Origin of the sequence: Microbacterium sp. NPDC078428 (genome assembly GCF_044542535.1) — a bacterium.
In the GTDB taxonomy this organism is placed as follows: domain Bacteria; phylum Actinomycetota; class Actinomycetes; order Actinomycetales; family Microbacteriaceae; genus Microbacterium; species Microbacterium limosum.
The window spans coordinates 1-56376 of the sequence record NZ_JBITUP010000009.1; the positions used below are offsets into that span (position 1 = coordinate 1).

Genomic DNA, 56376 nt, shown 5'->3' on the forward strand with positions numbered 1-56376 from the left:
ACCACACCCGGCCTCGCCGGATCCACCACACTCAACACCTCACCGGTATGACGCTCCACGCCCCCGATGAACAACCCCGTCCGCACACCCGCGGAAATCTGTGTATCGGTCATCTCGACTACGCACCTCTCTGTGTCTGTCGTCGCCCGGAAGGACCGGGCGTTCACCTCCGCGCTCAGGTCGCGAGGAGGCAGCCGGATCCATCGGTGGTCGGCTCAACGAGTTTATAAGCATTCCTGTTTACTTGTAAATGAGTTCGTGCTAGCGTCACTCGCGTCGCCGCCGGAGCAGGCGGGGACGAGCAAGCGAAGTCGACGACGACGACGTGCGCACAGCGCCCGCGACGCCGTCTTCCGTGTCATCGATGAGGAGACATGATGAGCCCCGCACCCGAGCGTGCCACCACCGATCGACCCAGCGTCGAGCAGCTCGAAGAGCTCGCCTACGAGTTGCGCGCCAAGCTGCTGCACCTGTGCGGCACGTACGAGGGAGCCGTCCACATCGGCGGCGATCTTTCCTCGGCCGACATCCTGACCGCGCTCTTCCACTACGGCCTCGAGGTCGATCCCACCGACATCGCCAACCCGACGCGCGACCGCTTCGTCCTGAGCAAGGGCCACGCGGCCGTCTGCATGTACATCGCGATGGCGATGCGCGGATTCTTCTCCTACGACGGGATCGTCGAGACCTACGGTCAGCTCGACAGCGCGTACGGCATGCACCCGTGCAAGGTGCAGCTGCCGGGCGTCGAGTGCTCCACCGGCTCGCTCGGGCACGGGCTGCCGCTCGCCGTCGGCATGGCACTGAGCGCCCGCGGCCGGGGGGAGACGCATCGCGTCGTGACCCTGATGGGCGACGGCGAGACGGGCGAGGGGTCGGTCTGGGAGGCCGCCCTGGCGGGCAGCTCCAACAAGCTGGGAAACCTCGTCGCCGTCATCGACCGCAATCGCCAGCTCATGACGAGCTTCGACGAGGAGCGGGTGACGCTGGAGCCCTACGCGGACAAGTGGGCCGCCTTCGGCTGGAACGTCGTGCACATCGACGGCCACGACATGGCTGCTCTGGTCGCCGCGATCGATGACCTGCCGGCCACCGACAGCGACAAGCCGACCGTGATCGTCGCCGAGACGATCAAGGGCAAGGGCGTCGACTTCATGGAGCACAACCTCGCCTGGCATGCCGGCTCGCTCGGCGCCGCCGACCTCGAACGAGCACTCAAGGCCCTCGAGGCCACCCGTGAGAAGGAGTCCGTCTGATGCCCGTTACCTTCACCTTCGGTGACTTCCTCGGCGCGCGGTCCGTCATCGGCGCGACCTTGGCCGAGCTCGGTCAGGAACACGACAACCTGTGGGTTCTGACGCCCGACATCGGCGCCACCCTGGTCGAGTTCCGCGACACGTACCCCGAGCGCTTCCTCGACGTCGGCCTCTCCGAGCAGGCGTGCGTCGGCATCGCGGCCGGCCTCGCGTACGACGGCAACATCCCCGTCGTCTCCGGGATGCTCCCCTTCCTCTCCATGAGGGCCCTCGAGCAGGTGCGCACCGATGTCTGCTACCCGAACCTGCCCGTCAAGATCATCGGCACCCACGGGGGGCTGGTGGGCAACGGCGGCTCAACGCACTACGCGGTCGAGGATCTCGCCCTCATGTGCGCGCTCACGAACATGACGGTCACCTCGATCGGCGATCCGCTCATGGTCGGGGAGATCATCCGGCAGTCGATGGCGATGAGCGGGCCGATCTACATCCGCCTCGCCGTCGGCAAGAAGGACAAGGTGCTCTACGAGCCGGGTCAGCACGAGGTGCGGATCGGCAAGGGCATCGTCGCCCGCGAGGGCACCGACGCGACCATCTTCACGCACGGCACGGTCGTGGCGCAGGCGCTCGACGCCGCCGAGGAGCTCGCGAAGGACGGCCGGTCGATCCGCGTCGTGGACATGTTCACCCTGAAGCCCATCGACGAGGAGCTGATCGTCCGATCGGCGGCGGAGACCGGAGGACGCTTCGTCGTGCTCGAGGATCACCTGGCCTACGGAGGCCTCGCATCGCGCATCGCGGACGTGGTCGCCGACCGCGGCATCCGTCTCGAGGCGTTCGAACGGCTCGGCATCCCGCAGGTGTACGCGGGCTTCGGCGAGGATGAGCAGCTGCGCGACAAGCACGGCTACGGACTGGCCGACACCGTCGCCGCGCTGCGGCGGGTCATCGCCGCCTAAACCTGCGCATCAGCGCTCAACGGAGAGACGAATGAGAACAGTAGCCGTCACCAAGATCGGCAGTCTCCGCGACCCCGACGAGGGTGCCCGCGGACGCATCGGGGTCGTGGACTTCCCCGATCAGCCGCTCGGTCCCGAGGACGTGCGCATCCGCGTCGCCTACGCGGCGATCTGCGGATCGGACCCGCATCTGGCCGAGGGATTCTTCGGCACCGACGTGCCGATCGGGCTCGGCCATGAGCTGTCGGGCGTCGTCGAGGCGCTCGGTGAGCGCGCGGTCCGCAACGGACTGCGCGTGGGGGATCGCGTCGCGGGAAACTTCCTGCGCTTCTGCGGCACCTGCCGTCCCTGTCAGGACGGGCGCCAGCAGTTCTGCGAGAACATCCAGGAGTACAACCGTCCCGGGATGGCCGAGACGGTCACGTGGCACGAGTCGCAGGTGTATCGCCTGCCCGATGGGGTGTCGCTGCTGAAGGGCTGCCTTCTGGAGCCGACGTCGGTCGCGGTCCGCATCGCCGACAAGACCCGGATCCGGGTCGGCGACCGGGTCGCCGTGTGCGGCGGCGGCCCGATCGGACAGCTCGCCCTGCAGGTCATGCGGATGTACGGGGCGACCAGCCTGACGATGATCGAGCCGATCGCCGAGCGCCGGGAGATGGCGCTCAGGCACGGCGCGCAGCACGTGATCGACCCCGTGTCGGAGAACCAGTTCGCGCGGGCCGACGAGATCACCGACGGGCGCGGATACGACGTCGTCATCGACGCATCGGGATCCGTGCGGGCGGTCAGGGGCCTGCTCGACATCGCGGCCAAGGGCGGCACGGTCGTCTACGGCGCGATGTACCCGCACGACTTCGAGATGCCGCTGGGGCTCTCCGACTACCTCTACCTGAAGGAGCTGACGTTGACCGGGGTGTTCGTGTCGCCGTACGCCTTCCCTCGGGCGCTCCAGATCCTCCCGCACCTCGAGGTCGACGAACTGACGGCGGCGGTGTTCGACCTCGATGACGCCGTCGCGGCGTTCGAGGCGCACATGAGCGGGCGGCACCCCAAGGTGATCATCCGCTGCAACGACGTCGAGTCCGCGGCGGGGGAGGCAGCGCCGTGAGCGGCCCGGCGACGTCCGCCGCGACGGATGCCGCAGCCCTCGAGCCGACCCCGGCGCTGGAGGCGCGCGACATCGTCAAGCGCTTCGACGGCGTTCATGCCCTGAGCGGGGCGCGTCTGTCGGTGCGGGCGGGCGAGATCCACGCGCTGCTCGGGGAGAACGGTGCCGGCAAGTCCACCCTCATCAAGGTCGTCACGGGTCTGTACGACCCCGACGAGGGCGCCCTTCTCCGGGATGGCGAGCAGGTGGAGTTCGCCAACGTCCGGGAGGCCAATCGCGCCGGAATCGTCGCGCTCTACCAGGAGCTGTCGATCATCCCCTCGCTGAGCGTCGCGGAGAACATCCTCCTCGGCGACCAGACGCCCCGGAGCGGGGGCATCGTGCGGTGGCGGGCGCTGCGGCAGCGCGCGAAGGCCCAGCTCGAGCGGATCCGCCAGCGGATCCCGCTCGGCAAGCTCGCCGGGGAGCTCTCGCCCGTGCAGCAGACGATGGTGGCCTTCGCCCGGGCGCTCGCGACCGACGCGAAGGTGCTGATCCTCGATGAGCCGACCGCGTCGCTGACCGACGTCGAGATCGTCGAGCTCTTCTCCGTCCTTCGTCGCCTGCGCGACGAGGGAGTCGCGATCGTCTACGTCTCGCACCGCCTCGAGGAGGTCTTCGAGCTGTGCGATCGCCTGACGATCATGCGCAACGGCGAGACCATCGTCACCAAGCAGGTCGCGGACTCCCACATCGACGAGGTCATCTCCACGATGGTCGGCCGCGCGAGCGGCGAGCTCTACCCCGACCGCACGACGGCGACGACCGACGTCGCGCTCGTCGTCGACGGGCTGCAGGGGCGGAAGGTGACGGATGTCTCGTTCGTCGCCCATCGCGGAGAGGTGCTCGGCGTCGGAGGGCTCGCGGGGGCGGGCCGCAGCGAGCTGCTGCGCATCCTCTCGGGCGCGCAGAAGCACAAGGCCGGCACGATCGTGGTCGACGGGGTGACGCTGCCGCACTCTCCCGGCGTCGGCAGGGCGCTCCAGGCCGGCGTCGCGCTCGTGCCCGAGGAGCGGCGCACGCAGGGCGTCGTGCTCGGCATGACGATCCGGGACAACATCGCGCTCGCCAACATCCCGTCCGTCAGCGCTGCGGGCGTCGTCTCGGGCGCCAAGATCTCCGACATCGTCCGCAAGGGCATGTCCGATCTTCAGATCAAGGCGCGCAGCGCGGGACAGTACGTCGGCGAGCTCTCGGGCGGCAACCAGCAGAAGGTGGTGCTCGCCAAGATGCTCGCCCGCAGCCCGCGCGTGCTGCTGCTCGACGAGCCCACCCGCGGGATCGATGTCGGCACGAAAGCCGAGATCTACCGCCTCATCAGGCAGCTCGTGGCTCAAGGGACGACGGTGATCGCCGTCAGCTCCGAGTTGCCCGAGCTCATGGGAATGAGCGACCGGATCCTCATCATGCACGAGGGCCGGATATCCGGAGAGGTCCGCGCGGAAGACGCGGACGAAGAGCTGTTGCTGTCCTACTGCTATGGAAAGGCCGACCGATGACCACCACACGTAACCCCGGGCTGGAGGATGCCGCAGAGCTGCGGTCGGGGCCGAAGAGCTCCGTCGGGCAGCGCCTGCTCTCGGGCGGCACGGTGCTCGCGCTGGTGCTGCTCATCATCTTCTTCTTCGCCATGCGCCCGGACGTGTTCCTCACGTTCACCAACGTGCGCAACATCCTCTACCAGGTGGCGATCCTCGCCATCATCGCGGGGGCGCAGACGATCGTCATGGTGGTCGGCGACTTCGACCTGTCGGTGGCGGCGACGTCCGCGCTCGCCGGCGCGGTGGCCGCATCGCTCATGCTCGCCGGGATGCCGGTGGCCCTCGCCATCCTCATCGCCATCATCGTCGGCACCCTGATCGGGCTCGCGAACGGCCTGCTCGTGGCCTACCTCAATCTGTCCGCCTTCGTCGCCACGCTTGCGACGCTGACATCCGTCACGGGCCTGGCGTTCCTCGTCACCAACGGCACGACGCTGTTCAACCTGCCGGCGGACTTCAACGTGCTCGGCCAGGGGCGATTCCTCGAGGTCCCGCTGCCCGTGTTCATCGCCGTGGCCATCTCGGTGATCCTCTGGTTCGTGCTGCGGTACACCACGGTGGGTCGCCGCTGGTACGCCACGGGCGGCAACGCCGAGGTGTCGCGACTGTCGGGCGTCAACGTGAGGATGTCGCGGCTGACCGCCTTCACGGTGGCCGGTGCCGTCGCGGCCATCGGCGGCATCCTGCTCGCCGCGCGCCTGGGAAGCGCCAGCGCGGTCCAGGGCGAGGACAACCTGCTCTTCTCCGTCGCGGCCGTCTTCCTCGGCATGACGGTGGTCCGCTCCGGCGCGGCCAACATCGTCGGCACGATGGTGGGCGTCGCGATCATCGGGGTGATGAGCAACGGGCTCAACATCCTCGGCGTCAACGCCTACGTCCAGCAGGTGGTCACGGGCCTCATCATCATCGCGGCCGTCACCCTCTCGTCGTTCAAGAACCGGGAGAGGTAGTCACCCGATACCTCCTCCCTCCGGGCGCGGCCTGCCGGGCCCGGGCACCAGGAAAACACGCAACTGCAACAAAGGAGTAGACAAGTGCGTACATCATTCAAGGCGCTGGTGGCCGCGGCCGCCGTCGCGACGCTCGCTCTGACCGGATGCTCGACCGGCTCCGCCGATGGCGGGGGCGGAGGCGAGGACGGCGACCCGTTCAAGGTCATCGCCTTCACCTCGGGAAACCAGACCCCCGTCGGCGCATGGTGGGTCAAGGCGGTGGAGGAGCAGGCCGAGGAGCTCGGCTGGGACCTCACGATGATCCAGGGTGACTTCGACTTCCAGAAGATGAACCCCGCGGTGGAGAGCGCGATCGGACAGGGCGCGGATGCGATCTTCGACGGCTACACCGACGTCGCCTCGATCGGATCCATCGTCACGGCGGCCAAGGACGCCGGCATTCCGATCTTCGCGATCGACTCGGGCACCGAGGCCAACGATGCGTTCGCGATCAACATCACCGCCAATCAGGAGATGATCGTCGACCAGACCGTGGGTGCGCTCGACGAGGCGCTCGGCGGCCTCGATGGCAAGAACATCATGGTGATCGGGCACGACCCCCACCCCGGCATCCGCATGCGCGCGGGGCTCGCCGAGGAGGCTCTGAAGGAGGCCGGCGCGACGATCGCGGGCGGCTCGATCCAGAAGGTCGCCTCTCCGGCGACGGGTCGCACGGAGGCGCTCGCGCTCGTGCAGGACTACCTCGCGGCGAACCCCGGCGGCCTCGACGGAGTCTGGGTCGGCTGGGATGACGCCGCCCTCGGCGCCGCGCAGGCTATCACCGAGGCGGGAGCCGATGCGAAGGTCACCGGCGTCGACGCGGTGAGCGAGGCGATCGCGGGTGTGAAGGCCGGGGGCGCGATGCTCGCCACCGTCGAGCAGCCGTGGCCGATGATCCTCGACACGGTCATGGACCACATCGTGGCCTACCAGGAGAGCGGCACGCTGCCCGACACCACCTTCGAGATGGCCGACACGACGCTCGTGACGATCGACAACGCCGACGCGATCACCCCGTCCGACCAGCTGGGCTGACGCCCGCACTACCGGGGGAGGCGGTGAGCTCCGCCTCCCCCGGTCCTCACACCCGTCCCCGCGTCGCGCATCGTGACGCAGAAGGAGAATCATGCGTTTGCAGGACAAGGTCGCCCTCATCACGGGCGGTGCGAGCGGAATCGGGCTCGCAACGGTTCAGAAGTTCGTCGCGGAGGGGGCGAAGGTGGTCGTCGCCGACGTCAACGCCGAGCGCGCGGCGACCGTCGCGGATCGGCTGAACGCGGACACACCGGACAGCGCGACGTCGTTCGGAGTGGACGTGTCGGTCTTCGCCGAGGTCGAGGCCGCCGTCCAGCACGCCGTCGACGTGTTCGGCCGGCTCGACGTCATCTTCAACAACGCGGGCATCGCGGGCGGCAAGCCGCTTCTCGAGCACGACCCCGCCGTCGACTACGAGCCGATGATCCGGATCGATCAGGACGGCGTGTACTACGGCATCCTCGCCGCGGGACGGCAGTTCCGTGCACAGGGCGGCGGCGGTGTGATCATCAGCACCTCCTCCATCTACGGCGAGCAGGCCGCGGAGCTGTCGTTCACGTACAGCGCGGCGAAGGCAGCCGTCATCTCGTTCACCCGGTCGGCGGCGTACGAGCTCGCGCAGTACGGCACGCGCGCCGTGGCGATCACTCCGGGCCGCGTCGGCACCGCCATCATCAACCAGTTCTCGGACGAGCTGAAGGCCACCTTCGCGTCCGAGCAGCTGCGCGGCACGATGACCGAGCCCGAGGAGATCGCCAACGTCGTGGCCTTCCTCGCCTCGGACGAGGCGAACGTCATCAACGGCACCGTCGTGCACGTGGACGACGGCTACTCGGTCTTCAAGCAGCGGCTCGACCTGCCGACGTTCTGAGGCGGTGCAGCGATGACGACCGACCATGACGCCGGAACGCTGGATGTGGCGTGCCACCTCAACGTGCTCCTGGCCGATGCCTTCTCGGATCTCGTCCCCGCGGCGCTGAGCGCGGTGGTGGCCGAGGGCTACCGCCGCGTCGTGCTCCCTCCGCTGGATCCGGACGCGACGGACACCGCCCACCTGCGCGACGTGCTCGCGGCGCACGACGTGTCGCCGATCACGATCGCCGGGCAGGCTCCGGGGGCCGATGTGTCCTCCGCAGATCCGCAGGAGCGCGCCGCGGGGGCGGCGATGCTTCGGGCGGCCCTGGACCTGACGGTCGCCCTGCGCGGCGACCAGATGAACGGCGTCCCCTACGGGCTCTTCGGGCGCCCCGCGGGCGTGACCGACCCGGCGGCGATCGAGCGGGCTGCCGTCGAGGTGGGCCGGGTGGCCGACGAGGCAGCCGACCGGGGCGTCATGATGACGTTCGAGGTGCTCAACCGATACGAGACGTCGGTCGTCAACACGGCGGCTCAGGCGATGGAGTTCGTCGCTCTCTCGGGCTCCGAGAACCTGCGCATCCACCTCGACACCTTCCACATGGCGGTGGAGGAGGCGGACCTGGCCGGCGCGATCACGATGGCGGCGCCCAAGCTCGGCTACCTCGAACTCGGGCAGTCGGGGCGCGGCATGCTCTCGACCGGTGCCGTGGATCTCGAGGCCCTCGTCCGCCACGCGTTCGACATCGGATGGAGCGGCCGGTTCGGCGTCGAGGCGTTCTCCCGGTCGGTGCTCTCGCCGTTCGCGAGCGACATGCTCGCGATCTGGCGCTCGCCGTACCTCGACGGCGTCGGGCTGGCGCAGGACGCGATGCGCGTCATCCGCCGCGGGTTCGCCTCGAGCGTCGAGGGTCGGCGGGCCGCCCGTCTGTCCCGCGTCGGCGGGGGGTAGCGCGGGGCGCTTCGTCAGCGTCCCCCTGCTTGGGGGGAGGGGGTCGACCGGGGCGAGGATCGAATCGGCCGGCAACCTCCTCTCCTCGGCATCCGCCCTCGCCCGGGGAGAGGGGGTCTGCCGGGCAGAGGACCGAATCGGCCCGCAACCTCCTCTCCCCGGCATCCATCCTCGCCCGAGGAGAGGAAGCCCCGTCCCGCCCGGCTCCGCGGCTGGACGCGGTCACCACGAACTGCCAGATTCGTCTGCGAGCGTGAATGCTGCAGACCCACATCGACGAGAGGAACAACGATGTCGACCGTCACAGAACCGACCACCGCACTGATCGACCCGGAGGTTTTCGCGGGTCGCGTCCACATCGACGGCGAATGGGTGCCCGGCGGAGGGGGCGAGATCGCCTCCGTCGAGCCCGCCACCGGTGAGACCCTCGCCATGGTCGGCATGGCGAGCCCCGAGGACGTCGCCCGCGCCGCCGAGGGCGCGGCTCGCGCGCAACGTGAATGGGCCGCGATGCCCCACCCCGCCCGGGCGGCCGTGCTCCGCAAGGCCGCCCAGCTGTGGGAGGCGCACGCCGAGGAGATCATGGGGTGGAACGTGCGCGAGGTCGGGGCGATCCCGCCGCTGGCCGGGTTCGCCCTGCACGTCACTGCCGCAGAGTGCTACGAGGCCTCGGCATTGCCGTCTGCGCCGCTGGGGTCGATCCTCTCGAGCGAGGAGCCCCGCCTCTCGCTCGCGCAGCAGATCCCCGTCGGCGTCGTCGGGGTCATCTCCCCGTTCAACGTGCCGCTCATCCTCGGCATCCGCGCCGTCGCACCCGCCCTCGCGCTCGGCAACGCCGTGCTGCTCAAGCCCGACCCGCGCACGGTCATCACCGGCGGCGTCAGCATGGTGCGCATCTTCGAGGAGGCGGGGCTGCCGGCAGGCGTTCTGCAGCTGGTTCCCGGGGGCGCCGACGTCGGCGAGGCGATGGTCGCCGACCCCCGCGTGCGGGTGGTCGCGTTCACCGGCTCCACGCGGGCCGGACGCGCCGTGGGTGAACTCGCCGGCCGTCACCTCACCCGTGCGCACCTCGAACTCGGCGGCAACTCGGCGTTCATCGTGCGACACGATGCGGACGTCGACAAGGCGGTCAACCTCGCCACGTGGGGCGCGTTCCTCCACCAGGGTCAGATCTGCATGACCGTGGGCCGGCACATCGTCCACGAGTCGATCTTCGACCAGTACGTGGAGAAGCTCGCGGCGAAGGCCGACTCGATGCACGTCGGCGACCCCGCCGCGGGCCAGGTGCACCTCGGTCCGCTCATCGACGAGGTGCAGCGCGATCGCGTCCACACCCTCGTGCAGGACGCCGTCGCCCAGGGTGCGACGCTGGCCGCGGGTGGAACCTACGAGAACCTCTTCTACCGTCCGACGGTGCTCGCGAACCCGCCGAAGGATGCCGCGGCGTACTGCGACGAGGTGTTCGGTCCCGTGGCATCCGTCGTGTCGTTCGCGACGGACGACGAGGCCGTCGCCCTCGCCGCCGACACGGACTACGGGCTCTCGCTCGGCATCGTCACGGCGGACGCGCTGGCGGGTTACGAGCTCGCCACGCGCATCCCCTCGGGAATCGTGCATGTCAACGACCAGACCGTCAACGACGAGGCGAACGCCCCGTTCGGCGGGGTCGGCGCGTCGGGAACCGGCTCGCGTCACGGGGGCGCGCAGGCGAACATCGACGCCTTCACCGAGACCCGCTGGATCACGATGCGGCGCGAGCCCGGCCAGTACCCGCTGTAAGCGTCCTGCGGACCTCTTGCACCCGCCCCGGGGGATCTCGTCCCCCGGGGCGGGTGATCGTGCGTCACCGCAGGTCGCGCCGGCTGACCTCCGCGATCGCGCTCCAGTCCGCGTCCTTCAGCTGCGGATCGGCCAACGCCCGCTCGAACACGCTCACGAGCGCCGGCACCGGCTGGAGCCGTCCGTGACGACCGGGATCGTGCTCTTCGGGGGCCGGGCGAAGGACCTGCCGTACCCGGGGTCGACGACCGTGTCCACCATCAACGGAGGGGTGACGGGCCTGGTCAACACCCTGGCCCTCGAACTCGCGCCCATCCGCGTCAACGCGATCCATCCGGGGATCATCGGCGACAGCCCGTTCTGGGCGAGCAAGCCCGAGGGCGTGCTCAAGGCGTACGAGGATCACACCCCCGGCGGCGCCCTCGCGACGATGGCGGACGTCGTGGATGCGACCCGGTTCCTCCTGCGCAACCAGGGCGTGTCGGCGGTGAACCTCTACGTCGACCGGGGCACGGGCGTCGTCTGATCACCCCACGCGGGGCGGGCGCACGGCATCCTGGACTCGCTCAGCCGGCGAAGCGAGCACGCAGATCTGCTTTGCGGACCTTTCCGGACGCGGTGCGGGGGAGCTCGTCGACGACGACGACGTTCTTCGGCAGCTTGTAGCGGGCGAGCCGGCCGTCGAGGTGCGCGCGGACCGCGTCGGTGTCGGTGGTCGTTCCCGCCGAAAGCGTCAGGATGGCCCAGGGCACCTCGCCCCATCTGTCGTCGGGGACGCCGATGACGGCGACGCCGGTGACCCCCGGCAGGTCGCTGATCAGGTTCTCCACCTCGGCGGGATAGATGTTCTCGCCGCCGGAGATGATCATGTCCTTGAGGCGGTCGGCGATGAAGAGGTAGCCGTCCTCGTCGACGTAGCCCAGGTCTCCCGACCTGAACCACCCGTCGTCGGTGAAGGCGGCGGCGGTCGCGTCCGGCAGGTTCAGGTAGCCGGCGAAGACGTTGGGCCCGCGAAGCTGGACCTCGCCGACCTCCCCGGGCGGCAGCTCCTGCCCGGACTCGTCGGCGACCCGCACGTCGAGGAAGAACTGCGGCAGCCCCACGCTGCCCTGTTTCGCGCGTGACATCTCGGGCGGCAGGCTCGTCCCGCCGGGAGAGGTCTCCGTCATCCCGTAGCCCTGGGAGAAGGAGAGCCCGCGCTCCTCGTACGCGTTGAGGATCCGGGTCGGAACCGCGGAGCCTCCGCACGTGAGCTTCTGCAGCGAGGAGAGGTCGGTCTCCGCCCAGGCGGGGTGATCGGCCAGCATCTGATACGTCGTCGGGACGCCGCTGAGCATGGTGACCCGGTGCTTCTCGATGAGCGCGAGCGCGCGCGCCGGGTCGAAGCCCTTCTCGAGGACGATCGTGCCGCCCTTCAGCAGCACCGGCAGGGCCCCCATGCCGAGGGACGCGACATGGAACAAGGGGGAGATGAGCAGGGCGATGTCGGAGGAGACGACGTCGTAGTCGACGATGCAGTTCAGCGACACGAACGTGAGGTTCTGGTGCGTGAGCATCGCGCCCTTGGGCCGGCCCGTCGTGCCCGACGTGTAGATGATCGCCGCCGGATCCTCGGGGAGCATCCGCTCGGCGGCCGGCAGCGGGGCGGCGTCGGACACGAGCGCCGACAGCGCGGTCGGCTCCTCGCCCGTCCGGATGACCTCCGGCATGTCGTCCTCGCTCAGCACCGATGCGAGCACCCCATCGAACTCCGGGTCGTGGACGAGCAGGCGCGCCGCGCTGTCGCGGAGCACGTGGGCGATCTCGGGGGGCGCGAGCCGGGTGTTGACCGGCACGAAGACGGCACCGCGCTGCACGATCCCGAACAGCACAGCGAGGAACTCGGGGCTGTTCTCCCCGAGGTACGCGACCCGGTCGCCCCGCCCGATGCCCCGCGCGGCGAGCAGCCCCGCGACCCGGTCGACCCGGTTGGCCATCTCCCGGTAGGTCCACCGACCGCCGTCGAAGATCAGGGCGGGTTTGTCCGGCGACCTCAGCCGTCGCCGTGCGAGCCATCCGCCAACGCCGAGTTCGTTCATGTCCGCACTCCTTCGTGGGATGTCCAGGTCTGCGACGCCCTCGGGAACGGGCGCCACAGCGGGGTGGGTCAGGCGTAGAAGCGCTGCAGGCTCCGCGCCACGACGGCGGGCTTGCTCCCGCCCTCGATCTCGATCGTCGCGTCGACGACCATCTGGATGCCGCCGCCGGCCTCGGTGACCTCCACGACGGTGGCGGTCAGGCGGATGCGGGAGCCGGCGGGGACGGGGGAGACGAAGCGCACCTTGTCGAGTCCGTAGTTGACCTTGGTCGTCGCGCCCTCCACGTCGAGCAGTTCCACCCACAGCGGGATGAACAGCGACAGCGTCAGGAAGCCGTGGGCGATCGGCGCTCCGAAGGGCCCCTCCTTCGCGCGCTCGGGGTCGACGTGGATCCACTGGTGGTCGTCGGTGGCGTCGGCGAACGTGTTGATGCGGTCCTGCGTGATCTCGAACCAGTCGGTGTAGCCGAGGTCGGTTCCGACGAGGGTCTGCAGATCGGCGAAGGCGACGGTGGTGGTCATTGTGTGTCTCTCTTTCGTGGATGGATGACGCGGGTCAGACGAATGCCGACTCGCCGGTCAGGGCGCGGCCGACGATGAGGGCGGTGATCTCGTGCGTTCCCTCATAGGAGTAGACCGCCTCGGCGTCGGCGAAGAACCGGGCGACGCCGTGCTCGAGCAGCAGCCCGTTGCCGCCGCACACCTCGCGCGCGAGCGCGACGCTGCGTCTGGCGAGAAGCGCGGTCTGCATCTTCGCGAGCGCGGAGTTCTCGTCGGCGAACTCGCCCGCGTCCTGGCGGGCGGAGAGCTGGACGACCATGCCGAGCGAGGACGTCAGATTGCCGAGGATCCGGGCGAGCTTCTCCTGCACGAGGGCGAAGCCCGCGACGGGGCGCCCGAACTGCGTCCGTTCGCGCGTGTACCGCACCGCGGCATCCAGCGCTCCCGCCTGCAGCCCGGTGGCGATCCAGGCGACGTCCGAGCGCATCGCGCGCAGGATGCGGGCGACGTCCCGCCACCCGCGCACGTTCTGCAGCCGGTCGGTCTCGGGGACGCGGACGTCGTCGAGGCGGATCGCGGCGTTCTGCACCGGCCGCAGCGCGATCTTGCCCTCGATGGGCGTCACCGTGACGCCGGGGCTGCGCCGGGGGACGAGGAAGGCGAGCACGTCGCCCGTCTCGGAGTCGCGAGCGAAGATCGCGAGGGTGTCGACGGCCGCGGCGGCACCGATCCATCTCTTCGCCCCGCTGATGATCCAGTCGTTGCCGTCCCGGCGGGCGGTCGTCTCCATGCCGCCGGCGATGTCGGAGCCGTGGTCGGGCTCGGTCAGCGCGAATGTGCCGGTGAGGCGGAACGAGGCGATGAGCGGATCGAGGCGTGCCACCTGCTCGGCGGAACCGCCGAGCGCGACCGTCGTGCGGAACAGCCCGGACTGCGCGTTGTAGAGCGTCGCGACCGACACGTCCGTGCGCGCGAGGACGTAGTTGCGGAATCCCGAGAACATCGAGCTGCGCGCCTCGGCGTCGGAGACGCCGGCGGGGCGCATCAGGTCGAGCGGGCCGAGCTTCTCCCACACCTCGGCGGGCATCGTCGCGCTGTCCCACGCATCGGCCAGGAGGGGGCGGATCTCGCTGTCCAGGGTGCGCTGGAGGGCGCCGAGGGCGTCGCGCGCGGGGGCGCTGAGGTGGGTCTGCGCGAATCCGTACGGGTCGATCCCGAACGTCGCGTCCGACTCGAGGGCCGGCATGCTCAGCCCCCGAGGCCCAGCAGCCTGGCGGCGTTGTCCTTCATGATCCCCGGCATGACCTCCGCCTTGAGCGTCGTCTTCTCGGCGTCCGCGATCCAGCGGTCGGGTGTCAGCAGCGGGAAGTCGGAGCCGAACAGGATCCGGCGCTTGAGGTAGGAGTTCGCCGCGCGCACGAGCTGGTCGGGGAAGTACTTGGGGCTCCAGCCCGACAGGTCGATCCACGTGTTGTGCTTGTGCGTCGCGACGGAGAGGGCCTCGTCCTGCCAGGGCACGGAGGGGTGCGCCATGATGATCTGCAGATCCGGGAAGTCGGCCGCCACGCCGTCGAGCAGGATCGGGTTCGACAGGGCCAGCTTGAATCCGCGGCCACCGCGCATGCCCGCGCCGATGCCCGTCTGACCCGTGTGGAACAGGGCGACGACGCCGGCTTCCTGCAGCGCCTCGTAGAGGGGGTAGTACGCCTCGTCGCTCGGATCGAACCCCTGCACCGTGGGGTGGAACTTGAACCCCTTGACGCCGTGCTCCGCTGCCAGGACGCGCGCGCGCTCCACCGCCGCGAACCCCTTGCGGGGGTCGACCGACCCGAAGGGGATCAGGACGTCGTTGTTGCGGGCGGCGCCGTCCGCGATCTCCTCGCTGGAGAGGGCGGCATGCTGCAGCTGCGTCTGCGCGTCGACGGTGAAGACGACCGCGGCCATCCGCCGCGCGCGGTAGTAGTCCGCGACGGTGTCGAGGTCGGGCCGGTCGATGCCGGCGCTGAAGTACTTCGACGCGGCCTCGACGAGGTCGGGCGGCAGCGACGAGTGACCGTGCGCATCGACCTCGATGTGCACGTGCACGTCGATGGCCTCGATCGCGTCGAGATCGATCGCGGGTTCGTAGCGGGTCATCTCGTCTCTCCTCCGGACCGCTGGGTCACGTCGTGCTCACCGCCGGCTCACCGACCGGGCGCGGGGCGCTGCAGGTCCTCGGGCAGCGGCGGGAACGACTCGCCCACGCTCTGGAGGCATCCCTCGGTCGCTGCCGGGAACTCCGCCTCGAGGGCGGGGACGTCCCAGCCGCCGTCGTGGTACGCGGTCACGACCGGCTCCGGGTGGGACCAGACCTGCAGGCGGTCGCCGCCCACGCCGATCGCCTGCCCCGTCACGCCCGCAGCGGCGTCGGAGGCGAGGTAGGCGACGATGCCCGCGGCATCCCGAGAGGTGCCGAACCCGAGGTCGTGGCGGAAGAACGCCGGCATCGCCTCGCCGCGGGAGTCGGCCTCCATCGCGGCCGCGAAGTAGGGGATCGTCGCGGTCATCGCCGTGGCGGCGACGGGGATCACCGCGTTCGCGGTGATGCCGGCCTTCTTCAGCTCCAGTGCCCACGTGCGCACCATGCCGACGATGCCGGCCTTCGCGGCGGCGTAGTTGGTCTGGCCGAAGTTGCCGCGCTGCCCCGTGGGGGAGCCGATGCAGATGATCCGCCCGGCGACCCCGTTCTCGCGCATGTACGTAGCCGCCGCGCGCACGCAGGTGAAGGTGCCGCGCAGATGCACGCCGATCACGGTGTCGAAGTCGTCGTCCGTCATCTTCCAGAGCGTCTTGTCGCGAAGGACGCCGGCGTTCGTGACGAGGATGTCGAGGCCCCCGAAGGTATCGACGGCGGCCTTGACGAGGGCGTCGGCCGTCTCGGTCGGCCCCACGGGGGCGACGACCGCGGTGGCCCTGCCTCCGGCGTCGGTGATGGATGCCACGGCGGATGCCGCGGCGGTCTCGTCCATGTCGTTGATGACGACGGCGGCGCCCTGGTGCGCCAGTTCCTGCGCGTAGGCCAGCCCGAGCCCGCGGCCGGACCCCGTGACGATAGCGACTTTGCCCTCGAGTGACATGGAGGTACTCCTTCGTTTGCCTGAGATCAGGAAAGCATCAACTGTTGAGATTGTCAATCATTGTTGGCGTTGACCTTTGCTATCGTTCGACCATGACGGAAACCGGGAGCGCGCGCGACCTGCGCGACGATCTGAGCTTCCTGCTCGCCCGCGCGAACGCCCTCTCGCTCGCGAGCGGCAACGCCGCGCTCGCGGCGCACGGCCTGAAGGTGCGCTCCTACTCCGTGCTGGCCCTCGCCGTGGGCGGCGGTCGTCCCTCGCAGCGAGAGATCGCCGAGTATCTGCGGCTGGATCCGAGCCAGGTCGTCGCGCTCGTGGACGAGCTCCAGCGGCGCGGAGCGATCTCGCGGGAGTCCGACCCGAACGACCGGCGGGCCAATGTCGTCGTCGCGACCGACGCGGGGCGTGCGCTGTTCGCCGACGCGGAGAAATCGGCGCGTGAGGCGGAGCGGGAGATCCACGCCGAGCTGGACGACGCGGAACGCGACGTACTCGTCCGCCTGCTGGGACGGCTCGCCTTCCCCGGCTCGGGGGAGCCTCGCGCGGGCTAGCCTGGACAGTGGCGCCTCACCCGACGGCGCCGCCACCGTCCGGAGGTTCCCGTGAAGATCACCGCGACATCCGACTGGCGCGATGCGCTGTCGTACGACGTGCCCGTCCTCGTCGCCGACGTGGTGCCGGGAGACCCCACCCGCTGCGCGCTCTGCGGCCTGGACGCGGCGCCGCTCGAGCGAACGGCGCTCTGGGCCGTCAAGCACCGCAACCCCAAGAATCACGCCGGCATCGTGCGGTTCTACTGTCTGGCGCACCGGCCGGAGCCTCCGCGCCAGGTCGAACCGCCCGTCGCGCCGGCGCGCGCGGCCCGAGCTCCGCGCGCCGCGGGGTCGCGGGCGCGCACGACCCCCCGCGCCCCCGTTGCCGAGAAGGCGGCGCCCGTCTGCCCCACGTGCTTCGTGGAGGTGCCCGCGACGGGCGTCTGCGGCATGTGCGGCGAACGCATCGCCTGATCGGTTCACCGGCGGCCGCGCCCGTCAGCGACGGAACGGTCGCGGGTCGAAGACGTAGCGCTCGCGTCCGGCGAAGATCCCTGTCGCCGACTGGGCGACGAGCGTCAGTGCGAGCAGGGCCAGCGACCAGGACCACGACCCCGTGACGGTGTGCACCCAGCCGAAGACGACCGGGCCGACGGCGGCGACGATGTAGCCCACCGACTGCGCCATACCCGACAGGGCGGCGGACGAGTCGTGGTCGCGTGCGCGCTCCGCCATCAGCGTGAGCGACATGCTCAGCGAGGCGCCCGAGGCCAGCCCCACCGGCAGCACCCAGAACGCGATGCCGGCCGGGGCGATCAGGAGCCCGAGCACGCCGACGACGCCGAGCACCGGGAGCATCGCCGGCACGAAGCGCCGGGCGCGCCCGCGAAGCAGCACGGGGACCACGAACGGGCCGGCGATCGTGAGCAGCTGGTAGGTCATGACGTCGAAGCCGGCGACGAGCTCGCTGCGGCCGATCGACATCGAGATGCTCGCGAGCCAGGTGAGCATCATGTAGAAGGTGGCCGCCTGAAGCCCCATGTAGGCGGCCACGAGCCAGGCCACGGGATCGGTCCAGATGCCCCGGCGCGACAGGCCGTCGCCGGGCGCGGCGAGATGCGCGGCGTGATGACCGCGGGTGGCCAGTGCCCACGCCGCCATGGCGAACGGCAGCAGGGCCGCGCCGCTGACGAGCAGGGCGATCCGCCACCCCGTCGACTCGTCGCCGAGCGCGGACAACGGCACCGCCACCCCGGAGGCGATCGCCCCGACGCCCCCCAGGAGCGCCGTGTAGAGGCCCATCATGACCGGAACGCGTGCGGGGAAGTCGCGTTTGACGACGGCGGGCATGAGCACGTTCGCGATCGCGAGCGCGACGCCGATCAGTGCGGTGCCGATCCACAGGCTCGCGACCGGGCCGGGCAGGGAGCGGACGAGCGTGCCGAGGAGCAGGAGCGCGAGGGAGGCGAGGACGACCCGGGACATCCCGAAGCGCCGGGAGAGCCGGAGCGCGAACGGCGAGACGAGCGCCCACGCCGTGAGCGGTACGGCGGCCAGCAGGCCCAGCGTCGCGACGGTCAGGCCGGTGTCGGTGCCGATCTGCTCCAGCAGCGGCCCGACCGCGGTGATCGTCGGTCGCATGTTCGCGGCGACGAGGCAGACGGCGACGACCAGCAGGATGATGTCGGTGGACGTCCGCCGTTGAGTGGTCACGAGCACCGGACTATACCGCTCCTCGCCCGTCGCGCAGCGCGGAGCGCCCATCCACCGGGAGCGCGCCGCGCGCTCGCCGCGCGCCGTGGGCTCAGTCCTCGAACGGCCAGCCCGTGTACGCCTCGGCGAGGTACGCGCGGCCCGCCTCGGACTCGACGACGCTTCGCAGCTCGCCGATCTGTCGCCGCCGATCGAAGTCGGAGGCGTCCGGTGCGACGTGGAGCATGCTCGTCATCCACCAGGAGAAGTGCTGCGCCTTCCAGATGCGGCGCAGGGCCTTCTCGGGGAAGGCGTCGATCGCGCGCTCGTCGCCGTCCTCGAGCAGCGCCCGCAGCGCCTTCTCCAGGAGCAGGACGTCGGCGATCGCGAGGTTCATCCCCTTCGCGCCCGTGGGCGGGACGGTGTGGGCGGCGTCTCCGATGAGGGCGACCCGGCCCCGGCGGAGCTCGTGGGCGACGAAGCTGCGGAACCGGAGGACGTCCCTCTGGAAGATCCGTCCTTCCTTGAGCGTGGTCCCCGGCACGCGCGACTGCAGGGCGTCCCAGAGCTCGGCTTCGGACGGCGCGTGCGGATCCGCGCCGGGATCGCACTGGAAGTACATGCGCTGCACCGTCGCGCTGCGCTGGCTGATGAGCGCGAATCCGTTGGGCGAGTTGGAGTAGATCAGCTCCTCGGAGCTGGGCGGCGCCTCGCACAGGATCCCGAACCACGCGAACGGGTACTCGCGGAAGTATCCGCCCGTGGACGAGCCGGTCACGGCGGCGCGCGCGATGCTGCGCGACCCGTCGGCTCCGACCACGAAGTCCGCCTCGATCTCGAGGGACGTGCCGTCGGCATCGGTGGCGACGACGCGGGGGCGCGCGGTCTCGGCATCCTCGATGCGTTCGGCCGTGACGCCGAAGCGCAGGTCCTGCCCGCCGGCCAGGCGCGCGGCGATCAGGTCCTTGAGCACCTCATGCTGGGGGTACAGCCAGACGCTCCGGCCCGTCAGGGAGGAGAAGTCGATGCGGTGCCCCTCGCCTTCGAAGCGCAGCTCTATGCCGTCGTGACGGCGACCGCTGGTGAGGACGCGATCGGATGCCCCGCTCTCGTCGAGCACGCGCACGGTGCCGTGCTCGAGGATCCCGGCGCGGATCGTGGATTCGATCTCGTCGCGGGTGCGCGAGTCGATCACGACGGACTCGATGCCGGAGGCGGCGAGCAGGTGCGAGAGGAGCAGGCCGGCGGGGCCCGCTCCGACGATCGCGACGCGGGTGCGGAGGGTATTCGTCATGGGTCGTCTCCTTCGACGGCGGATGCCGCGGTCCATGATGCCGGGACCGGGCGGTACGAGGCGCGCGGTGGCCCGTTCAACGGGTGGCGTGTTGCGGGGCGGAATGCTCTCCCGGCCTCACGGCGCGGCGAGGGCGCTCTCGATGCCGGCGGCGGCTCGTCGCAGTTCGTCGATGGCGCCGGCCGTGGGGGCGTCTCGGGGCAGGACCACGGCGAGCGCCGCGATGACGGGGCCCCGTCGCCCCTCTCGCACGGGGACCGCGACCCCCGTCGACACGGTCTCCACGGTCCCCGGGGCGATGACGAACCCCTCTCGGCGCACGCGCTCGAGCTGGGTGCGCAGCACCGCGGCATCCGTTTGGGTCTCGGCGGAGAGGGCGCGCAGGGGCTGCGAGAGCACGCGCTCCCGGAGCACGGGGGGCGCGTGCGCGAGAAGGACGAGCCCCGCGGAGGAGGCGTGCAGGGGCAGGCGGCCCGCGATGCGGGTGATGTTGGCTCCCGCCAGCGGGTGCGAGAGGCGTTCGATGAAGAGCGCTTCGTCCTGTTCCAGGACGGCGAGCTGGGTGTGCTCGCGCACGCGTGCCTGGACGCCCTCCATGAAGGGCAGGGCCGCCTGTCGCAGGCGCAGGGCGAGCGAACCCCGGAGCGCGAGCTCCCACAGCCGCATGCCGAGGCGCACGCGGCCGTCCTCGTCGCGTTCGAGCAGACCGGACGCGGCGAGCTCCGCGACGATGCGCTGAGCCGTCGAGGAGGGTAGCGCGGCGCGCCGCGCGATGTCGGCGATCGTCTGCACCGTGCGGTCGGCGTCGAAGGTCTCGAGCACGCGCACGATGCGCGCCGTCATCGAGTCGCCGGAGGGCGAGTTCGCCATGCCCCACACTCTCTCACGCCGCCCGCCGTCCCCTCCTCCCCTCGCCCCTCGTCCCCGGCGCTCCCCTGTCGGATATCGACCTTCGCAGGGTGCACGAGGGTCGATATCCGACAGGGGAGGACCGGGCGGGTGAGGGCGGTGCGGCGGCGCGCCGCGGTACGTTCGAGGGGGAGGGGTGCGGGATGGAGCAGGGCGACGGGGCGGGCGCGGGTGACGGGGCGGGTGCGGGCAGGGATGCCGCGTCGGGCGCGGGCGACGGGGCGGGCGCGGGCAATGGCGCGGGCACGCTGGCGCGGGCCATGTCGGTGCTGGCGTGCTTCGGCGACGACGACCCCGCGCTGACCGCCGCCCAACTGGCCGCCCGCACGGGGCTGGCGTCGTCGACGACGCACCGGCTCGTCGCGCAGATGCTCGAGCACGGTCTTCTCGCGCGCGCCCCGGGGCACCGCTACACCGTCGGGGCGCGGCTCTGGGAGCTCGGCGAGCTCTCTCCCCTCGCACTGCGCCTGCGGGAGACCGCCCTGCCCCACATGTCGCGCCTCTACGACGCGACCGGGGAGAACGTCCACCTCGCCGTGCTCGATGCACCCACGCCGGAGGAGGCCGCCGCGCTCTACGTGGGACGGCTCTCGGGGCAGGCGTCGTATCCGACGCTCAGCCGGATGGGCGGGCGCCATCCGCTGCACACGACCGGTGTGGGCAAGGCCCTGCTCTCCACGCGGGACGAGGAGTGGATGCGGCGGTACTTCTCCGTGCCGCTCCAGCGCGAGACCACCTATTCCGTCACGACCGAGCCGCAGCTGCGCGCCGACCTGCAGCGCGCGAGGGCGCGCGGGTACGCGATGACCCGCGAGGAGATGACGCTCGGCAACGTCTCGGTGGCGGCGCCGCTCGGTCGCGTCGAGGGGCTGCCGAGGGGGGCGCTCGGCATCGTCGTGCGGCTGGAGAGCGCCGACGAGCGCCGGCTCGGCCCTCTCGTCGTGCAGGCCGCGGCGGACCTCACGCGCGCGCTGCGGAGTTCGTAAGAATCCCATTCAGTGGGAATGGTGCCGGGATGCCGCGGCGCGGCGCGTCATCCTGGAGGCACGTCCTCGTCGAAGGAGACACGATGTCCACACCCGCGAGCCCCGACGCGGCCAACCCGGCCGAGTCGCACGCGACCGCCGCGAAGCAGTTCGCGGCTCCCGAGTCCCTGCTGGCCGCCCCCGATCAGGCGACGCAGCGGCAGATCACGCAGGAGATCCGCGACATCCACGCCGACGTAGCGCGTCGGGTCGCCGCGGGCGAGAGCGTGCCGACCACGCTGTTCGACTTCCCGCCGTATCGCTCGAGCGTGCTGCGTCACCCGACGAAGAACCCCCGCCTGGTCGACCCCGAGACGATCGAGCTCTACTCGCCGGCCTTCGGTCAGCGCGATGTCGCGGCGATCGAGTCCGACCTCACGCTGCAGCACGCGGGCGAGCCCCTCGGCGAGCGCATCACGGTCACCGGGCGGCTGCTCGACTCGTGGGGGCGCCCGCTCGCGAACCAGCTCGTCGAGATCTGGCAGGCGAACGCCGCGGGGCGCTACATCCACCAGCGCGACCAGCACCCCGCGCCGCTCGACCCGAACTTCACCGGCGCCGGCCGCACCGTCACGAACGACCAGGGCGAGTACTTCTTCACGACGATCAAGCCCGGCCCGTATCCCTGGAAGAACCACGTCAACGCGTGGCGACCCGCCCACATCCACTTCTCCCTCTTCGGGTCGGGCTTCACGCAGCGCATCATCACGCAGATGTACTTCCCGGGCGATCCGCTCTTCGCGCTCGACCCCATCTACAACACCATCCGCGACCAGCGGGATCGGGACGCGCTCATCGCCGCCTACGACCACGACCTCACGGTGCCCGAGTTCTCGATGGGCTACCGATGGGACATCGTCGTCGACGGTCCCGACGCCACCTGGTTCGAGCCCGAGGGAGAGCACTGATGACCACCCGCACCCCGCGCGAGATGGGTCCGCGCACCCTCGCGCCCACCTCCGGACAGACCATCGGTCCGTTCTTCGCCTTCGGCCTCGTCTATCCCAAGATGCACGCGGTCGCCTTCCCTCACACCCCCGGCGCGATCGTGCTCGGCGGGACCGTCCTCGACGGCAACGGGTCGGCGATCCCCGACGCCCTGGTGGAGATCTGGGGGGCCGACAGCGACGGATCGGTGCCCGCCACCCGGGGATCGCGCAGACGCGACGACCACACCTTCACGGGCTTCGGTCGCGCCGCGACGACGGATGACGGCCACTATGAGTTCTGGACCCGCAATCCGGGGTCGGTCGACGGCGAAGCCCCCTTCTTCTCCGTCGTCGTGTTCGCGCGCGGCCTGCCCAACAAGCTCCACACGCGCATCTACCTCCCCGACGACGAGCAGGCGCTCGCCGCGGACCCCCTGCTGTCGCAGCTGAGCCCGGCCGAGCGCGATACGCTCATCGCAACACGCACGCCCGAGGGCCACCTCGTGCACGACATCTGGCTGCAGGGCGAGAAGGAGACCGTCTTCCTTGCCTTCTGAGTCCCCCGTCGCCGAGTATCCCGCTGCCGCCAGGGAGCCGCTCGACGAGGGGCTGCTCTCGCCGGTGAGCGTGGGCCACGACGGCGACGTGACGGATGCCGCGGTCCTCCGCGCGCTCGTGAGCGCGGAAGTCGCGTTGGCCCGCGCGTACGCGCGGACGGGCCACGCGCCGCGCGAGACCGTCGCGCAGATCGACCGTGCCCTCGACTGGCGCGGCACGGAGGAGGGGTGCGTCGGCCATGGGCTCGACGTGGCCGGGATCGCCGGGGCGGCGGTGGCGGGCGGCAATCCCGTCATCCCCCTCGTCGGCGCGCTGAAGGCCGCGGTGCCGGAGGGGTCGCGGCTGTGGGTGCACCGCGGCGCGACGAGCCAGGACATCCTCGACACGGCGCTCATGCGGGTGGCGGCCTCCGCCTCCGCCCGTGTCGCCTCCGCGCTGCGGGAGACCGAGCGCTCGCTGGCAGGATTCGCCGGGGCGCACCGCGACACCCTCGCCGTGGCGCGCACGCTGACGCAGCACGCCGTGCCGACCACGGTGGGCCTTCGGGCCGCCGGCTGGCTGGGCGGCGTGCGTCGAGCCCGGCGGCGGCTCGATGCCGCCCGTGCGGCCCTTCCCGCCCAGCTGGCGGGCGCGGGCGGCACCCTCGCGTCCTTCGTCGAGATCACTGGATCGCCCGCCGCGGCCCTCGAGCTGACGGCAGCGTTTGCCGCGGAGGCGGGCCTGGCCGTTCCCGACGCCCCCTGGCACACCCACCGCTGGCCGGTCACCGAACTGGGCGACGCGCTCGTGCAGGCGGTGGATGCCGTGGGCAAGATCGCCGCCGACGTGGCGACGCTGTCGCGCACCGAGGTCGGCGAGCTCGCCGAGGGGGCGGGCGGGGGCTCCTCGGCGATGCCGCAGAAGCAGAACCCCGCGGCATCCGTCCTCATCCGGTCCGCCGCGATCCGGGCGCCCCAGCTGGGCGCGACGCTTCATGTCGCGTCGGCCCTCGCCGTCGATGAGCGCCCCGACGGCGCCTGGCACGCGGAGTGGCCGGCGCTGCGCGAGCTGCTGCGGACGGCGCGCGGCGCGACCGCCCACGCCGCGGCCCTCGTGGCCGGCCTCCGCGTCGACGACGCGTCCGTGGCGCGCAACCTCGCCACCACGCGGGGGCTCGTGCTCGCCGAACGCCTCTCCCTCGTGCTCGGACCGCTCATCGGAGAGCAGCGCGTGGCGGAGATCGTCTCGGCCGTGGCGCGCGGCGACGACCTGGGCGATCGCGTGCGGCGGCTGCCGGAGGCGGCGGCGCTCGACATCGACGGGCTGCTCGACGCCGCCGGCTACACCGGCGCCGCGGCATCCCTCACCGACCACCTTCTCGAGGAGCAGTCATGACCGTCCCCGCCATCCGCATGACCGAGCCCGTGGGGCCGGCCGGAGCGCCGCTCGTCGTGCTCGGCCCGTCCTTGGGCACCTCCGCGATCCTGTGGGAAGACGTCGTGCCGCTGCTCACCGCCGACTACCGGGTGTGCGCGTGGGACCTGCCCGGCCACGGCGACGCCCCCGCCGCGACCGAGCCGTTCACGGTCGGCGAGATCGCCGACGCGGTGGCGGCGGCGGTGGCCGAGACCGGCGCCGATCGCATCCTGTACGCGGGGGTGTCCCTCGGCGGGGCGGTCGGGCTCGAGCTCATGCTGCGCCACCCGCGCCTCGTGGATGCCGCGGCGATCGTCTGCTCCGGAGCGAAGCTCGGCGACGAGGAGGCCTGGCGCGAGCGCGCGGCCCAGGTGCGCGCGCAGGGCACGTCGAGCCTCGTGACCGCGTCGGCCGGTCGCTGGTTCGCCCCCGGGTCCCTCGAGCGTCGCCCCGAGATCGGCGGACGCCTGCTGCACGCGCTGCGGGACGCCGACGACGAGAACTACGCGCTCTGCTGCGAGGCGCTCGCGGTGTACGACGTGCGCGATCGTCTCGCCCGGATCGAGGTGCCCGTCGCGGCGGTGTGGGCCGAGTTCGACGCCGTGACGCCCGAGGCGTCGGCGGTGGAGATCGCGGAGGGCGTGCGGGACGGACGCGTCCTGCGCATCGACGACGCCTCGCACCTCGCGCCCGCAGAGCAGCCGGATGCCGCGGCCGGGATCCTGCGCGGGTTCTTCGCGGAGGCGGCACGATGAGCCGGCCGGAGGGAGAGGGCCTGACCGACGGCGGCCGGTGGCAGCAGGGCATGGGCGTTCGCCGCGAGGTGCTCTCCGATGCGCACGTCGACCGCGCCGTCGCGAACACGACGGACCTGACCGCCGACTTCCAGGACTTCATCACGCGCGTCGCGTGGGGCGACGTCTGGTCGAGGCCCGGCCTGGACCGGCGGTCGCGCTCGGTGGCGGTGCTCACGGCGCTCATCGCGCTCGGTCACCACGAGGAGCTGGCGATGCACCTGCGTGCCGCGCTGCGCAACGGGCTGACGATCGATGAGGTGAAGGAAGTCATCCTGCAGTCCGCGGTCTACTGCGGGGTGCCGGCGGCCAACACCGCCTTCCGGATCGCGGGCGAGGTCTACTCCTCCGAGGGCTGACGCGGTAGAATGATCGCAGAGCGCACATGCGTTCGCATAGCGAACACTTGGTGAGGAGAGCGCGTGATCGACAAGTCCGTGTCCACCGTCGCAGACGCGGTCGGCGACATCCCCGACGGGGCGACCGTCATGATCGGGGGGTTCGGGCGCGCCGGCCAGCCGGTCGAGCTGATCGACGCCCTCATCGCCCACGGCGCCCGCGACCTCACGATCGTGAACAACAACGCAGGCAACGGGGACACCGGGCTCGCCGCGCTGCTGGCCAACAAGCAGGTGCGCAAGATCGTCTGCTCGTTCCCGCGCCAGAGCGACTCCTGGGTCTTCGACGGCCTCTACCGCGACGGGGAGATCGAGCTCGAGCTCGTTCCCCAGGGCAATCTCGCCGAGCGCATTCGCGCGGCGGGCGCGGGGATCGGCGCCTTCTTCTCGCCCACGGGCGTGGGCACCGAGCTCGCCGAGGGCAAGGAGGAGCGTGAGATCGACGGGCGCCGCTACGTGCTCGAGTACCCGATCCGCGCCGACTACGCGCTGATCGGCGCGCTCTCGGGCGACCGCTGGGGCAACCTCGTCTACCGCGAGACGGCCCGCAACTTCGGCCCGATCATGGCGGCTGCCGCGACGACGACGATCGCGCAGGTCGATCAGGTCGTGCCGCTCGGCTCGCTCTCCCCCGAGTCCGTCGTCACCCCCGGCATCTTCGTCGACCGCGTCGTCGCGGTCGGGGAGCGCGCCTGGCTGCGGGACGGCGAGTTCGTCGGCGGCGTCGACATCGAAGGGCGCCCGCTGGCGGATGCCGCGGCATCCACCACCGAGGGGGGTCGGCAGTGAGCACTCGCATCTCGCGCCAGGAGCTGGCGCAGCGCATCGCGGCGGACATCCCCGAGGGCGCCTACGTGAACCTCGGCATCGGCGCGCCGACCCTCGTCGCGAACTACCTGCCCGAGGGCCTCGAGATCATCCTGCACACGGAGAACGGGCTGCTCGGGATGGGACCGGCCCCCGCCGAGGGGATGATCGATCCCGACCTCATCAACGCCGGGAAGCAGCCCGTCACGGCGCTGCCCGGGGCCGCCTACTTCCACCACGCCGACTCCTTCGGGATGATGCGCGGCGGCCACCTCGACGTGTGCGTGCTGGGCGCCTTCCAGGTCTCGCAGTCGGGCGATCTCGCCAACTGGTCGACGGGTGCGCCGGGCGCGATCCCCGCCGTGGGCGGCGCGATGGATCTCGCGATCGGCGCGAAGGACGTCTTCGTCATGACCGACCTGCTCACGAAGCAGGGCGAATCCAAGCTCGTCGAGGCGTGCACTTACCCGCTGACGGGCGTGGGATGCGTCAGCCGGGTCTATACCGACCACGCGGTGTTCGACGTCACCCCCGACGGCTTCGCCCTGCGCGAGGCGTTCGGGGAGAACACCGTCGAGTCCCTGCAGGAGCTGACGGGGCTCAGGCTCGCGCCCGCCCGGTGAGCGAGCCGCAGGGCGACCGCCGCGACAGGGCTCCAACCACACGAGAGGTACCGACATGACCGCATCCGTCATCTACGACGCCGTCCGCACGCCTTTCGGCCGGGCAGGAGGTGCCCTCGCCGGCGTGCGGCCCGACGACCTCGCCGCGCTCGTCATGAAGGCGGCGCTCGAGCGCAGCGGGGCGGACCCCGCCCGCATCGACGACGTGATCTTCGGCGACGCCAACCAGGCGGGCGAGGACAACCGCAACGTCGCCCGCTTCGGGGCTCTCCTCGCGGGGTTCCCCACGTCCGTGACGGGCGTGACCGTCAACCGCCTGTGCGCCTCGAGCGTCGAGGCCGTGATCCAGGCGTCGCGGGCGATCGAGTCGGGCGACGCCGACCTGGTCCTCGCCGGCGGCGTGGAGTCGATGAGCCGTGCGCCCTACGTCGTCGAGAAGTCGCCGAAGCCGTGGCCGGGTGTGGGCAATCAGACGATGTGGAACACCTCGATCGGCTGGCGCATGATCAACAAGGCGCTGCCCTCGCACTGGACGATCAGCAACGGGGAGTCGGCGGAGAAGATCGCGGGCGAGTGGGGCATCTCCCGGCAGGCGCAGGACGAGTTCGCGGTGCGCTCGCACCGACTCGCGGCGCAGGCGTGGGCCGACGGTGTCTACGACGGCGAGATCGTGCAGGTGCCGGGTGCGGAGCTGGCGCGCGACGAGGGGATCCGCGGCGACACGTCGGTGGAGAAGCTGGCGGGGCTCAAGGCCCTGTTCGCCGCCGACGGCACCGTCACGGCGGGCAACTCGTCGTCGATCAACGACGGCGCATCGGCCGTGCTGGTGGGTGCCGAGGGTGCTCTGGATGCCGAGCCCCTCGCCCGGATCACGGGTCGCGCGGCGCACGGCGTCGATCCCGATCAGTTCCCGATCGCCCCGATCGAGGCCGCGAACAAGGCCCTCGCGCGAGCGGGAAGGACTTGGGCCGACGTCGATCTCGTCGAGCTGAACGAGGCCTTCGCCTCGCAGAGCCTCGCGTGCCTGGCGGGCTGGCCCGAACTCGACCCCGAGAAGCTCAACATCCACGGAGGGGCGCTCGCGATCGGGCACCCGCTCGGAGCCTCCGGTGGCCGCATCATCGGGCACGCGGCGCACGAGCTCGCGCGCCGTGGCGGCGGCGTCGCGGTCGCCGCGATCTGCATCGGGGTGGGCCAGGGGCTGGCGGTCGTCCTCGAGCGCTGAGCCGACCACCGCGAGCCGCAAGCGATCTGCACGTGTGTGCAGATCGCTTGCGCATTGTTGCTCGGCGCGTGATCCTGGCCTGTGGAAAGGACTGACACATGGCTGATCCACGCCCGGATGTCGCGACCGCGTTCGCCGACCCGGACTACGACGTTCTCATCATCGGAGGCGGCATAAACGGCCTCGCGACCTTCCGCGATCTCGCGATGCAGGGAGTCCGCGTCCTGCTGGTGGAGCGGGGCGATCTCGCCTCAGGCGCGAGCGCGGCGTCGAGCCACATGATCCACGGCGGCATCCGCTACCTGGAGAACGGCGAGTTCCGCCTCGTGCGCGAATCCGTTCGGGAGCGCAACGCGCTGCTACGCACGGCGCCCCACCATGTGTCCCCCCTTCGCACCACGATTCCGATCACGACGGTGTTCTCAGGGCTCTTCGCCGCCCCGCTGCGCTTCCTCACGCACACGCAGGGCAAGCCGAAGGCCCGCGGTGCCCTCCTGATCAAGGTCGGCCTGACCATCTACGACCTCTTCTCGCGCGACGGCGGCGCAGTGCCGCGCCATCGGTTCCTCGGGAAGAAGGCGTCTCGCGAGGAGCTTCCCCGCCTGGCGGAGAACTTCCGTTTCACCGCGACCTACTACGACGCGTCGCTGCGCGACCCCGAGCGCCTGGCGCTGGATGTCGCGCTCGATGCGGAGAGCCACGAGGGCGCGACCGCGCTCACGTACGTCGAGGCGGTCGGCGCGGCGCCGAACGGGGTGATCGTGCGCGACCTCCTGACCGGGCGCGAGCAGACGATCGCCGCGCGAGTCATCGTGAACGCCGCGGGCCCCTGGCTCGACCTCACGAACGCCGCACTGGGTCGCGAGAGCGCACTGACCGGCGGCACGAAGGGCTCGCACATCGTGCTCGACCACCCGGAGCTGCTGGCCGCCACCGGCGGACGGGAGATCTTCTTCGAGCACGACGACGGCCGCATCGTCCTGGTGTATCCGCTCAAGGACCGCGTGCTCGTCGGCACGACCGACATCGACGCGGACCCGGCCGAACCCGCCGTGTGCACCGAGGAGGAGGTCGACTACTTCTTCGACCTCATCGCGCAGGTCTTCCCCGACATCGCGGTGGACCGGTCGCACATCGTCTTCCGGTTCTCCGGCATCCGCCCCCTGCCCCGCCATGACGACCTCGCCCCCGGCTTCGTCTCGCGGGACTACCGCATCGTCGACGCCGAGGGTCCGGGAGCACCCATGCTCGACCTCGTCGGCGGCAAGTGGACGACCTTCCGCGCCCTTGGCGAACACCTCGCCGATCGCACGCTCGCCCTCATCGGACGTGAGCGGGTCGTGTCCACCGACGGCCTGGCCATCGGCGGCGGGCGGGACTTCCCCTCGCCGGCGGAGGCCGATGCCTGGATCCGCCGCGAGCTGGGCGGGTTCTCGCCGGAGCGGGGCAGGGTGCTCCTCGAGCGCTACGGCACCCGCGCGCGGGACGTCGCCCGGTACATCGCCGAGGTGGAGCCGGATGACGAGGCCATCGCGGGCCCGCTCCTGTCGACCGCCGAGGTGGCTTACATGGTGTCGCAGGAGAAGGTCGTCCACGCGACCGATGTCGTGCTGCGCCGTACGGACCTCGCCTTCACGGGCGACCTCACGGGCGAGGTGCTCGAGCAGGTCCTCTCGGCCCTCGCCGAGGCGGCCGGCTGGGACGACGCCCGCGTCGAGGCGGAACGAGCCCTCGCGATCACCGAGCTGCGCGAGCGGCACGGCGTCACGCTGACCCGCGCCGGAGCCCGCCAGCGCGCCCGCTGAGCGCGTCCGGGGTTACGGCTCCTGCCGTTCCCAGTCCAGGGTGCGCGAGACGGCACCCTGCCAGCGCTCGAGGAGGCGGGCCCGCTCCTCGGGCGTCGTCGTGCTCTCCCACCGGCGGTCCTCGCGCCAGAGCGACTCGAGCTCCTCCAGGCCCGACCAGAACCCGACCGCGAGCCCCGCGGCGAAGGCGGCGCCGAGCGCACTGGTCTCCGACACGCTCGGGCGGACCACCGGGATGCCGAGACAGTCGGCCTGCATCTGCATCAGAAGGTCGTTCTGCACCATCCCGCCGTCGACCCGCAGCTGCGTGATCGGCGTTCCCATATCGGCGTTCGCCGCGTCGACGACCTCGAGGGTCTGCATCGCGACGGCCTCTAGGGCTGCTCGGGCGATGTGCCGGCGGTCGGCGAACCGCGTGAGGCCGAGGATGGCGCCGCGCGCATCGGGACGCCAGTGGGGGGCGTAGAGGCCGGAGAAGGCCGGCACGATCACGACCCCGCCGCTGTCGTCGACGGATGCCGCCAGCGCCTCGACCGCGGGTGCGCTGTCGATGATGCCGAGGTTGTCGCGCAGCCACTGCACGAGGGATCCCGTCACCGCGATCGAGCCTTCGAGCGCGTACGCGGCCGGCTCGTCGCCCAGCCGGTAGGCCACGGTGCTCAGCAGGCCGTTCTGGGAGCGGACGGGCGTGTCGCCCGTGTTGACCACGAGGAAGTTCCCCGTGCCGTAGGTGCTCTTGCTCGCACCGGGCGTGAAGGCCGCCTGGCCGAAGGTCGCCGCCTGCTGATCGCCCATGATCCCCGCGACGGGCACGCGCCGGAGCAGGCTCGACGGCTCGATCTCGGCGTACACCTCGGAGGAGGACCGGATCTCGGGCAGGACGGACGCCGGGATGCCGAAGGCGTCGAGCAGCTCGGGATGCCACTGCAGCGACGCCAGGTCGAGCAGCAGGGTGCGGCTGGCGTTGGTCACGTCAGTCGCGTGCGTCCCGCCGTCCGGGCCTCCCGTGAGGTTCCAGAGGAGCCAGGTGTCGGTGGTGCCGAAGGCGAGGTGGCCCGCGTCGGCCAGCTCCCGCGCGCCGGCGACATTCTCGAGCATCCAGGCGATCTTCGTCGCGGAGAAGTAGGACGCCAGGGGCAGCCCGGTGAGATCGCGGAAGCGGTCACGCCCGCCGTCCTCCGCCATGCGGTCGACGAGCGGCTGCGTACGGGTGTCCTGCCAGACGATGGCGTTGTGGATGGGCTCGCCCGAGCGCTTGTCCCACAGCACGGTCGTCTCGCGCTGGTTGGTGATCCCGACGGCCGCGATGTCGTGCCGCGTGATGTCGGCGCGGGCGAGCGCCACGCCGATCACCTCCTGCGTGTTGTGCCAGATCTCCATGGCGTCGTGCTCGACCCACCCGGCGCGGGGGAAGATCTGCCGGTGCTCCAGCTGACCGGAGGACACGACGCGCCCGCGGCGGTCGAAGACGATCGCGCGGGTGCTCGTGGTGCCCTGGTCGAGGGCGAGGATGAAGGACATCGGCAACTCCTTTGTCGGTGAAGCGTCGCGACGGCGAGACCTCTGCTTACGTTACGGAGGGCGGACGCATGCGTGCCACCCCGTGCACGAACGTGCGTCAGGGGGTTGCGAGGAGGCGCCGCGCCGAGCCCTCGTCGATGACGAGGTCGGTGATCAGGCGGGCGTTGAGGGCGCCGCGCAAGCTCGGCAGCTTCTGCTCGCCGGCGATGACGCAGACGCGGCGGGCCACGCGGCGCAGCTCGTCGAATGCCGGACCGGTGGCGCGCTGGTTGAGCTCGATGTCCTGCCAGCTGCCGTCGACGCGGTAGAACACCGTCGCGACATCGCCCACGACCTCGTCCCGGTCGAGGGTCGCGAAGTCGCCGTCGTCGAGGTAGCCGCCGATGTACACCTGGCTCGGGACCTCGGCGAACGGCGAGCCCAGGCCGAACAGGGCGACGTCCATGCGGGACTGGATGTCCAGCACGCGTCGCGTGCTGCGCTCGCGCCACACGGCATCTTTCGTCGCGGGGTCGTCGAAGAACGCCGGTACCGGGAAGTGCTGCACCTTGGCGCCGTAGGCCTCGCCGAATCGACGCAGGATCTCGCTCGTGACATCGATGCCGGTGGTCAGGTAGCTGCCGGCGCCGTTCATCTGCACGACGGTGACGTTGTGCGTGTCCTTCGCGGCGAGGTGGCGGCTGATCGCGCTCACGGTCGATCCCCACGCGATGCCGAGGGTCATGTTCGAGTCGATGAACCGGGCGAGGATGCGCGCCGCGGTCAGCGCCACCCGCTCCAGCCGGTCGACGTCGCTGACGTCGGGCGGCGTCGGCACGAGGTGCACGGCCACGCCGTAGCGAGCGGAGAGGTCGCGCTCGGTGTGGGAGGCGGCGTCGAACGGCGAGCGGATCTGGATGTCGACGAGTCCGCTCTGCCGAGCGTGGCTGAGCAGCCGCGAGACGGTCGATCGAGAGGTGTGCAGCTCCCTCGCGATCGCCTCCATCGTGAGGTCCTGCATGTAGTACATCTGCGCGGCTCGGAGCGCCCCGCGCGTGCGCTCGTCATCCCGCTCGGCATCGACCATGGAACGCCCCTTCGTGCATCGATGGTGGTCATTGTTTCAGTTCGCGCGCCGCCGCGGCGGTAGGGTGGGCGCGATGGAGGAGCCAGGGGCGCGGGCGGATGCCGGGGCATCCGGGGAGTTCGTCCAGTCGCTCGCGCGCGGGCTCGCCGTGATCCGCGCCTTCGACGCCGGGCATCCCGAGCTGAGTCTCAGCGATGTCGCGCGCCGCACGGGGCTCACGCGCGCGGCCGCGCGCCGATTCCTGCTGACGCTCGAGTCGTTGGGCTACGTGCGCAGCGACGACCGGACCTTCGCCCTCACCCCGCGCGTGCTCGAGCTCGGCTTCAGCTACCTGTCGTCGCTGACGCTGCCGGAGATCGTGCAGCCGCACCTCGAGCGGCTGTCGCGCGAGGTGGACGAGAGCGTGTCGGCGGGCGTGCTGGATGGCACCGACATCGTGTACGTCGCGCGGGTGCCCACGCGACGGATCATGAGCGTCCGCATCACGATCGGCACCCGCTTCCCCGCGTACGCGACGAGCATGGGCCGTGCGCTGCTCGCGGGCCTTCCCGACGAGACCGCGTCCTCGGTGATCGAATCGACCCCGCTGCGCGCCATCACCCCCCGCACGATCGTCGACGAGGGGACGCTTCGCGCCGAACTCGCGCGCATCCGCGAGCAGGGGTGGGCGCTGGTGGACGGCGAGCTCGAGCCGGGGCTGCGTTCGATCGCCGTGCCGTTGCACGACCGCGCGGGGACCGTCATCGCGGCGATCAACGTGTCGATGAGCGCGAGCAGCGGCGACGCCGCACAGCAGGCTGCCCGCTACACCCCGGCGCTGCTGCGTACGGGGGCGGCGATCGACGCCGAACTGCGCCTGGTCTGAAGCGGGCCCTCGGTCACCGGACGCCGCGCATGAGGGCCAGCACCGGCTTCACCGAGGCCAGCAGGGCGAGCCCCACCACGATCGCGATGGCGCCGAGGATCGAGAAGTAGGGGACCTCGTTCGTCGGGTCGTAGAACTTCGCCAGCTCGCCCGCGATCGCCGTGCCGAGGGCGACCGAGAGGAAGAACAGGGCCACCATCTGGGTGTGGAACGCCTCCGGGGCGAGCTTGGTGGCGACCGACAGCCCGACGGGGGAGAGCAGCAGCTCCGCCACCGTGAAGACGAACAGGATGCCGACGATCGCGAGCAGGGGCGTCGAGTTGGGTCCGCCGCCCGCGAACGGCAGGAACAGCAGGAACGCGAGGCCCATGATCACCGCGGCGAGCGCGAACTTCACGGGGGTCGAGGGCTGCCGGCGCCCGAGCTTCAGCCACAGGGCGGCGAACGCCCCCGACAGCAGGATGATGAAGATCGGATTGATGGACTGCACCCAGGACACCGGCATCTCCCACCCGAGGATGTCGCGGTCGAGTTTCTGGTCGGAGTAGATCGTCACGACGGTGAACTGCTGCTGGTAGAGCGACCAGAACGCGACGCTCGTGATGAAGAGCGGGATGAAGCCGACGACGCGCGACCGCTCGACGGCGGTGATCCGGCTGCTGGCGAGGATCACGACGAAGTAGGCGATGGTGGCGAGGAGGGTCACGGCGATGACGACCGTGGCGAGGTTCTCGGCGCGGATCCAGCCGAGGAGCACCGCGACGGCGATCGCCGTGACCCCCGCGAGCCCGATGCCGATCACGACGCCGTAGCGGCCGCGGGGCAACGGGTTGGGCACCCGGCGCGCCTCGGCGGGAAGCTGCTTCCGGCCGAAGGAGTATTGGATGAGTCCGAGCGCCATCCCCACGGCGGCCAGGCCGAAGCCCCAGTGGAATCCGAGCGTCGTCTGCAGCAGTCCCGTCAGCAGGGGTCCGGCGAACGCGCCGAGGTTGATCCCCAGGTAGAAGAGCGAGAAGCCCGAGTCTCGGCGGGGGTCGTCGGCGGAGTAGAGGGTGCCGACGACGGATGTCGCGTTGGCCTTGAGCCCTCCGGAGCCCACCGCGACGAGCACGAGACCGATGCCCACCCCGAGGAAGCCGGGGAGCAGGGCGAGGGCGATGTGACCCGCCATGATGACGATCGCGCTCGCGAAGAGCACGCGCTCCGATCCGAACAGCCGGTCGGCGAGCCAGGCGCCGAGGATCGTCGAGAGGTACACGGCGCCGCCGTACGCGCCGACGATGCCGGCGGCGACGGTCTCCGGCATCCCGAGCCCGCCCTGGGCGGCGGAATAGTAGAGGTAGATGAGCAGGATGCCCTGCATGCCGTAGAAGCTGAAGCGCTCCCACATCTCGACCCCGAAGATGTGGGCGAGGGCCCAGGGCTGCCCGAAGAAGCGGGTGTCGCCGTCCCCCGTGCCTCGGCCGTTCGCCTCGGTCTCGCCGCGCCGGGCGGTGGGGGCTCCGACGGGGCTCTGCTCCGGCGTCCCGCCGCGCGTCTTCGACATGCGGCCAGGGTAGCGCCGGATGCCGCGCGGCACGCCTAACGGGGGATCGACGCGTGCCGCATGGGCGCCGGGTGGCGCGGGATGAAGAACGTCAGCACGAGCGCGACGACGGCGGCGGAGCCCGCGATCCAGAAGCCCAGCTGGAAGGCCGCGGGCGTGGGGACGGCGACCCCCTCGAACGGTTGCGACATCGCTGCCAGGACGCCGCCGAGCACCGCCGCCGCACTGCTCGTGCCGACCGAGCGGAACAGCGCGTTCAGGCCGTTGGATGCCCCGGTCTCCTCCACGGGCACGGCGCGCATGATCAGCATCGGCATGGCCGCGAAGCTCAACCCGATCCCCACGCCGACGAGGCAGTTCGCGACGACGAGATGCCAGACCTCGTGGGAGAGGACGAGCACGAAGGCGTACGCCGACACGACCGAGAGCGCCCCGAGCGTGAACAGCAGCCGCGGCCCGAACACCCGCGAGAGCCAGCCCGCTGCGGGCGAGATCATCATCATGATGAGCCCCGAGGGCATCACGACGAGAGCGGCGCCGATCAGGGAGAGCCCGAACCCCGCCCCCGATCCGATCGGAAGCTCGAGCATCTGGGGGAAGAGGATGTTCGAGCCGAACAGTGCGAAACCCATGCCGATCGAGGCGATGTTGGTCAGCAGCACGGGGCGCCGGCCGGCCACCCGCAGATCCAGCAGCGGCTCCGGCGTGCGCAGCTGATACCGCCCCCAGACCAGGAGCACGGCGATGCCGCCCAGGCCGCAGGCGACGGTGGCGGGCGATGCCCAGCCCCATTCGCCGCCGCGCGAGACGGCGAGCAGGATGCCGGTCAGGCCCAGCGCCAGCCCCGCGGCCCCCACGTAGTCGAACCGGCCGGGGTATCGCAGCACGCTCACCGGCACGATCCACAGCACGAGCGCGAAGACCGCGGCGCCGAGCCCCGCGGCGACCCAGAACAGGGCGTGCCAGTCGGCGCGCTCGGTGATCAGCGCGCTCACGGGCAGCCCGATCGCTCCGCCGACGCCCATCGTGGCGCTGATGAGGGCCACCGCCGTGCCGAGGTGGTCCTGGTGCAGCACGTCGCGCAGGATCGCGATGCCGAGCGGCACGACGCCGGTCACGGCGCCCTGCAGGGCGCGCCCGATGATGACGCCCACGATCGAGGTGGACAGGGCCGCGATCACCGACCCCAGGACGAGCAGGGCGAGCAGCACCAGGACGATGCGGCGCTTGCCGTACATGTCGCCCAGCCGACCCGAGATCGGGGTCGCCACGGCGGCGGTCAGCAGCGTCGCGGTGACGACCCACGCGGTGTCTTCGCGGGGTGCGTCGAGGAGCGCGGGCAGCGCCGACTGGATCGGCACGACGAGGGTGAACATGAACGACGCGCACAGTCCGCCGAGCGCGAGCACGGCGACGATGGCCCACTGCGGGGTCAGCCGGGTGAGGCGAAGCCTGTCTTCCTCATCCGAACCCACGGCCTCAGGCTATCGGCGCACTCTCCCGGGCCGGGCCGGCGTCCCCGGTCAGTGGGACGGATGCCGCGCGGGTGCGACACGCTCGCGCAGTCCCGCCTGCACGGCATCCAGCCACCGGCCCACGCTCGCCCGCGCCTGCGCGGTGTCGGGGTAGCGGCACCGCAGGTGGAGTCCGCTCTCGTTGACGATGAACCAGATCATGACGCCGTCCGTGCGCACCCTTGCGGAGACGTACTGGATGCGCAGGCCCGGCGGCACGGCGGGCAGCCGCCGCGTGTCGAGCCACGAGATCGCGAACATGCCCGGACGCGCGGGCATGCCCCCGTAGGGGGCGAGGATCGGCTGGAGCGGATGGGACCCGAGGGCGAGAGCCTCCCGGATCGCCGCGGCGGCGGCCCGGGGGTCGGCGTCGGCGCACTCGATGACCGAGTTGGTGATGTACCAGCCGACGGAGTCGAGCCAGCGGGGCTCGTGGCGGCTGTGCACGGGGAAGACCGCGCGCAGCGGGGCGTCGCAGAGCGTCGCGGTGACATCCGTCAGGACGGAGACGCCGAGCGCGCTGGCGCGCACCCCTGCCTCGGAGGCCGCGGCCTCGAACGCCGCGGCCTCCGAGGCATCCAGCACGTCGCGCACCTCGACGACCTCTTCGCGGGGCCGGCTCACGTCGCCGAGCGGCAGCGGGAACGTCGGCATCGCCCCGTCGCCGGCGCGGAGGATGTCCTCCCAGCGCCCGTGGATCTCCTCCGGTGCGGAGGGGAGCTGCGCGAGATGGCCGGTGTGCTCGGCGAACGACGCCGGCGGGGCGGGTGCGGGCTCGGGTTCGATCCGGAGCTCGGTGAGGAGGTCGCGCACCAGGACGAGGAGCGACCACATGTCGACGTGCGAGTGGTCCGCCGCGATCACGATCGTGGGGCGTCGTCGACGATCGGCGGGCCGGAGCACGCAGAGCCGGTGAGACGGCGCGCCGAAGGGGTGGCACCGGTCATCCAGCGCGCGTCGGAGCACGTCGCGGGGCGCGGAGCCGCCGTCGGCGCGGTGCTCGACCCACTCGCCGGGCTCGGTCGCCCTCTCCTCGAGGATCAGGTCTCCGTCCGCATCCCGCGAGAAGACGGTGCGGAGCGTGCCGTGGCGTGCCACGACGCGGTCCCACGCCGTGGCGAGATCCTCCCTGCTCGGCGACCCGTCGGGCTCGAAGGCGACGGCCATCCACGAGCCGTCCCTCTCGCCCTCGCCGACGTGGCGCCGCTGGTCGAACGAGATGGGAAGGCGACGGATCGCGGCGCCCGAGACGCGCACGCCGTAGCTGGAGAGACGCCCCTCGGGAAGGGTCATCTGGGTGACGTTCGTCAGGCGCATAGCGGCGTAGTCTAGGGGCCCCCGATCTCGCGCAGATGTCCCGGAGGTGCCGTGCCCGTTCTCGAGATCGACGACGCGAGGATCGACTACGACATCGCGGGGGATGCCGGTCCGCTCGTGGTCCAGCTGCACGGCCTGACCTCGAGCCGGGACCGCGACGCCCAGCTGGGACTCGACCTCGGGCGGGCGCTGCGGGGCCATCGCGTGCTCCGTTTCGACGCGCGCGCGCACGGCAACTCCTCCGGCACCCTCCGGGCGCAGGACTACGGCTGGGACAGCCTTGCCGGCGACCTCCTCGCGCTGCTCGACCACGTCGCACCCGGGGAGCGCGTGCACGGAGTGGGGCCGTCGATGGGAACGGGCACGCTTCTCCATGCGGCGGTGCGCGACCCGCGGCGCTTCGCGAGCCTCACCCTCGTCGTCCCCCCGACGGCGTGGGGGTCGCGGCGCGCGCAGGCCCAGACCTATCTCGACGGCGCGGACCTCGTGGAGCGGGAGGGCATCGGCGCCTTCCACGAACAGGGCAGCACGGCGCCCGTTCCGCCGGCGCTCGCGGATGCGCCGCTGACCCGACCGAGCGTGGACGAGCGCCTGCTGCCCACCGTGCTGCGAGGCGCGGCGGCGACGGACTTCCCGCCCAAGCGGCTGATCGAGCAGATCGCCGTGCCGACGCTCATCCTCGCCTGGAGCGGCGATCGCACGCACCCGCTGAAGACGGCGAACAAGCTGCACGAGCTGATCCCCCGCAGCCGGGTCGTGATCGCGCGCTCGCCGTACGGGGTGATGGCGTGGCCGGGGCTGTTCGCCGAGCACGTCACGACGTCGGCATGACGCCGGCGGCCCCGGCATCCGTGCAGACTGGTGGCATGCGAGAGATCCGCGAGCTGACCGAGATGGACGAGATGACCGAGGCCTCGGTCATGATCCGGCGCATCTGGGGCGGCGATCGCGACGTCATGCCGGCGTCGGTGCTGCGTGCCCTGCAGCACTCGGGCAACTACGTCGTTGGCGTGTTCGACGACGGCGAGATGGTCGGGGCATCCGTCGGCTTCTTCGGCGCGCCCGCGCGTCGAGCGATGCACTCCCACATCACGGGCGTCGCGCCCGAACGGCAGGGGCAGGGCTGGGGGCGGATGCTGAAGAACCACCAGAAGGAATGGGCGTTCGCCCGCGACGTCGGTCACATCACCTGGACCTTCGACCCGCTCGGGGCGCGCAACGCCCACTTCAATCTGCGCGTGCTCGGCACCCGCGCGATCGAGTACCTGCCCAACCACTACGGCGCGCTGCGGGGCGGCATCGAGAGCGGCGACGAGACCGACCGGCTGATGGTCACGTGGGCGCTCGCGGCGCCCCCCGCCCCGACGCCCGACGACGCCGACGTCGTCGCCTCGGTGCAGATCCCACGAGACATCGAGGCGGTGCGCGCCGAGGATCCCGAGGATGCCGCGCGGTGGCGCGTCCGCGTGCGCGAGGCCATCCTCGGGCATCTGTCGGAGGGCCTCGTCATCGGCGGATTCGACGACGAGCGCGGCTACCTGTTCGTCCGCCCGCGCGTCTGACGCGAGGGCCACGCGCGTGCGTCCGGGCGGTGCCCCGCGAAGGCGACGGCGAACAGGAAGCTCACGACGAACGACATCGTGACGATCTCGCCGCCGTCCTCGAGCGCCGTCCTCGAGCGCCGTCATCGGGGCGTCGAAGACGGGGTACTCGAGGAAGAGGTGGTGGCCGGCGTCGATCACCACGCCGAAGAAGATCAGGACGGCGATGAGCGCGGCGAGGATGCGCGAGAACGACCGCGCCGACGGGCCGGATCGCCAGTGGGCGATGCCGACGACCGTGACGAGCACCGCTCCGATCGCTCCCGCCCAGACGAGCTCGCCGAGATGCATGGCGGTCGTCCCCATCTCCGGGAACGCGTCCAGGGCGGCCCAGCCTGCGCGCTCATGCAGCTGCAGGCCGTCGTCGGCGGCGAAGACGATGCACACGAGCGCCCACGCCGCGGCGAGCCACGACCTCGCGTGCCCCTTCGGCCGCCCGGAGACAGGAGGAGCGCCCGGCGCAGGACGTTTCGCGCGGCATCCTCCTGTCTCCGGGTGTTCGCCTGTTCCCGGTGGGCGGCGGTACCCGGCGCCGGGGGCGTCGGGCGGCGCCGGGGATCACCGCGACTAGGATCGAGGGGATGCCGCGGCCTCGCTGCGCCGCTCGGTGTCCGCGCCCCCAGCCCCCACCTGCCTCTGGAGCCACCGTGGCCGAACAGTCCCGCCTCGACAAAGTGATCGCCCTCGCCCGCCACCGCGGGTTCGTCTTCCAGGCGGGCGAGATCTACGGCGGATCCCGATCGGCGTGGGACTACGGCCCTCTCGGCACGGAGCTGAAGGAGAACATCCGCCGCCAGTGGTGGCAGACCTTCGTGCGCGGCCGGGGCGACATGGTCGGCCTCGACTCGTCAATCATCCTCCCCAAGCGCGTGTGGGAGGCATCCGGTCACGTCGCGACGTTCACCGACCCGCTCGTGGAATGCCTGCAGTGCCACAAGCGGTTCCGCGCCGACAACCTCATCGAGGACTTCGAGGCCCGCAAGGGTCGCCCCGCCGAGAACGGTCTCGCCGACATCCCGTGCCCCAACTGCGGCACGAAGGGCCAGTACACCGAGCCCAAGGCGTTCTCGGGCCTGGTCAAGGCGTACCTCGGCGTCGTCGACGACGAGACGGGCCTTCACTACCTCCGCCCCGAGACGGCGCAGGGCATCTTCGTGAACTTCGCGAACGTGCTCACCGCTTCGCGCAAGAAGCCGCCGTTCGGAATCGGCCAGGTGGGCAAGTCGTTCCGCAACGAGATCACGCCCGGCAATTTCATCTTCCGCACGCGGGAGTTCGAGCAGATGGAGATCGAGTTCTTCACCCCGCCGGAGGATGCCGGTCAGTGGTTCGAGTCCTGGGTCGAGGACTGCTGGAACTGGTTCGTCGACCTCGGCGTGAACCCCGACAACATGCGGCGCTACGACGTTCCCGTCGAAGACCGCGCGCACTACTCGGCCGGAACCATCGACGTGGAGTACCGCTTCGGCTTCCCCGGCAAGGAGTGGGGCGAGCTCATGGGCATCGCCAACCGCACCGACTACGACCTCACGAGCCACTCCGAGGCATCCGGTCAGAGCCTTTCGTACTTCGACCAGGCGACGGGCGAGCGCTACACGCCGTACGTGATCGAGCCGTCGTTCGGTCTGACCCGCGCCATGATGGCGTTCCTCGTCGACGCCTACCGCGAGGAGGAGGTGCCGAACGCGAAGGGCGGCACCGACACGCGCACGGTGCTGGCGCTCGACCCGCGCCTCGCGCCCGTCAAGGTCGCGGTGCTGCCGCTCTCGCGCAACGAGAGGCTCTCGCCCGTTGCGAGGGAGGTCGCGGCCGAGCTGCGCGGGGACTGGAACATCGATTTCGACGACGCCGGCGCGATCGGGCGCCGCTACCGCCGCCAGGACGAGATCGGCACGCCCTTCTGCGTGACCGTCGACTTCGACACCCTCGAGGACCGCGCCGTCACGGTGCGCGACCGCGACACGATGGCGCAGGAGCGGGTGCCCCTGGACGGGCTGCACGCCCACCTCGCCGAGCGTCTCCGCGGCGCCTGACCCGCGGCGCCTCACCGGCCGAGGGCCGCCGCGCCTCAGGCGGTGACAGTCAGGTGCGCGTACTCTCCGTCGCCGCCCGCCGCGACGAAGCCGTGCGAGCGGACGAGGATGCGGCGCAGGGTCTCGCGGTCGATCGCGCCGACGTCCTTGAGGTAGAGGCATCCGACCCCGGTGGAGTGCGGGCCGAGGGAGGCCAGGTCGTCCCGGTGCGCAGCGATGCCGTCGAGCAGGTACAGCGTGCACGCCTGCTTGCGGGGCGCCAGGCCGATGACGGGGGAGTCGCCCTCCGTCCCCGTCGGGTACCGATAGTGGCACGAGCCGAAGCCGATGACCGTGCCCCACATCGCGGGCTCCTGCCCGCTGACCTCGCGGAGGAGGTCGACGAGGATCTCGGCATCTCGGCGGCGTGCGGCCGGAGTGATCTTTGCGAGGAAGGCGTCGACGTCGCCACCGGTGAGTTTCATCCCTCGCCCTTCGCGCGCGCGGCCGCCTGCTTCATGGCCTTCTTGTACTCGCGCACCTTGGCGAGCGACATCGGGCTGGTGATGTCGGCGACGGAGCGGTACGCACCCGCGTCCCCGTAGGGGGTGGATGCCTGACGCCAGCCCTCACCCGTGTAACCGCACTGCTTGCCCAGCAGTGCGAGGAAGATCTTCGCCTTCTGCTCGCCGAACCCCGGCAGGGCCTTCAGGCGCCGCAGCACTTCGCGGCCGTCGGGGTGGTCGCGCGTCCAGATGGCTGAGGCATCCCCGCCCCACTCCTCGGCGATGGTGGCGCAGAGCGCCTGGACCCGCCCCGCCATGGATCCCGGGAAACGGTGGACGGACGGCGTCTGCGAGAACGCCGCGGCGAACTGCTCGGGGTCGTACGAGGCGATGGCCCCCGCGTCGAGCCCACCGATGCGATCGCGGATCTTCGCGGGCCCTGAGAAGGCCGTCTCCATGGTGATCTGCTGGTCGAGCAGCATGCCGATGATCAACGCGAGGGGATCGTTCGTGAGCAGCTCGTCCGCATCGGCATCGCCGGTGATATGGAGCGTCATCACCCCAGTCTCGCACTCGGGGCCCCCGCGGCACACCCCGTCGGTCGTGGGAATCCGGCTCAGGCGGTGGCGGAGTCGGCCTGCGCGGCCGCCCGCTCGGCCTCCTGCGCCGGCACCTCGATGCCGAAGAGGGCGCCGAGCGCCGCGACGTACTCGTCGGCGCGCCCCTGCGCCGCCAGGTCGTGCGCCCGCGCGGTGGGAGTGTGCAGGAGCCGACCGACGAGGTGGCGCAGGGCCTGCTCCGTGCGGCCGTCGTCGTCGCGCGTGCGAACGCGCGAGATCTCGTCGTCGAGCACACCGAACACGTGCTGGCGGAGCGCCACGACCGCCGGGGCGAGCGACTGGCGCTCGCCCGCCTGCGTGAAGCGGCGGGCGGCGGCGCGCACGATCTCGCGCGCGGCGTCGGTGGCCTGCAGCTCCTCGAGGGGCGCGTGCAGGCGGATGGTCTCGAGGTCGAGCAGGTCGACGTCGGACACGGTCGCGACGTCGGGGTCGACGTTGCGCGGCAGGCCCAGGTCGATGACGAGGCTGCGGCCGCCGCCGTAGGCCGAGCCGCCCATCGGGCATCCGGATGCCGCGGCCTCGCCGATGCGCGGAAGGTCCAGGCCGAGCTCGGAGCGACCCTGGCGCAGCACTCCCGCGTCGAGCACGTGGTGGTCGGCGGTCGTGCAGGTGATGATGAGGTCGGATGCCGCGGCGGTGCGCGGGTAGGCGGCGTCGTCCGTCCACACCAGGCCGTGCTTCGTCGCGAACTTCTGCGCCCGGCCCGACGGCGAGTAGACCGTGATGTCGTCCGCCCCGCGGTCGCGTAGCGCGGCGAGCGTGGCGGCGGCGTAGGCGCCCGTGCCCACGAGCAGCACGCGCAGCGCCGCCCAGTCGGTCACGCGGCTGTCGGCGAGGTCGAGGGACAGCCGGACGAGCGAGCGGCCGGCCCGGCCGAGCGCGGTGGAGTTCTTCACGCCGCGCTGGGCTTCGCTCGCGCGCTGGAAGAGGCGCTCGAGCTCGCCGGATGACGTGCCGAGCTTGCGGGCGTCGCCCAGCGCACGGCGCACCTGACCCGCGATCTCGCCCTCGCCCACGACGACCGACTCGAGCCCGGAGGCGACGGCGAAGAGGTGTTCGGCGACGTCGGCTCCGGCCACGACGGAGTAGGACCCGTCGAACTCCGCGGCGGTCACGCCGGTGGCGGCCTCGACGGCGAGCAGCGCCGCCTCGACGCCCACGGCGCCCGCGGCGGTGACCGGCTCGTCCATGTCGACGTACGCTTCGAAGCGGTTGCAGGTCGCGAGCACGACGGCACCGCGCACGCACTCGTCATGCTCCGCGATGAGCGGAGCGATGTCGGTCGTGTGTACGCTCAGCCGCTCCAGGAGATCGAAGCCGGCGGTCTTATGACTCGCCGTGACGCACAGCAACACGTCTCCAGTTTACCCGGTGCGGGAGCGAGCTCGCTGAGGTCGCTCGTGGTCGAGACATCCGGCGGGATTCGACCCGGGGCCGGATGGGAGAATGAAGCCCATGCCCCTCTCCGAAACTCCGCTGCTGCGCGCCCTCCGCGGCGACCGTCCCGACACCGCACCGGTGTGGTTCATGCGCCAAGCGGGGCGCTCGCTGCCGGAGTATCGCGAGCTGCGCGTCGGCACGCGCATGCTCGACGCGTGCCTCGATCCGGCTCTCGCCGCCGAGATCACGCTGCAGCCGGTGCGCAGACACGGCGTGGACGCCGCGATCTTCTTCAGCGACATCGTCGTGCCTCTGCGCCTGGCGGGTGTGGCGGTGGAGATCGAGCCCGGCCGGGGTCCCGTCTTCGCCGATCCGGTGCGCACGGCCGCCGATGTCGTCGCGCTCACCTCCATCGACCCCGCGGAGGTCGCGGCCGCGTCGCAGCCCATCCGCGACGCCGTGGCGATCATCGCCGCCGAGCTCGGCGAGCGCACGCCGCTCATCGGCTTCGCGGGTGCGCCCTTCACGCTCGCGGCGTACCTCGTCGAGGGCGGCCCGTCCAAGGAGCACCTGCGGGCGCGGGCGATGATGCACGCCGACCCGGAGTCGTGGCATCGCCTCGCGGGGTGGCTCGCACGGGTCGCGAGCGAGTTCCTGGCCGTGCAGGCGGATGCCGGGGCATCCGCCGTTCAGCTCTTCGACTCCTGGGCGGGCTCGCTTTCGCCCGAGGACTACCGCACCTTCGCCGCGCCGCACTCGCGCGCGGCGCTCGAGGACGCGCGCGGCAGGGTTCCGATCATCCACTTCGGCGTCGGGACCGGCCCGATCCTGCCCGATATGCGCCTCGGCGGGATCGCCGACGCCGTCGGCGCCGACTGGCGGACCCCGCTCGACGAGGCGGCGCAGCTGCTGGGCCCCGACGTGACGGTGCAGGGGAACATCGATCCCGCGCTCCTGCAGGCCCCGTGGCCCGTGCTCGAGACCCATGTGCTCGACGTGCTGCGCCGCGGGCGCGCGGCGCGCGCGCACATCGTGAACCTCGGTCACGGCGTTCCGCCCGACACGGATCCGGCGGTCCTCACCCGTATCGTCGAGCTCGTCCACTCGGGTCGCGCGTGAGCGACTCCCTCGGCGGGGCGGGCGGCCTGCGGGAGCGTGCGGCCGCGACGCGCGTCGTCGTGATCGGAGGGGGCGTGGCCGGGCTCGTGGCCGCCCTCGAATGCGCGAAGGTCGGCCTGACGGTGACGGTGCTCGAGGGTGGCGCGACGCCGGGCGGCGCCGTCCGCCGCGCCGACGTCGGCGGGCTCGCGCTCGATGTGGGCGCGGAGAGCTACGCCACGCGCGGCGGCCACGTGCGCGCCCTGATCGACGAGCTCGGCATCGGCGATCGCGTCGTCGCCCCGGCGGGCGGTCGCGCCTGGCTCGCCGGCGTCCCCGGCGTGGGGGCGGCGCCGATACCCGCGGGCGGGGTGCTCGGCATCCCGGAGAATCCGTTCGCGCCCGACGTGCGGCGCGTCATCGGCTGGCCGGGAGCGTGGCGCGCGTACGTCGACCGCCTGCGTCCCGTCCTGACGATCGGACACGAGCACAGCCTCGCGACCCTGGTGCGCTCCCGCATGGGCGCCCGCGTGCTCGACCGCCTCGTGGCCCCCGTCGTGCAGGGCGTCTACTCGGCACGCCCCGACGACATCGACGTGGATGCCGCGGCGCCGGGCCTCAACGCCGCTCTGACACGGGCGGGATCGCTGAGCGGCGCGGTGGCGGCCCTGCGCGGCGGAAAGCCCGCCGCGGCCCCCGGCGCCGCCGTCAACGGGCTCGAGGGAGGGATGTCGACCCTCGTCGATGCGCTCGTGCGACGGCTGGGCGAGCTCGACGTCGAGCTGCGGACGAACAGCGAGGCCGTGGTGATCGAACGCGCCGAGGGCGGCTGGCGGGTCGACGTCGCGGAGAGGACGGTGCGGGACGCCGAGGCGCCTGACGCCGATTCCCTCGGCTCCGAGCCCTCTTCGCTGTTCGCCGACGTCGTCGTCGTGGCGGTCCCCGAGGACGCCGCTCGGCGGTTGCTCGCCCCCGTGGTGCCGGAGCTGCCCGCGGCGGGCGAGCGCCCGGCGCCCGTCGTCGAGGTCGTGACTCTCGTCGTCGACGCACCGGCGCTGGATGACGCGCCCCGCGGGAGCGGGGTGCTGTGCGTTCCGGGCGTCCACACGGCCAAGGCGCTCACCCATGTGACGGCGAAGTGGCCGTGGGTCGCGGCGGCCGCGGGGACGGGCAGGCACGTCGTACGGGTGTCGTTCGGTGCGCAGGGGGAGGCCCCCGCGACGGCCGCCCTGGACGAGGACGGTGCCGCGCGTCTCGCGCTCGCCGAGGTATCCGCGCTGCTCGGGGTGGATCTGCCGCCGTCGGTGCTGGTCGCCGCGCGACGGGAGCGATACGAGCAGAGCCAGCCCGCGTCGGTGATCGGCCAGGCCGACGCCGCGGCGCGCGCGCGCGCCGCGGTCGGCGAGCAGGAGGGGCTGGGCGTCGTGGGGGCGTGGATCGCCGGAACGGGCTTGGCTCAGGTGATTCCCGACGCCATCGCCGAGGCCGATCGGCTGCGCCACGGCGCACTCTGGGCCTGAAACCCGCGTGTGTCAAGGGTGGATGCCGAAATCGGCATACGGGTCTACTCTGGTGACCTGACCGATTGATCCATCCGAAGACGAGCGTGAGGAAACCCACTATGCGGGGCAAAGTAGGACTCGTGATCGGCCTGGCGGCGGGCTACGTGCTCGGCTCGCGTGCAGGACGCGAACGTTACGAGCAGATCAAGACCCAGGTCGACAAGGTGTGGAGCCTCGACACCGTGCAGGCGCAGGTCGGCAAGGTCAAAGACCTGGCCGCGGATGCCGCCAAGGCCGTTCCGGCCGTGCTGTGGGACGGCGCCACGAAGGTGACGCACGCCGTGACGCAGAAGGGCAGCGCCGGCGAGAAGCTGGATGCCGCGGTCAAGGCGGGCAAGGACTCGGGCGCAGAGGTGCGCCAGGCTGCGGCGAAGGCCAAGAAGGACGCCGAGAAGATCGCGGACGCGGCCGAGGAGGCAGCCGCCGAGGCGGATCGGTCGACCGCGGGCGGAGCCTGACCGTGGCGGGTCCCCGCGGAACGCGGGACCGCGCCGACGACAGCCTTCTGACGCTCGTCGGCGAGGTTCCCGAACTCGTCCGCAACCTGGTGGTCGCGGAGGTCGACGCCGCCCGGTCGTGGGTGTCGAAGACTGCGAAGGACTACGGCATCGGTGCGGGATGGTTCGTCGCCGCGCTGATCGTGGTGTTCTGGTCGGTCCCGGTCTTCGGGACCGCGGCGATCGCCGGCCTGGCGACGGTGTGGCCGGTCTGGCTGTCGGCCCTCGTCATCGGCGCGGCGATGCTGCTCGTCGTCGCGGTGCTCGTGCTGCTCGGCCTCGCGCGCTTCCGGCGGGCGTCGCAGCGGGAGAACCCGCTCACCGCGGCCAAGGAGGACATCGGGATCGTCCGGGAGGTTCGAGATGAGTACTGAGTACACGCCGAAGCCCGATGCTGTTCTGGTGTCGATGCCTCGCACCGTCGTGCCCTCGCTGGACGACCCCGTCGCGCAGGCGCGAGCCGAGCTGAAGGCCGCCCTCGCCGCAATCGAGGAGAAGGCCAATCTCCCGAAGCGGATCGCTCGCGCGACCGACCGCGGGATCGTCAGGGCCCGCGAGTTCCACCGCTCCCACCCGGGTGCGGCCGTGGCGGTCGCAGCGGGTGCTGCCGCGCTCGTGGGAGTCGCGGTGTGGGCTGCCGTGCGTGCGTACACCTCCCCCCGCCACTGACGGTGCCTCGCCGGACGCGCGCCGTTTTGCTATCCGGCGGGCGAGCGTGAGACTGGTGTCATGACGCACAGTGGCATTCCCGACGCCGATCGCGCCCCCGCTTCATCGCCTTCCGAATCCGAGGCGCCGCAGGGCTTCACCCTGTGGGCCGTCTGGCGCCGCAACCCCGACGCGCCCGTCACGGAGACCGGTGCGACGGAGCTCGAGGACATCGTCCGCCTGATCGAAGAAGGCGGCGTCACCGTGCGCGGCTTCTACGACGTCTCCGGTCTGCGTGCCGACGCCGATCTCATGGTGTGGCTGCACGGCGACACGGCGGAAGACCTGCAGCGCGACCTGCGCCGGCTGCGCCGCACCGAGCTGCTGAAGCACCTTCTCCCGACATGGAACGCGATGGGCGTGCACCGCGACGCGGAGTTCAACCGCCAGCACGTGCCGGGGTTCCTCCGCGGCATCCCGCCCCGAGAGTGGCTGTGCCTGTATCCGTTCGTGCGGTCGTACGAGTGGTACCTGCTGCCCGAGGAGGAGCGCGGCCGGATGCTCGCCGAGCATGGGCGCAAGGGCGCGGCGTTCCGGGGCGTCCTCGCCAACACCGTCGCGTCGTTCGCGCTCGGCGACTACGAATGGCTCCTGCCGCTCGAGGCCGACGACGTCGTTGACCTGGTGGACCTCATGCGCGACCTGCGCGCCACCGACGCTCGCCGCCACGTGCGAGAGGAGGTCCCGTTCTTCACCGGGCGGCGCCTGCGTCTGGACGAGGTGCCCGAGGTGCTGCAGTGACCGACGCTCGAGGGCTCGCCGCCGGGACGGGCGCACGGTGACGCTGCGCCTCGGTACGCGGCGGAGCGCACTGGCGCTCGCGCAGTCCGGGCACGTCGCCGACGCGATCACCCGGCTGACGGGGGTGCCGGTGGAGCTCGTACCGATCGTCTCGGAGGGGGATGTCTCGCGGGCGTCTCTCGCCCAGATGGGCGGGACCGGGGTCTTCGCGACGCGGCTGCGCGAGGCGCTGCTCGCGGGGGAGTGCGACCTGCTCGTGCACTCGCTGAAGGACCTTCCCGTGGCGGCCGCGCCCGGGCTCGTCGTCGCTGGCATCCCGCCGCGCGAGGACGCCCGGGACGTCGTCGTCACGAGCGACCCGGGCGGCCTCGGGGCGCTGCCGCCGGGTGCCGTCGTCGGGACGGGCTCCCCCCGGCGCATCGCCCAGCTGCGCCGACGGGCTCCTCGTGTGAACGCGAAGGACCTGCGGGGAAACGTGGACTCGCGGATGCAGCGCGTGCGAGACGGCGAGCTGGCGGGCGTCGTGCTCGCTGCGGCGGGGCTCTCGCGCCTCGGGCTGTTCGACCCCGCCGAAGACGTCGACGGTCCTCGGCCCGGTCTCGGCGCGGCATCCGATCTGTACCTCGAGCCGCTGGGGCTGGCCGAATGGCCCACGGCGGCGGGGCAGGGCGCGCTGGCCGTGGAGGTCCGAGAGGACGCCCCGTCGCCCGTGCGGCAGGCCGTCGCGGCGCTGGACGACGCGGCATCGCGACTCGCCGTCACGATCGAGCGGGGCATCCTCGCCGACATCGAGGCGGGGTGCCACGCGCCGGTGGGCGTTCACGCGGAGATCGACGGCGACGAGGCGCGTGTGCGATCGGTCGTGTACGCGATCGACGGGTCGACGCGCGTGGGGGTGGATCGGACCGAGTCCCTGACGGGGGGCTATAGTCGAACAACGGGCGGCGGCAATGGCGCGAACGCCGCCGACGGCGCGGACCCGACCGCGCGGGCAGCGCTGATCGGGTCGGCCATCGCACGTCGGCTCCTCGACCGCGGGGCGGCCGGCCTCGTGTCACGAGAGTCACCGCAATGAACCAGACCACCGGAAACGCCGCAACGGACAAGCCCCTCGGCGGGTGGCGTGTGCTCGTGCCACGTGGCGGCCCGTGGGGCGACGGGGTGGCAGCCAGTCTTCGGGCGCAGGGCGCCGTTCCGGTCGTCGCGCCCCTCATCAACTTCGCCCCGACGAGCGATCAGGCCACGCTGGATGCCGCGCTGCACGACCTGCAGCAGGGCAACTTCGACTGGCTCACCGTGACGAGCGCGACGACCGTCGACGTGCTCTACGCGCACCGGGTCACGATCCCGGCCGCGACGAAGATCGCCGCTGTCGGCGAGACCACCGCGGCTGCGCTGCAGGCCGTCGGCTACCGAGTTGACCTCGTGCCGGAGCAGGACAACTCCGCGGCCGGCATGGCCGAGCAGATGATCGCGCTCGAACCGGGGGCCCGCAGGATCCTCACCCTCCGCAGCGAGATAGCCAAGCCGGTGCTCACGCGCATGCTCATCGATGCGGGGCACGACGTTCGCTCGGTCGTCGCCTACCGCACGGTGGGGGTGCCGGTGACCGAGCGCATCGCCCGCGATGTCGCCAGCGGGCGCATCAATGCGATCCTCGTCACGAGCGGTTCGGTCGCCGAGCAGGTGAGCCTGCAGTTCCCCGACGTCCCCGACTCGACCGTGATCGCCGCCATCGGGCCGCGCACGGCGAAGGACGCCCGGAAGGTCGGCCTGTCCGTCGACGTCGTAGCGCCCCAGCAGACGGTGGCCGCGCTCATCGAGGCGGTTTCGCACCTGGCCCTGCCGCACGCCGCCGACGAGCTCCAGCCGTGAGCTTCCCCGCCCACCGTCCCCGCCGGCTGCGCACGACGCCCGCCGTCCGTCGCCTCGCGCGCGAGACGCACCTCGTGCCGTCGCAGCTCGTCCTGCCGATGTTCGTCCGCGAGGGCATCGACGAGCCGCGCGAGATCGGATCCATGCCGGGCGTCTTCCAGCACACGCTCGATTCGCTGCGGCGCGCGGCGACGGATGCCGCGGCATCCGGCATCGGCGGTGTGATGCTCTTCGGCGTGCCCGCCGTGCGCGATGCGTGCGGCACCGGCGCCGATGATGACCGCGGCATCCTGAACGTCGCGACTCGCGCGGTCGTCGAGGAGGTCGGCGACGCGCTCGTCGTGCAGACGGATCTGTGCCTGGACGAGTTCACCGACCACGGCCACTGCGGCGTGCTCGCGGAGGACGGGTCGGTCGACAACGACGCGACCCTCGAGCGCTACGTGGCGATGGGGCTCGCGCAGGCGCGGGCGGGGTCTGCGATGCTCGGTTTGTCGGGCATGATGGACGGCCAGGTGGCCGCCGTGCGCGACGCGCTGGAGGCCGAGGGGCTGGTCGACACCCTGATCCTGGCGTATTCGGCGAAGTACGCGGGGGCGTTCTACGGACCGTTCCGCGAGGCGGTCGATTCTCAGCTCAAGGGCGATCGGCGCAGCTATCAGCTCGACCCCGCGAACGCGCGCGAGGGGGTGCGCGAGGCGCTCATGGATGTCGACGAGGGCGCCGATGTCGTTATGGTCAAGCCGGCCCTGCCCTATCTCGACGTGCTCGCCGACGTGCGGTCGGCCGTCGATGTGCCCGTGTGGGCGTACCAGGTCTCGGGCGAGTACGCGATGATCCAGGCGGCGGACGCCAACGGCTGGATCGACGGGCGCGGCGCGATGCTGGAGGCGCTCCTCGGCATCCGTCGGGCGGGCGCGGACGCGATCCTCACCTATGCGGCGATCGAGGCCGCCGGCTGGCTTCGCGACGCGCTCTGACGTGCCGCGCCGGCGCGGGGCTCCTGCGTCGAGCCGCCGCGACGCCCCGCCGCGACGCATCCGGGGCAGGTTGTGTGCTGCGGGGCAGGTTATGCCGTGCCCCACAGCACGTAAGGTGCCCCGCAGCATGCGAACTCGCCGCGGCACGCGAGCTGCCCCGCGGCGCGCGGCGTGACCGCCTAACCCCCTCGCCGCGGCCGACGCGCCGAGCCGGGGGAGAATGGAGGGATGACCGACCGCAATGACGACCTCTTCGAGCGTGCCCGCACCGCCATCCCCGGAGGCGTGAACTCCCCGGTCCGCGCCTTCGGATCCGTCGGCGGCTCGCCGAGGTTCCTTGCATCGGCCCGCGGTGCGACGGTGACGGATGCCGCGGGTCGCGAATACATCGACCTCGTCGCATCGTGGGGGCCGGCGCTGCTGGGCCACGCCCATCCCGACGTGGTCGAGGCGGTGCGGGAGGCCGCTCTGCGCGGCCTGTCCTTCGGTGCCCCGACCGAGGCGGAGGTCGAGCTCGCCGAGCTCATCGCGGACCGTGTCGCCGTCGGTGAGGACCGGCCGGTCGAGCGCGTGCGTCTGGTCTCGACCGGAACCGAGGCGACGATGACCGCCATCCGGCTCGCGCGCGGATACACGGGCCGCGATCTGCTGGTGAAGTTCGCCGGCAACTACCACGGGCACTCCGACGGTCTTCTCGCGGCCGCGGGCTCGGGGCTCGCGACCCTCGGCCTGCCCGGTTCGGCGGGGGTGCCGGCGCCGGTCGCCTCCCAGACGCTCGTAGTGCCCTACAACGATCTGGGCGCCGTGCGCGAGGTCTTCGAGATCCACGGCGACCGCATCGCGGGCATCATCGTCGAGGCCGCGGCCGCCAACATGGGCGTCGTGCCGCCGCTGCCCGGATACAACGCTGGTCTCGCCGACATCGCGCACGAGAACGGCGCGCTCCTGATCGTCGACGAGGTGCTCACGGGCTTCCGCGTGCACCCGGCGGGCTACTGGGGCCTGCAGGCCGAGGCGGGCGAGCGCTATTCGCCCGACCTGTTCACGTTCGGCAAGGTCGTGGGCGGCGGGATGCCGCTGGCCGCGCTCGGCGGACGCGCCGATGTCATGGACAAGCTCGCGCCCGTCGGCCCGGTCTACCAGGCGGGCACGCTCTCGGGCAATCCGCTGTCGGTCGCGGCGGGGCTCGCCACCCTGCGCGCCGCAACGGCCGAGGTGTACGCGCGGGTGGATGCCGCGGCATCCGTCGTCGCCGACGCCCTTTCGGCGGCTCTGGCCGCCGAGGGCGTCGACCACTCCGTCCCTCGCGCGGGGAATCTGTTCGGGATGGCGTTCGCCGCGAAGGCGCCCGTCGACAACGACGAGGTTCAGGCGCAGGAGGCGTGGCGCTATCCGGCGTTCTTCCACGCGATGCTCGACGCGGGAGTCTCGTTGCCGCCGAGCGTCTTCGAGGCATGGTTCCTCACGGCGGCGCACGACGATGCGGCGCTCGAGCGGATCACGGCTGCCCTGCCGGCGGCGGCTCACGCCGCGGCGCGCGCCGTGGCCCCCGCCCGCAACTGACCCCGCGGTCGTTCGGGCGGGGCGCCCGACGACCGGCCCCGCGGATGTGCGGCGCAAGACCGCGGCGAGCAGGATGCCCGGCGGAGGGTGCAGTCTCGAGCGCGCGATCGCCGTGAATTTCCGCGTGCGCGGGACGTGTCGTAAGCTTGTCGGCGGTGACGTGTCCGAGCGGCCGAAGGTGCAACTCTCGAAAAGTTGTGTAGGGTAACCCCCTACCGTGGGTTCAAATCCCACCGTCACCGCCATAGAGAACCCCCGACCAGTCGGGGGTTTTCGCATGTGTGCGGGCGACGTGGTGCATTCCTGGTACACATCTGCGCCGGTCGCTTCGCCCCCCCTTGCGTGTGATGTCTCAGGACATCGGTGACGGTTCTGTATCAGGACATCGGTGACAGTTCGTGTATCAGGACATCGGTGACACTTCCTTCTTCTTGGGTCCGCGGGGTTTGCCGTTGCCGACGTACTTGATGCCCGGCGGCGGCCAGAGGTGCTCGACGATGAGGGTGCCGCGGTCGTCGAAGATCATGATCCCGGCGGGCTCGTAGAGGACGAACACTTCCTGGCCGCGGAGTGGGTAGCTGACGTTGAAGATGATGCCGCGGGCTTTGATCGACCCGTTCGGGTGGACTGTCGCGATCCGGATCCCGTCGAGCACCCGGCCGTTCGGTGACGGTGCGGGCGGGAGCGGGTCTTCCGGCTTCCGTGGCGGCGACGGCCGGGGCCGAGGCGGGGTGGCCTTCGGCGTCGCCTCCCACGCTTGCAGCGGCGTCATCCGGCCGGGCAGTGCCTGGTGTCCGCGTTCGGTGTTGTAGATGTGGTCGAACGCGTCGACCTGGGCCTGCAGCTCGCGGAGGTTGCGGGCGATGGGCTGCTTGTCGAGGTAGCGGAACAGTGTCTGGTGGAATCTCTCGTTCTTGCCCTGCGTGGTCGGCTTGTATGGCTTCCCTGTGATCGGGTCGATCTAAAACTGACGGACGTTGTTGACAGTTGGGTCTTCCGATTGGGAGGAAGACTTCATGTCAGATCGAGCGATCGAGCGGCGGGCGAGACACAAGCTCGCGGTGCTGCGCCACGTCGAAGAAGTCAGCGGCAACATCTCCGCCACGTGCCGCTACTACGGGATCAGCCGGCAGTGCTACTACGGCTGGAAGCGACGATACGAGGCGGAGGGCTTCGAGGGTCTGAAGGACCGCTCCAGTGCGCCACTCCGTCAGCCCACGAAGACGGTCCCGGACGTGGTGGAGAAGATCCTCTGGCTGCGGCAGCAGTACCACTTCGGCCCGCAGAAGATCTCGATGTACCTCGCCCGCTACCACGACGTCACCATCAGCGCGTCCGGGGTTTGGCGGATCCTGCACAAGCTCGGTCTCGGCCGGCTGCCGGCCTCGCAGCGATACAAACGCACCCAGACCAGGTGGAAGCGGTACGAGAAGCAGCGCCCCGGCCACCAGCTGCAGGTCGACGTGAAGTTCATCGAACCGCTCGGCCAGAAGGGCACGAAGAAGCGGTTCTACCAGTACACCGCGATCGACGACTGCACCCGTGTCCGAGTACTCCGGGCCTACCCTCGCAACGATCAGAAGACCGCGATCCAGTTCATCGACCACGTCCTGGCGAAGCTGCCGTTCCAGATCGAACGCGTCCAGACCGACAACGGCACCGAGTTCGGGCAGGCGTTCCACTGGCATCTGCTCGACAAGGGCATCGACCACGTCAGGATCCGACCCCGCACGCCACGTCTCAACGGGAAGGTGGAGCGTTCGCACCGCATCGACTCGGACGAGTTCTACAAGCTCCTCAAGGGCGAGGTCCTGGATGACACCCGCCTCTTCGCGGAACGTCTGCAGCAGTGGGAAGACCACTACAACTACGATCGACCACACGGCGCCCTCGGCGGACAAACCCCCTACGAACGGCTCAAACAGAAAGCGGCAGCCCCACTGTCATAGGCCTTCGTCAGTTGCACACGCCCCCCTTGCGAGGGTCGACGTGTTTCCGGCGCCGCGCCATGCGATGGGGCAGACCGGACACATTTCCAGCAACGGGGTTTTCGATCAGGCACGCCCCAGATCATGAGGTCATCGGGTGCGCCGCGCAGGTCTACATCAGTGGTCCGTCTCGTACTGGCGCGGGAGCTGGCGGCGGTGCCGGTGCCGCGGCATCGATCGGTCCGATCACGGCAGATAGTTGCGTCTTGCCAACGCTCGAGACCTTGTAGGCGCAATCCTGCGAGACTGATGGCGGGGCGCCGATGCCCCGAACGCCAAGAAGTAGCGAACCCGTCCGCTGGGTGAGAGTATTGGCGGCGTGACGGAGCGGCTCGGTCTTGAGATGATCAACAAGACGGACGCCATCCTGACAGCGCTGGATCAGCATGGGGAGCTCACCGCTCCTCGCGTGGCGGAGCTCGTAGGCGAGCCTGTGAGCTCTACCTATCGGCTACTGACGTCACTGACCGCAATCGGGTGGGTCGACAAAGGCTCGCGCCGCGGCCTTTTCCGTATCGGCCTCTTCTGTATGGGGATCGGCGGACTCGTGGAAGACCGCATCGATATCCGTGAAGCGGCGCTCCCCTCGATGCACGATCTGATCCGCACGACAGGGCACACCACATATCTGTGCGTCCGTCGCGACGACCGGGCGGTCTGCATCGAACGATTGAACGGCCGCGAGGTGCGCTCGCTCGCGATGCGATTGGGCGACTCGCTGCCGCTGTATGTCGGCGCGGCACCGAAGGCCCTCTTCGCCTTCCTGCCGCGCAGCGAGCGGGACGCGCTCGTGGAACGGTGCGTCGGTCCGGGGTCCCCGTGGGGGGATGTGCCCTCGCGCGAGGCGCTCGTGCAGATGACCGACGAGACGCGAGAACGCGGCTACTCGATCTCCGATGGCGATGTGACCCCTGGGATCGCCGCACTCGGCGCGCCCCTGTTCAATCATCGTGGAGAGCTCGAGGCCTCCATCTCGATCAGCAGCTGGCGTCAGCCCATCCTGGCCGAGCCCGACAGGATGGCGGCAGAGGTGACCGCCGCGGCCGAGCGCATCAGCCGGGCGCTGGGGTTCGAAGCGGGGAGGGTGAGCGCGTGAGCGGTGCCACGCCGATCAAGGTGCTCGCGAACGCTTCCACCCTCATCGAGACTCTCGGGGCGGAGGGTCCGCAGACTCCGGCCGAGATCGCGGCGCGCATAGGCATTCCCCGATCGAGCGTCT

General features: G+C 71.3%; 56 protein-coding genes, 1 tRNA gene and 1 pseudogene (1 of these 58 only partly in view). 40 read left to right on the plus strand and 18 right to left on the minus strand.

Translation table 11 applies throughout. The features are described 5' to 3' along the window. Positions 1 to 374: 374 nt before the first annotated feature. From ACIGCK_RS13860 to ACIGCK_RS13905, 10 genes are all read left to right on the plus strand, one after another. The gene (locus ACIGCK_RS13860) at positions 375 to 1256 is read left to right on the plus strand and encodes a transketolase (RefSeq protein WP_330170631.1); all 882 of its coding nucleotides are present in this window, start codon (positions 375 to 377) and stop codon (positions 1254 to 1256) included. Continuing rightward, positions 1256 to 2215, plus strand: coding sequence for a transketolase C-terminal domain-containing protein (locus tag ACIGCK_RS13865; protein WP_330170630.1), 960 nt, complete (start codon positions 1256 to 1258; stop codon positions 2213 to 2215). Before ACIGCK_RS13860 ends, ACIGCK_RS13865 begins: the two co-directional genes overlap by 1 nt. A 31-nt stretch (positions 2216 to 2246) precedes the next feature. Beyond that, positions 2247 to 3323 carry a zinc-binding dehydrogenase gene (locus ACIGCK_RS13870; protein WP_396666837.1) on the plus strand — a complete coding sequence of 359 codons (1077 nt, stop codon included), beginning with the start codon at positions 2247 to 2249 and terminating at the stop codon, positions 3321 to 3323. Further along, the gene (locus tag ACIGCK_RS13875; RefSeq protein ID WP_396666838.1) at positions 3320 to 4861 is read left to right on the plus strand and encodes a sugar ABC transporter ATP-binding protein; all 1542 of its coding nucleotides are present in this window, start codon (positions 3320 to 3322) and stop codon (positions 4859 to 4861) included. The genes ACIGCK_RS13870 and ACIGCK_RS13875 overlap by 4 nt, the downstream gene beginning before the upstream one ends. After that, entirely contained in the window at positions 4858 to 5853 is a 996-nt protein-coding gene (locus tag ACIGCK_RS13880; RefSeq protein WP_396666839.1) for an ABC transporter permease, read from the plus strand. Before ACIGCK_RS13875 ends, ACIGCK_RS13880 begins: the two co-directional genes overlap by 4 nt. Positions 5854 to 5937: 84 nt before the next feature. After that, positions 5938 to 6930, plus strand: coding sequence for a sugar ABC transporter substrate-binding protein (locus tag ACIGCK_RS13885; protein WP_330170626.1), 993 nt, complete (start codon positions 5938 to 5940; stop codon positions 6928 to 6930). A 91-nt stretch (positions 6931 to 7021) separates the two neighbouring features. After that, entirely contained in the window at positions 7022 to 7801 is a 780-nt protein-coding gene (locus ACIGCK_RS13890) for an SDR family NAD(P)-dependent oxidoreductase (protein WP_396666840.1), read from the plus strand. Positions 7802 to 7813: 12 nt separating this feature from the next. Beyond that, entirely contained in the window at positions 7814 to 8737 is a 924-nt protein-coding gene (locus ACIGCK_RS13895) for a sugar phosphate isomerase/epimerase family protein (RefSeq protein ID WP_396666841.1), read from the plus strand. Positions 8738 to 9028: 291 nt separating this feature from the next. Beyond that, a complete protein-coding gene (locus ACIGCK_RS13900; protein WP_330170623.1) occupies positions 9029 to 10516 on the plus strand; it encodes a benzaldehyde dehydrogenase in 1488 nt (495 codons plus the stop codon). Between the two features lie 184 nt (positions 10517 to 10700). Beyond that, positions 10701 to 11042: an SDR family oxidoreductase gene (locus ACIGCK_RS13905; RefSeq protein ID WP_396666842.1), complete on the plus strand. Its 342-nt coding sequence runs from the start codon at positions 10701 to 10703 to the stop codon at positions 11040 to 11042. A gap of 40 nt (positions 11043 to 11082) precedes the next feature. On the opposite strand, the gene menE is transcribed toward ACIGCK_RS13905, so the two are convergent. The 5 genes from menE to ACIGCK_RS13930 form a co-directional block, all read right to left on the minus strand. Beyond that, on the minus strand, positions 11083 to 12594 hold the full coding sequence (gene menE, locus ACIGCK_RS13910) for an o-succinylbenzoate--CoA ligase (protein ID WP_396666843.1): 1512 nt from the start codon (positions 12592 to 12594) through the stop codon (positions 11083 to 11085). Positions 12595 to 12662: 68 nt separating this feature from the next. Then, the gene (locus ACIGCK_RS13915; protein WP_330170620.1) at positions 12663 to 13115 is read right to left on the minus strand and encodes a MaoC family dehydratase; all 453 of its coding nucleotides are present in this window, start codon (positions 13113 to 13115) and stop codon (positions 12663 to 12665) included. 34 nt (positions 13116 to 13149) lie between these two features. Further along, positions 13150 to 14340, minus strand: a complete 1191-nt coding sequence (locus tag ACIGCK_RS13920; protein ID WP_396666844.1) for an acyl-CoA dehydrogenase family protein — start codon at positions 14338 to 14340, stop codon at positions 13150 to 13152. A gap of 2 nt (positions 14341 to 14342) precedes the next feature. Then, on the minus strand, positions 14343 to 15230 hold the full coding sequence (locus ACIGCK_RS13925; RefSeq protein WP_396666845.1) for an amidohydrolase family protein: 888 nt from the start codon (positions 15228 to 15230) through the stop codon (positions 14343 to 14345). A 47-nt stretch (positions 15231 to 15277) separates the two neighbouring features. Further along, entirely contained in the window at positions 15278 to 16210 is a 933-nt protein-coding gene (locus ACIGCK_RS13930) for an SDR family NAD(P)-dependent oxidoreductase (protein ID WP_396666846.1), read from the minus strand. Between the two features lie 92 nt (positions 16211 to 16302). Between ACIGCK_RS13930 and ACIGCK_RS13935 the strand changes: the two genes are divergently transcribed. After that, positions 16303 to 16761 (plus strand): MarR family winged helix-turn-helix transcriptional regulator, encoded by a 459-nt coding sequence (locus tag ACIGCK_RS13935; RefSeq protein ID WP_330170616.1) that lies wholly within the window; start codon positions 16303 to 16305, stop codon positions 16759 to 16761. 51 nt (positions 16762 to 16812) lie between these two features. Beyond that, positions 16813 to 17217 carry a glucose-6-phosphate dehydrogenase gene (locus tag ACIGCK_RS13940; protein WP_396666847.1) on the plus strand — a complete coding sequence of 135 codons (405 nt, stop codon included), beginning with the start codon at positions 16813 to 16815 and terminating at the stop codon, positions 17215 to 17217. A 24-nt stretch (positions 17218 to 17241) separates the two neighbouring features. Here ACIGCK_RS13940 and ACIGCK_RS13945 read toward each other — a convergent pair whose 3' ends face one another. From ACIGCK_RS13945 to ACIGCK_RS13955, 3 genes are all read right to left on the minus strand, one after another. After that, positions 17242 to 18456 carry an MFS transporter gene (locus ACIGCK_RS13945; RefSeq protein ID WP_396666848.1) on the minus strand — a complete coding sequence of 405 codons (1215 nt, stop codon included), beginning with the start codon at positions 18454 to 18456 and terminating at the stop codon, positions 17242 to 17244. A gap of 91 nt (positions 18457 to 18547) precedes the next feature. Further along, positions 18548 to 19729, minus strand: a complete 1182-nt coding sequence (locus ACIGCK_RS13950) for a 4-hydroxybenzoate 3-monooxygenase (protein ID WP_396666849.1) — start codon at positions 19727 to 19729, stop codon at positions 18548 to 18550. Between the two features lie 117 nt (positions 19730 to 19846). Then, positions 19847 to 20599, minus strand: coding sequence for an IclR family transcriptional regulator (locus ACIGCK_RS13955; RefSeq protein ID WP_396666850.1), 753 nt, complete (start codon positions 20597 to 20599; stop codon positions 19847 to 19849). A gap of 182 nt (positions 20600 to 20781) precedes the next feature. On the opposite strand from ACIGCK_RS13955, the gene ACIGCK_RS13960 reads away from it, so the two are divergent. The 10 genes from ACIGCK_RS13960 (at position 20782) to ACIGCK_RS14005 (ending at position 30197) form a co-directional block, all read left to right on the plus strand. After that, the gene (locus tag ACIGCK_RS13960) at positions 20782 to 21624 is read left to right on the plus strand and encodes an IclR family transcriptional regulator (protein WP_396666851.1); all 843 of its coding nucleotides are present in this window, start codon (positions 20782 to 20784) and stop codon (positions 21622 to 21624) included. An 83-nt stretch (positions 21625 to 21707) separates the two neighbouring features. Then, positions 21708 to 22571 (plus strand): protocatechuate 3,4-dioxygenase subunit beta, encoded by an 864-nt coding sequence (pcaH, locus tag ACIGCK_RS13965; RefSeq protein WP_396666852.1) that lies wholly within the window; start codon positions 21708 to 21710, stop codon positions 22569 to 22571. After that, positions 22571 to 23149 (plus strand): protocatechuate 3,4-dioxygenase subunit alpha, encoded by a 579-nt coding sequence (gene pcaG, locus ACIGCK_RS13970; protein WP_396666853.1) that lies wholly within the window; start codon positions 22571 to 22573, stop codon positions 23147 to 23149. The genes pcaH and pcaG overlap by 1 nt, the downstream gene beginning before the upstream one ends. Then, positions 23139 to 24524, plus strand: a complete 1386-nt coding sequence (locus ACIGCK_RS13975) for a lyase family protein (protein ID WP_396666854.1) — start codon at positions 23139 to 23141, stop codon at positions 24522 to 24524. Before pcaG ends, ACIGCK_RS13975 begins: the two co-directional genes overlap by 11 nt. Beyond that, the gene (locus tag ACIGCK_RS13980; RefSeq protein WP_396666855.1) at positions 24521 to 25300 is read left to right on the plus strand and encodes an alpha/beta fold hydrolase; all 780 of its coding nucleotides are present in this window, start codon (positions 24521 to 24523) and stop codon (positions 25298 to 25300) included. The genes ACIGCK_RS13975 and ACIGCK_RS13980 overlap by 4 nt, the downstream gene beginning before the upstream one ends. Beyond that, a complete protein-coding gene (gene pcaC, locus ACIGCK_RS13985) occupies positions 25297 to 25698 on the plus strand; it encodes a 4-carboxymuconolactone decarboxylase (protein ID WP_396666856.1) in 402 nt (133 codons plus the stop codon). The genes ACIGCK_RS13980 and pcaC overlap by 4 nt, the downstream gene beginning before the upstream one ends. A gap of 63 nt (positions 25699 to 25761) precedes the next feature. Beyond that, entirely contained in the window at positions 25762 to 26526 is a 765-nt protein-coding gene (locus tag ACIGCK_RS13990; RefSeq protein ID WP_396666857.1) for a 3-oxoacid CoA-transferase subunit A, read from the plus strand. After that, on the plus strand, positions 26523 to 27167 hold the full coding sequence (locus tag ACIGCK_RS13995; RefSeq protein ID WP_396666858.1) for a 3-oxoacid CoA-transferase subunit B: 645 nt from the start codon (positions 26523 to 26525) through the stop codon (positions 27165 to 27167). Before ACIGCK_RS13990 ends, ACIGCK_RS13995 begins: the two co-directional genes overlap by 4 nt. A 55-nt stretch (positions 27168 to 27222) precedes the next feature. Then, positions 27223 to 28392: a thiolase family protein gene (locus ACIGCK_RS14000; protein WP_396666859.1), complete on the plus strand. Its 1170-nt coding sequence runs from the start codon at positions 27223 to 27225 to the stop codon at positions 28390 to 28392. A 98-nt stretch (positions 28393 to 28490) separates the two neighbouring features. Next, the gene (locus tag ACIGCK_RS14005; protein ID WP_396666860.1) at positions 28491 to 30197 is read left to right on the plus strand and encodes an FAD-dependent oxidoreductase; all 1707 of its coding nucleotides are present in this window, start codon (positions 28491 to 28493) and stop codon (positions 30195 to 30197) included. A gap of 12 nt (positions 30198 to 30209) precedes the next feature. Here the strand turns inward: ACIGCK_RS14005 and glpK are convergent, their stop codons facing one another. Together glpK and ACIGCK_RS14015 are read right to left on the minus strand one after the other, a co-directional pair. Beyond that, on the minus strand, positions 30210 to 31718 hold the full coding sequence (glpK, locus tag ACIGCK_RS14010) for a glycerol kinase GlpK (protein ID WP_396666861.1): 1509 nt from the start codon (positions 31716 to 31718) through the stop codon (positions 30210 to 30212). Positions 31719 to 31815: 97 nt separating this feature from the next. Next, positions 31816 to 32784 carry a sugar-binding transcriptional regulator gene (locus tag ACIGCK_RS14015; RefSeq protein ID WP_396666862.1) on the minus strand — a complete coding sequence of 323 codons (969 nt, stop codon included), beginning with the start codon at positions 32782 to 32784 and terminating at the stop codon, positions 31816 to 31818. Between the two features lie 73 nt (positions 32785 to 32857). Here ACIGCK_RS14015 and ACIGCK_RS14020 point away from each other — a divergent pair, with 73 nt between their 5' ends. Continuing rightward, complete coding sequence (locus ACIGCK_RS14020; RefSeq protein WP_396666863.1) at positions 32858 to 33649, plus strand: IclR family transcriptional regulator C-terminal domain-containing protein; 792 nt, start codon at positions 32858 to 32860, stop codon at positions 33647 to 33649. Between the two features lie 13 nt (positions 33650 to 33662). On the opposite strand, the gene ACIGCK_RS14025 is transcribed toward ACIGCK_RS14020, so the two are convergent. From ACIGCK_RS14025 to ACIGCK_RS14035, 3 genes are read right to left on the minus strand one after another with little or no spacing between them, the layout of a single operon-like run. Then, the gene (locus ACIGCK_RS14025) at positions 33663 to 35195 is read right to left on the minus strand and encodes a peptide MFS transporter (protein WP_396666864.1); all 1533 of its coding nucleotides are present in this window, start codon (positions 35193 to 35195) and stop codon (positions 33663 to 33665) included. Between the two features lie 35 nt (positions 35196 to 35230). Continuing rightward, positions 35231 to 36670: an MFS transporter gene (locus ACIGCK_RS14030; protein WP_396666865.1), complete on the minus strand. Its 1440-nt coding sequence runs from the start codon at positions 36668 to 36670 to the stop codon at positions 35231 to 35233. A 48-nt stretch (positions 36671 to 36718) separates the two neighbouring features. Then, a complete protein-coding gene (locus ACIGCK_RS14035) occupies positions 36719 to 38026 on the minus strand; it encodes a peptide synthetase (protein WP_396666866.1) in 1308 nt (435 codons plus the stop codon). 51 nt (positions 38027 to 38077) lie between these two features. Between ACIGCK_RS14035 and ACIGCK_RS14040 the strand changes: the two genes are divergently transcribed. The 3 genes from ACIGCK_RS14040 (at position 38078) to ACIGCK_RS14050 (ending at position 41660) form a co-directional block, all read left to right on the plus strand. Next, complete coding sequence (locus ACIGCK_RS14040) at positions 38078 to 38857, plus strand: alpha/beta hydrolase (protein ID WP_330170596.1); 780 nt, start codon at positions 38078 to 38080, stop codon at positions 38855 to 38857. Between the two features lie 35 nt (positions 38858 to 38892). Beyond that, positions 38893 to 39588 carry a GNAT family N-acetyltransferase gene (locus ACIGCK_RS14045; protein ID WP_396666867.1) on the plus strand — a complete coding sequence of 232 codons (696 nt, stop codon included), beginning with the start codon at positions 38893 to 38895 and terminating at the stop codon, positions 39586 to 39588. Positions 39589 to 40274: 686 nt separating this feature from the next. Beyond that, positions 40275 to 41660 (plus strand): glycine--tRNA ligase, encoded by a 1386-nt coding sequence (locus ACIGCK_RS14050; RefSeq protein WP_330170593.1) that lies wholly within the window; start codon positions 40275 to 40277, stop codon positions 41658 to 41660. Positions 41661 to 41695: 35 nt separating this feature from the next. On the opposite strand, the gene ACIGCK_RS14055 is transcribed toward ACIGCK_RS14050, so the two are convergent. The 3 genes from ACIGCK_RS14055 to ACIGCK_RS14065 are packed head-to-tail and all read right to left on the minus strand — an operon-like array spanning position 41696 to position 44120. Further along, positions 41696 to 42124, minus strand: coding sequence for a DUF1801 domain-containing protein (locus tag ACIGCK_RS14055; RefSeq protein WP_396666868.1), 429 nt, complete (start codon positions 42122 to 42124; stop codon positions 41696 to 41698). Beyond that, positions 42121 to 42702 (minus strand): HhH-GPD-type base excision DNA repair protein, encoded by a 582-nt coding sequence (locus ACIGCK_RS14060; protein ID WP_396666869.1) that lies wholly within the window; start codon positions 42700 to 42702, stop codon positions 42121 to 42123. The genes ACIGCK_RS14055 and ACIGCK_RS14060 overlap by 4 nt, the downstream gene beginning before the upstream one ends. Positions 42703 to 42761: 59 nt before the next feature. Then, the gene (locus ACIGCK_RS14065; RefSeq protein ID WP_396666870.1) at positions 42762 to 44120 is read right to left on the minus strand and encodes a glutamyl-tRNA reductase; all 1359 of its coding nucleotides are present in this window, start codon (positions 44118 to 44120) and stop codon (positions 42762 to 42764) included. Between the two features lie 100 nt (positions 44121 to 44220). Between ACIGCK_RS14065 and hemE the strand changes: the two genes are divergently transcribed. The 11 genes from hemE to ACIGCK_RS14120 all read left to right on the plus strand — a co-directional run bounded on the left by hemE (position 44221) and on the right by ACIGCK_RS14120 (position 53414). Then, positions 44221 to 45264, plus strand: coding sequence for a uroporphyrinogen decarboxylase (gene hemE / locus ACIGCK_RS14070; RefSeq protein WP_396666871.1), 1044 nt, complete (start codon positions 44221 to 44223; stop codon positions 45262 to 45264). Continuing rightward, the gene (locus ACIGCK_RS14075; protein WP_396666872.1) at positions 45261 to 46763 is read left to right on the plus strand and encodes a protoporphyrinogen/coproporphyrinogen oxidase; all 1503 of its coding nucleotides are present in this window, start codon (positions 45261 to 45263) and stop codon (positions 46761 to 46763) included. Before hemE ends, ACIGCK_RS14075 begins: the two co-directional genes overlap by 4 nt. Positions 46764 to 46849: 86 nt before the next feature. After that, on the plus strand, positions 46850 to 47263 hold the full coding sequence (locus tag ACIGCK_RS14080) for a hypothetical protein (protein WP_396666873.1): 414 nt from the start codon (positions 46850 to 46852) through the stop codon (positions 47261 to 47263). Between the two features lie 2 nt (positions 47264 to 47265). Then, positions 47266 to 47676, plus strand: a complete 411-nt coding sequence (locus ACIGCK_RS14085) for a phage holin family protein (protein ID WP_396666874.1) — start codon at positions 47266 to 47268, stop codon at positions 47674 to 47676. Then, positions 47666 to 47971, plus strand: coding sequence for a hypothetical protein (locus ACIGCK_RS14090; RefSeq protein WP_330170585.1), 306 nt, complete (start codon positions 47666 to 47668; stop codon positions 47969 to 47971). Before ACIGCK_RS14085 ends, ACIGCK_RS14090 begins: the two co-directional genes overlap by 11 nt. Before the next feature lie 60 nt (positions 47972 to 48031). Continuing rightward, positions 48032 to 48751, plus strand: coding sequence for a hydrogen peroxide-dependent heme synthase (hemQ, locus tag ACIGCK_RS14095; protein WP_396666875.1), 720 nt, complete (start codon positions 48032 to 48034; stop codon positions 48749 to 48751). A 37-nt stretch (positions 48752 to 48788) separates the two neighbouring features. Continuing rightward, on the plus strand, positions 48789 to 49826 hold the full coding sequence (hemC, locus tag ACIGCK_RS14100; RefSeq protein WP_396666876.1) for a hydroxymethylbilane synthase: 1038 nt from the start codon (positions 48789 to 48791) through the stop codon (positions 49824 to 49826). Next, positions 49823 to 50626, plus strand: a complete 804-nt coding sequence (locus ACIGCK_RS14105; RefSeq protein WP_396666877.1) for a uroporphyrinogen-III synthase — start codon at positions 49823 to 49825, stop codon at positions 50624 to 50626. Before hemC ends, ACIGCK_RS14105 begins: the two co-directional genes overlap by 4 nt. After that, positions 50623 to 51606 carry a porphobilinogen synthase gene (hemB, locus tag ACIGCK_RS14110; RefSeq protein ID WP_396666878.1) on the plus strand — a complete coding sequence of 328 codons (984 nt, stop codon included), beginning with the start codon at positions 50623 to 50625 and terminating at the stop codon, positions 51604 to 51606. The genes ACIGCK_RS14105 and hemB overlap by 4 nt, the downstream gene beginning before the upstream one ends. 228 nt (positions 51607 to 51834) lie before the next feature. Continuing rightward, positions 51835 to 53169: a glutamate-1-semialdehyde 2,1-aminomutase gene (gene hemL, locus ACIGCK_RS14115; RefSeq protein ID WP_396666879.1), complete on the plus strand. Its 1335-nt coding sequence runs from the start codon at positions 51835 to 51837 to the stop codon at positions 53167 to 53169. 154 nt (positions 53170 to 53323) lie between these two features. Further along, positions 53324 to 53414: transfer RNA gene (locus tag ACIGCK_RS14120), tRNA-Ser, on the plus strand. Positions 53415 to 53572: 158 nt separating this feature from the next. Here the strand turns inward: ACIGCK_RS14120 and ACIGCK_RS14125 are convergent. After that, positions 53573 to 53824 carry a hypothetical protein gene (locus ACIGCK_RS14125; RefSeq protein ID WP_396666880.1) on the minus strand — a complete coding sequence of 84 codons (252 nt, stop codon included), beginning with the start codon at positions 53822 to 53824 and terminating at the stop codon, positions 53573 to 53575. A 72-nt stretch (positions 53825 to 53896) separates the two neighbouring features. Further along, a pseudogene (locus ACIGCK_RS14130) lies at positions 53897 to 54130 on the minus strand (integrase core domain-containing protein); the annotation flags it as partial. Positions 54131 to 54185: 55 nt separating this feature from the next. Between ACIGCK_RS14130 and ACIGCK_RS14135 the strand changes: the two are divergent. The 3 genes from ACIGCK_RS14135 to ACIGCK_RS14145 all read left to right on the plus strand — a co-directional run. Next, entirely contained in the window at positions 54186 to 55118 is a 933-nt protein-coding gene (locus ACIGCK_RS14135; RefSeq protein WP_396666881.1) for an IS481 family transposase, read from the plus strand. A 358-nt stretch (positions 55119 to 55476) separates the two neighbouring features. Beyond that, positions 55477 to 56253 carry an IclR family transcriptional regulator gene (locus ACIGCK_RS14140; RefSeq protein WP_396666882.1) on the plus strand — a complete coding sequence of 259 codons (777 nt, stop codon included), beginning with the start codon at positions 55477 to 55479 and terminating at the stop codon, positions 56251 to 56253. After that, positions 56250 to 56376: the 5' end (the start) of an IclR family transcriptional regulator gene (locus tag ACIGCK_RS14145; protein WP_396666883.1), read on the plus strand. Its footprint extends 626 nt past the window's final position; only the first 127 of its 753 coding nucleotides appear in the window; it begins with the start codon at positions 56250 to 56252; the stop codon falls past the right edge of the window. The genes ACIGCK_RS14140 and ACIGCK_RS14145 overlap by 4 nt, the downstream gene beginning before the upstream one ends.

Coding starts and splice junctions, on each gene's coding strand:
- ACIGCK_RS13860 (WP_330170631.1), top strand. CDS start 375: ATGATGAGCCCCGCACCCGAGCGTGCCACCACCGATCGACCCAGCGTC.
- ACIGCK_RS13865 (WP_330170630.1), top strand. CDS start 1,256: ATGCCCGTTACCTTCACCTTCGGTGACTTCCTCGGCGCGCGGTCCGTC.
- ACIGCK_RS13870 (WP_396666837.1), top strand. CDS start 2,247: ATGAGAACAGTAGCCGTCACCAAGATCGGCAGTCTCCGCGACCCCGAC.
- ACIGCK_RS13880 (WP_396666839.1), top strand. CDS start 4,858: ATGACCACCACACGTAACCCCGGGCTGGAGGATGCCGCAGAGCTGCGG.
- ACIGCK_RS13890 (WP_396666840.1), top strand. CDS start 7,022: ATGCGTTTGCAGGACAAGGTCGCCCTCATCACGGGCGGTGCGAGCGGA.
- ACIGCK_RS13895 (WP_396666841.1), top strand. CDS start 7,814: ATGACGACCGACCATGACGCCGGAACGCTGGATGTGGCGTGCCACCTC.
- ACIGCK_RS13900 (WP_330170623.1), top strand. CDS start 9,029: ATGTCGACCGTCACAGAACCGACCACCGCACTGATCGACCCGGAGGTT.
- menE (WP_396666843.1), bottom strand. CDS start 12,594: ATGAACGAACTCGGCGTTGGCGGATGGCTCGCACGGCGACGGCTGAGG.
- ACIGCK_RS13915 (WP_330170620.1), bottom strand. CDS start 13,115: ATGACCACCACCGTCGCCTTCGCCGATCTGCAGACCCTCGTCGGAACC.
- ACIGCK_RS13920 (WP_396666844.1), bottom strand. CDS start 14,340: ATGCCGGCCCTCGAGTCGGACGCGACGTTCGGGATCGACCCGTACGGA.
- ACIGCK_RS13925 (WP_396666845.1), bottom strand. CDS start 15,230: ATGACCCGCTACGAACCCGCGATCGATCTCGACGCGATCGAGGCCATC.
- ACIGCK_RS13930 (WP_396666846.1), bottom strand. CDS start 16,210: ATGTCACTCGAGGGCAAAGTCGCTATCGTCACGGGGTCCGGCCGCGGG.
- ACIGCK_RS13935 (WP_330170616.1), top strand. CDS start 16,303: ATGACGGAAACCGGGAGCGCGCGCGACCTGCGCGACGATCTGAGCTTC.
- ACIGCK_RS13950 (WP_396666849.1), bottom strand. CDS start 19,729: ATGACGAATACCCTCCGCACCCGCGTCGCGATCGTCGGAGCGGGCCCC.
- ACIGCK_RS13955 (WP_396666850.1), bottom strand. CDS start 20,599: ATGGCGAACTCGCCCTCCGGCGACTCGATGACGGCGCGCATCGTGCGC.
- ACIGCK_RS13960 (WP_396666851.1), top strand. CDS start 20,782: ATGGAGCAGGGCGACGGGGCGGGCGCGGGTGACGGGGCGGGTGCGGGC.
- pcaH (WP_396666852.1), top strand. CDS start 21,708: ATGTCCACACCCGCGAGCCCCGACGCGGCCAACCCGGCCGAGTCGCAC.
- pcaG (WP_396666853.1), top strand. CDS start 22,571: ATGACCACCCGCACCCCGCGCGAGATGGGTCCGCGCACCCTCGCGCCC.
- ACIGCK_RS13980 (WP_396666855.1), top strand. CDS start 24,521: ATGACCGTCCCCGCCATCCGCATGACCGAGCCCGTGGGGCCGGCCGGA.
- pcaC (WP_396666856.1), top strand. CDS start 25,297: ATGAGCCGGCCGGAGGGAGAGGGCCTGACCGACGGCGGCCGGTGGCAG.
- ACIGCK_RS14000 (WP_396666859.1), top strand. CDS start 27,223: ATGACCGCATCCGTCATCTACGACGCCGTCCGCACGCCTTTCGGCCGG.
- ACIGCK_RS14005 (WP_396666860.1), top strand. CDS start 28,491: ATGGCTGATCCACGCCCGGATGTCGCGACCGCGTTCGCCGACCCGGAC.
- glpK (WP_396666861.1), bottom strand. CDS start 31,718: ATGTCCTTCATCCTCGCCCTCGACCAGGGCACCACGAGCACCCGCGCG.
- ACIGCK_RS14015 (WP_396666862.1), bottom strand. CDS start 32,784: ATGGTCGATGCCGAGCGGGATGACGAGCGCACGCGCGGGGCGCTCCGA.
- ACIGCK_RS14020 (WP_396666863.1), top strand. CDS start 32,858: ATGGAGGAGCCAGGGGCGCGGGCGGATGCCGGGGCATCCGGGGAGTTC.
- ACIGCK_RS14025 (WP_396666864.1), bottom strand. CDS start 35,195: ATGTCGAAGACGCGCGGCGGGACGCCGGAGCAGAGCCCCGTCGGAGCC.
- ACIGCK_RS14035 (WP_396666866.1), bottom strand. CDS start 38,026: ATGCGCCTGACGAACGTCACCCAGATGACCCTTCCCGAGGGGCGTCTC.
- ACIGCK_RS14045 (WP_396666867.1), top strand. CDS start 38,893: ATGCGAGAGATCCGCGAGCTGACCGAGATGGACGAGATGACCGAGGCC.
- ACIGCK_RS14055 (WP_396666868.1), bottom strand. CDS start 42,124: ATGAAACTCACCGGTGGCGACGTCGACGCCTTCCTCGCAAAGATCACT.
- ACIGCK_RS14060 (WP_396666869.1), bottom strand. CDS start 42,702: ATGACGCTCCATATCACCGGCGATGCCGATGCGGACGAGCTGCTCACG.
- hemE (WP_396666871.1), top strand. CDS start 44,221: ATGCCCCTCTCCGAAACTCCGCTGCTGCGCGCCCTCCGCGGCGACCGT.
- ACIGCK_RS14090 (WP_330170585.1), top strand. CDS start 47,666: ATGAGTACTGAGTACACGCCGAAGCCCGATGCTGTTCTGGTGTCGATG.
- hemQ (WP_396666875.1), top strand. CDS start 48,032: ATGACGCACAGTGGCATTCCCGACGCCGATCGCGCCCCCGCTTCATCG.
- ACIGCK_RS14105 (WP_396666877.1), top strand. CDS start 49,823: ATGAACCAGACCACCGGAAACGCCGCAACGGACAAGCCCCTCGGCGGG.
- hemL (WP_396666879.1), top strand. CDS start 51,835: ATGACCGACCGCAATGACGACCTCTTCGAGCGTGCCCGCACCGCCATC.
- ACIGCK_RS14135 (WP_396666881.1), top strand. CDS start 54,186: ATGTCAGATCGAGCGATCGAGCGGCGGGCGAGACACAAGCTCGCGGTG.